Raw genomic sequence first — 55046 nt, 5'->3', positions numbered from 1 at the left:
CGATTTCCCCGATGCTGAACGAAATGGCCTGAGCCTGGGCACAGCAGCCCAATGCGACCGCGGCCGCCAGCGCCTGCGGTTTGAAGATGGCGCGCATTGTTGTTTTTGTCATGCGTCTTCCCCGGTGAGTGACAGAAGGCGTCACCCTACTGCCGGGGCACCGGGATCGATAAGCGCACCAAAGAGGTATTCGTGGTGTACCTCTAAAGGATGACTGGCACAGGGTCATCACCCGGACGTCGAGCAGCCGAATCCTGACTGTTGCCGGGGCTGCAACAGTGCATGTCGGGAATTGGTATTTTTCCTACAGCACCGAGGGCTTATTCTTACCTGACTGTCACGGAGCCTGCGCCGTGACTGAAAGATTTCAGATGCATCGAGGATTCGGTTCATCACCCCGCGTTCACTGACGTTGATTTGTAGCTCCTGATCCAACGTCTTACTTTGGCCGCTGCGTTTGCAGCGGCCTTTTTTATGGGCCTCATTTTCAGCGTGGGCACGGTCCTTTGTAGGAGCTGGCTTGTCGGGTCGCCGCATCGCAGCGATGGCCGTTAACGATAACGCGTGTGAACTGGATAAACGCGGCGCACTGGAGTCCATCGCCAGCAGGCTGGCTCCTACATTTCTTTCAGAAAGCACCTACAAGCATAGGTAAACACCTATCGCACTCGGGCCATTAAGTTGACCAGCAAGTCGGCGAACAACTTTGATCTTCGTCCGGCTTCAAACTTACTTATTGCGAGTGCAACCATGAAGCCCATCAAATACAACCATTATCGCTCAACCCGAAGCGTCAACAGTCGAATACGCTTTCTGGTTCTTCACTACACGGCCGCTGACTTTGCGAGCTCTGTCAGTGCCCTGACCGGCCCGAATGTCAGCGCGCACTATCTGGTTCCAGATATCACCGACCCCAGCTACCTGAAAGCCGGCTATACCGGGCAGGAAGTGTTCAACCTGGTGGATGAAACCCATCGCGCGTGGCACGCGGGTGTCAGTCAGTGGGGCAACCGCAGCAATCTGAATGACACGTCTATCGGCATTGAAGTGGTCAACCTGGCGACTGACAACAACGGCGAATTCACCTTCCCGCCGTATCACCCCGAGCAGATTGCCGCGATTGAACAACTGGCGCTGAACATCCTCGAGCGCTATCCGGATATCACGCCGACGCAGGTGTTGGGCCACTCCGATATTTCAATCGGCCGCAAAAGCGACCCGGGGCCGATGTTTCCCTGGAGGGCGCTGTACCTGAAAGGCGTCGGCGCCTGGTTCGATGAGGCCACTAGGGACCAGTATCTGAGCCAATACACCACATCGGGCGTTCCGGGCCGAAGCGAACTGCTGGGGCTGTTCAAGTCCTATGGATACGATGTTTCGGGCGCCTCGACGGAAGGTGGTTTTCAACAGTTGGTGCGGGCATTCCAGATGCATTTTCGCCCGGAAAAATTCGACGGAAAAATGGACGCACAGACAGCCGCCAATCTGAAGGCACTGGTATTCAAATATTTTTCCCGCTGATCGATGGCAAAGGATTTTCCAACCGACAAATGCAGCAGCCGGCAAGGTCAGTCAATGTGACCTTGCCGACACTTGAGAAGCGAACAGTTCTATCAATTTTACCATTTTAATTGGGCTTCTTACAGAATTCGGCAAATCGCTCGTACGAAACGCCTCCTGTAACCACGTAAGAAATTTCGATTTTTATAGAGAAATAACTCTTACCCTGGGAACTTCCATACATTCCTGACGTAATTACTCACAATCTTCTCAGACCATTCAAGCGCGAGTCTGCCGTAAATTAACACGCATCAAGAATTCGCGGGCGACACGGACATCACTACCAGCCGCTCTCGCGCACTTAATGCTCAGCGATTCATCAAGCACATTCAAAAAGGACATGAATATGCAGAAACCCCCACCATTGGTATTAACTGAAGCCATCCATACCACAGCAATAGCGCCTCCCAACATACCCATAATTCGCGGAACATCCCCAACCCTCCCTCACAGTGGAATGTTTGGCATTCCCCATAACGTAGTAGCTAACTCACTAGAATATAAATCTCACAGCATGAAAACTGATCGTGAGTTCCAAACGCGTACAGAACAAATAGCACAATCCATAGAGCAAGATCTGGCCGCAACGCGGTTAGAAGGCCCCACTCACCCCCTTCCTCCTGCGCAGGCTATAATTCGAGAACTAGGAATACGCAACACACTAATTGCCAGAAAAACCGCTGAAGCTCATCAAAAAACGCTACTTTCCCATCAGTTCTTTGGAGATACCCCACTCAATAAAGACTTTCATGATTACTACCGAAAAGCACAGAGCATCGATAGTAAGGTTAGCCCGAAAGGAATTGCGATGCAGGCTTGGGCCGCGTCGTACCGAGCTGCCCACGAAGCGAATTTGCTAACGCTATCAATCCAGATGCTCAACCAGCAACAAGTTGAAGTATATAAGTGGTTGGCCACCGTACAGGCCAATGATCAGGAGCAAGCCGCCGCAGCGGCAGAAGCCCAACGAATCGCTGCTGAACAGGCACGAATAAGGGCGGAATCTGAAGCACTAGCCCTTGCGCAAGAGCAGGCCCGGTTAGCCGCATTGGCAGAAGCCGAACGAGTAGCCGCCGAACAAGCCCGGATTGCCGCTGAGGCCGCCGCACGGTATATCGCGGCGGAACAGGCTCGTCGGGAAGCAGAGGCCGAAGTACAGCGTCAAGTCGAGGCGCTGCGCCTGGAAAATCAACGGCTAGCCGAGGAAGAAGCACGCCGCAATGCAATGGAGTCGCTGAACACCGCACAAACCCTTCGCCCATTTCCCGTATCGGGCGCGGCGGCGGCAAGCGATCCGGTGTTCACTGTTGCAGCGGGAACATTAGCGGTCGATGCGGCAACCACCCTCGCGATCAGGGCTGCTGTGCGCTCGGCCGCCGCCGCTGCAATCACGGCTTTGGCAGCGGTCGTCGGAACAGCTTCAGGCGTTGTGATCGTTGCTGGCGTTGCAGCACTGGGTTACTACGCGCTACGGGATAACAAAGAACCATACGCCTTGAGCGTGCCGCTCTCGGATCTCACGACCTATGATGTCGACGAGTTGTATGCCATCGCCCACACCAATGGTGAGGTCGAACTGTCGGTCGCCATGGGCTCCAAAACCATGGAAAACACCACGGAGTTCGTTGTTGCCACTGCAAATGGCACAACGGTGCCTAGCAAAGTGCCGGTGCGGCTCGCCACCTATGATCCAGGTCTGAACGTTTACAGCGTCCATCATCCCGACGCGCCTGGCGCAAGCATGACCTGGACGCCGATTGTTCGGCCGGGCGATGCATCAACGGAACTTCCGGTGAAAGAACCGAACGTTGTCGCTTACAATGGCACAACCCTCAAATCTCTCGAAGGAAGAGTCGATACATCACCTGCGCTGGATCTTTACCGCTTTGGTGGTTTCATCTGCGTGTTTCCAACTGAGTCAGGTATTGCGCCTCAGTACGTGATGTTCAGCAGTCCCTATGCAGGTGCTTCTGTCAACGGAAAATACAGCGGACGTGCTTTCAATCCAGAAGAGGCTGGTGGGCCAATACTTGATTTGGATTGGCGTACGGCCGTAATCACACAAGCAGGGATTGATACTGTAAAGTTACATATCGCGAGGCTAAATCAATCGGACGCCAACGACATCATGATTCAACGCTTGGAAAAGATCCTGAGTGGGCACCGGGAACTCACTGATATCGACTTGCGTTACTACACTCATGAAATAAGGGAGCTAGAGCGTTACAGAGCTTTCGGCTACGGCGACGACATCTCTCCCTCCGAATACTCCCCCATATGGAACAATGCACATACTGCGACCCTTGAGGACTATAAGCTTGGAAGCGAATTGACACTCCTCTACACAAAGGAAGCAATTAACGCCATGAATGCGCAAGACCAAAGAGAATACGAGAAGAACATGAGGAGCTTCGGCCAATGAACATAGTCGAGCAAATTATCAAGAATGAGCCGGTAGCAGATGTGGTTTCGCATTTCGCGCTATTTTGGCCTGCTATGCGAATTGACAGTATGTATGGAAGATACCGTCGAGATGCAATTTTAAAAGGTGAACTAGTTGACGCCTACAACTCGCTTTTCAGAGATGGGGTGCTGGCAAGCGATGAGAATGGAAAAACCATAAAAGGCCCCAACTGGAAGCCTCCGGTATTCGTAACAGAAAAACGCTACGAGTAATAATTAAAAAAGGGCCACCCAACTATCGTCAATAGGTGGGTGGCCCAATTTCTCAGAGCGAATACTTCTGCAAATTCCCCATCATTTCCTTCAGCGCCTCTATGTTGTCCTTCGGATGCGCCGCACCTTCGAAGTCGCAAATCTGCTGCCAGTGTGCCGCCACATCTTCCGGTGAGAAGCCGGCCCGTGGATCGAACCCGACACCGAGGCTGCGCTCCCAGCGGACCTTGCCCATCCAGCCGCCGCCGACCTCGAACAGACCGGAAGTTTCCTGGCAGTTCTCGCTGGCCAGGTACACCACCAGCGGGCTGACCAGCTCCGGCTTGAGCTGTTCGAAGACTTGCGGCGGGATCAGGCCTTCGGTCATGCGTGTGCCGCCGGTAGGGGCGATGGCGTTGACCAGGATGTTGTTCTTGCGGCCTTCGATGGCCAGAGTGCGGGTCAGGCCATAGAGACCGAGCTTGGCCATGCCGTAGTTGGACTGGCCGAAATTGCCATAGATACCCGAAGTCGACGCGGTGAAAATCACCCGGCCGTAGTTCTGTTCACGCATGTGCGGCCAGGCGGCACGGGTGACTTTGTAGGCACCTTCGACGTGGACGCGGTAAACCAGGTCCCAGTCGGCGTCTTCCATTTTGTGGAAGGTCTTGTCACGCAGGATCCCGGCGTTGTTGACCACCACGTCGACGCGACCGAAGACGTCCAGGGCGTGCTGGACCAGTTTGTCACCATCCGTGACCGAGTCGTGGTTGGCCTCGGCGATGCCGCCGGCCTCGCGAATGTCCGCTACCACGCGGGCGGCGGCCGAGGCACTGGCGCCTTCGCCCTGGGTCGAGCCGCCCAGGTCGTTGACCAGAACCCTGGCGCCCTGTTTGGCGAACAGCAGCGCATGCGCCCGTCCCAGGCCGCCACCGGCACCGGTAATGATCACGACTTTATCTTCGAAGCGCACAGGCTCATTCATGGGGGGACTCCAGCAGGCCAAGGGACGATGAGTCCGAGTGTCCGGCACGGCGCAGCGGGTCACAATCAATACGGGGGAGGCTGAATGGTGCGCGATAAGGCTGGGGGATGATGATCGCGTCAACAGGTTGCGCTGCCCTTGTGGCGAGGGAGCTTGCTCCCGTCGGGTCGCGAAGCGGCCCTGAGGCATTCAACCCGGGACACAGGTTTTACGACTGCTTCGCAGCCGAACGGGACGGTGCGGCGATCCGACAAGCTCCCTCGCCACAGAAGCAGAGCGGGTTCAACGCTGCGAATCAGGAGCAGGCGACTTTGCGCGGTGGGGAAAGCAATTGATCGCGAAACGCCAGGTAGTGCCTGAGGACCTCGCAGGGTGCCTCGATCTGCGGGTAATGACCGATGTCGGGCAATACCACGGTGTCCGCATCCGGGATCAGTTCCCGGTAACGCTCGACCATATGCACACCGGAGATCGGATCGACCCCGCCATCGATCACTCGCAGCGGCACTTCACCGCGTTGCATCGCGCTCACCCAGCGGTTGCGCCAGACCCGTCGCTCCGGGATGTAGGCGATCAACTTGTGCATGATCCGTGGCCCACGCTGGCATTCGACCAGGCTCCAGAAGTCATCCATCTGGCTTTCACTGGGACGGGTTTGCGGGCCGAAAATCTGCCGAAAGCTTCTCACCAGGCCATCACGGCTGAAGGCACGGCCAATCATCCAGCCCAAAGGGCTGAGCAAGAGCTTCTGCATCAATACCGGGCGGTGGGTTTCCGGAAACAACCCGCCGTTGAGAAACACACAACTGGCCAGCTCCACCCGCGATTCGTAATGTCGGGCCAGCAGTTCCTGGGCCACGCTGTCGCCATAGTCGTGGGCGAACAGGTGCACCGGCTGCTCGACATTCAGGTGCTCAAGCAGTGCCTGTTGCAGATCCGCTTGCTCCAGCAGGCTGTATTCGTGGTTCGCCGGTTTGGCCGAATCGCCGAAGCCCAGCATGTCGCAAGCGATCACGCGAAAGCGCTGGGTCAATGGCTGCCACAGGTAATGCCAGTCCCAGCTGGCGGACGGGAAACCGTGAATCAGCAACAGCGGCTCGCCCTGACCCGCCGTCCAGTAACGGATGCTGTGGCCACGGAACAAGAACGTCTGGCTGCGTTTGCGCCAGACACACAGAGGAATCTCGGCGAGTGCCATCAGAGTTTATAACCCGGGTCCAGTTTATCGAGCTTGCGCAGCAGCGCCGGCCACGCCAGCGCTCCGCCCATTCCTTGAGCACTTCGGGTGACACCCGCGATCATGGCTTTGGCGCCGGCCAGGATCTGCGGTTCGATGGCAATCAGCTCAGCCGCACCGTTTTGTGCCATGACCTGAATGTCGCAGGCACGTTGAAAGGTAAACATCATCAGGAACGTATCGGCGATGGTGCTGCCGCAGGTCAGCAGACCGTGGTTATGCAGCATCAGGAAATTGTTTTCACCGAGGTCGGCCTGCAGCCGCACCTTCTCTTCATGGTTGAGCGCCACACCTTCGTAGGCGTGGTAGGCCAGGCTGGAAAGCACGAACAACGATTGTTGGCTGATCGGCAGAACGCCCTGCTTCTGGGCCGAGACCGCCACCCCTGAAGCCGTGTGGGTGTGCAGCACACAAACCACATCGTGACGCACTTCATGCACGGCGCTGTGGATGGTGTAACCCGCCGGATTGATCTCGTAAGGACTGTCCATCAACTTGTTGCCAGCCTGATCCACCTTGACCAGGCTCGACGCGGTCATTTCGTGAAACATCAACCCGAACGGGTTGATCAGGAAATCTTCGGTGCCGGGCACCTTGGCGGAGATGTGGGTAAAGATCAGGTCATCCCAACCGTGTTGAGCGACCAGGCGATAACAGGCCGCAAGGTCAACGCGAGTCTGCCACTCGGCAGCACTGACCTGGTCTTTGACACTGTGTGGCGATTGGACAGGAGCGACAGTCACGGCAAGGAGCCTCGGTTTTTTATTATGGAGTGTTTCCTATGTTCATCGAGTCTAGTCAGCCCTTGAGGTTCGTGTAGTTGCATTGGCAGCCAGCTTGGTGGCCTTACGAGTCAGTCGCCCTGCCACCCATGGATCCCTGTCAAACGACCGGCGCCAGCGATGGTCTGACAGGCCGTTTTTTACCGTACTGTCAGAACCCTGACTGGCATGGATGTCGGAGTAACGTCAGGTGCGCAGTGCGCTGATCAAGTCCGCCAGCCAAGGCTCGGCGTCCGTCTCTGGGGTCACGCTCTCGCTGGCATCCAGGCGTAGCATCGGTAGTACTTCGCGAATGCCCAGTTCACCGAACAATTCGCGCATTTGCTCGCCGCCGCCACAAAAAGTATCGCCATAGCTCGCATCGCCCAGCCCGATCACCGCCCCCGGCAAACCGCGCCAGGCTGCTGGCAATTGGTCACGAATGGTCGAATACAGTGGTTGCAGATTGTCCGGCAGCTCACCCATGCCGGTGGTCGAGGTCACCGCCAGAAAGGCTTCGGGGCCAAACGCCTGGACGTCGGCGAGGGTCGCACGCGGGTTGTGCCAGGTTTCGAAACCGGCGGCTTTCAACAGGCTGGCGGCGTGGCGGGCAACTTCTTCGGCCGTGCCGTACACCGAGCCGGAAATGATGGCGACTTTCATCAATCTGATCCTGAATCCGAGTAAAAGACCCGGATATTAACACCACAGTCGTGATTATTCTTTTAGAATGCAATTGACAATCAATCAGGAAAGGATGCTCCGATGATTAATGCTCAACTGCTGCAAATGGTGATCAACGCCTCCAACGACGGCATCGTGATTGCCGAAAAGGAAGGCGATCAGGACAAAATCCTCATTTACGTCAACCCCGCGTTCGAACGCCTGACGGGGTACTCCAGCGAAGAGATCCTCTATCAGGATTGTCGTTTCCTGCAGTCAGGGGACCGCGACCAGGAAGCCCTGCCGTTGATTCGCAACGCCTTGAACAGTGAAGGTTCCTGCCGGGAAATACTGCGCAACTACCGCAAGGACGGCACACCGTTCTGGAATGAGCTGTCCCTTTCAACAGTGAAAAATCCAGCGGACGGGCAAACCTATTTTGTCGGTGTGCAAAAAGACGTCACGGTGCAAGTCAAGGCACAACAGCGCGTGGCACAGTTGGAGCGGCAGGTCACTGAACTCCAGGCGGAGCTTGCTGCGCTCAAGGCGACGAACGGCGCAAACGAAACTCAGAATTAATGGTCAGTAACTACAATCACCAATAACTTTGTAACTATACCTTTCGAGCTGGCCATGCAACGCGACGCGCTCCTGACCCAGGATGAGCTGGATTTCATCCAGACCATGCAACACAACCCGCAACTCAATGTGCGGGATGCGACGTCGAGCCTGCTCGTCAACGGTGGATCGCAAATCCGTGACCTGCTTACCCGCCTGGCGGCCCATGAGCAGGTCACCATTCAAGCCAGCTTCGAAAACCAGCAAATAACCTTCCCCCTGCACCTGGTGGAAGACGAATTCCATGCGCTGCATTTGCGTCTCGGCGTGCCGAGCATCTATGAAGACGGGCCGATGGTCCGGCCTTGGCGTCTGGTACTGGACGAGCCGGTAGCGTTGGAAAACGCCCAGGGTCAACCCGGCACCCTGTGGGTACACGAAGTGTCGTGCAAAGGGGTTTTGCTGGAGGTTCGCAACAAGACCAAGCCACCGAAGCATTTCGCCTTGTGGTTCAGCCCCTCAGGCTATGAGCGGATTGCCTTGCGCGGCACCTTCGAGAAAGAAAACGAACAGGGCTTCTACGCCTATCAACTGAACCAGAGCGATACGGACGAAACCGAGCGTCTGCGCCAGTTCATCCTGCAACAGCATCGTCTGACTCATCCAACGCTGCATCTCTGAACTTCAAGTATCCAGAGTTCCCGCCAGGAACTGCTTCAGACGCTGGCCCATGACCTTCCCTTCATTGCCCAGGCAACCAATCGATGACCCGGCCAGGCTTTCCTGCGCCAGGTCAGAAGCATCACCGGCCAACAACAGTCGACACTCCAGGCCCATGGCCAGGCGATTCAGGCGCCGCGGCAACTCGGCGTTCGGCACCTGATTGGAAAACAGCACCAGTGCCATGGGCTTGATCCTTTCACACATCAGCGCCAGTTCCTCGAATGGCTGGCCTATGTTCAATACGCGAATGGCCGATGGCCCGGAACTCAGGAACAGGGCGGCAACCAACAGCTCCAGCTCCCGGCAGTGACCATCCAGGGCACAGATGACCACGCGACGCGGCTGTTTCTCGCGCGTCAACAGCAAGCGCTGCACTACCCGGGAACGCAGAAAACCATCCAGGAGCAGCCACTCGCTGGTTACGCCGAATTGGTCCTGGCGTTGCATCAACTGCTTCCAGACGGGGATCAGAATGTCCTGAAACACCACCGACAGGGCGTAACTGGAAAAGATTTGCCCGTAGAGCTGCTCCAGCCGAAGGTCGTCAAACCCGTTGACCGCCGCAAGAACCTGTTGCTGCCACTGCGCGTAATCGGCTTCCACGAGGCTGTTGGGGATGATGTGCGACAACGCCTGGAGCGGCTCGGTCCTGGCCAGGATCTTGCCGATCCTGCTGACCGCAACACCGCGTTCGATCCAGCCGAGAATGCTGCGAACGCGCTCAATATCGGTCAGCGAGTACAGGCGATGCCCGCTTTCGGTGCGTGTGGGAACAATCAGGCCATAACGTCGCTCCCAAGCGCGAAGCGTGACCGGGTTGACACCTGTCAGGCGCGCCACCTCGCGAATGGGGAAGAGCTCTTCCTGTTCGAGAGCGACGGCCTGAGTGGATCCTGATGCGACGTCTGTCTGTATCGGCATTCTGTTGAAACATCCCTGTATCGTCCGCGCGTTATTCTAACGCCCCCACCCCGTAAAGTTTCCGTAAAAAATCGATACTGCGGATGAGCGGATAAACGTCACAGACGCCACGGGCAGAATCAGGAATAATCCTTGCTTGTTTCAAGTCGCAGCCCACCACCCCGGCGCTGCGCCTGGCGAAGCGCCTATCCGGAGCGACGCAAATGCCTCATGGAGATACACAATGTCTACCCCACCCGTCACGCTGATGGTTGCGCGCCGCGTTGCCAATGGACGTTATCAGGACCTGATCGCCTGGCTGCGCGAAGGCGAACAACTGGCCACCGATTTTCCCGGCTACCTCGGCTCCGGCGTACTCGCACCACCGCCCGACGATGACGAATTCCAGATTATCTTCCGCTTCGCCGACGAGCAGACCCTGCACGCCTGGGAACATTCCGTCTCTCGCAGCGCCTGGCTCGGACGCGGCAGCGACCTGTTCGCCCACCCGACAGAACACCGGGTCAGCGGCATCGAAGGCTGGTTTGGCGTCGCCGGCCAACGCCCGCCACGCTGGAAACAGGCCGTGGCGATCTGGCTGGCGTTCTTTCCGGTCTCGCTGCTGTTCAACTTTGTGCTGGGGCCGCTGCTGGGCGAGATGGCGCTATTGCCCCGCGTGCTCGTCAGCACCCTGTGCCTGACGCCGCTGATGGTTTACTTGTTCATTCCGTTGTCGACCCGTTTGCTGGCCAATTGGCTGAACAGTGCGCCAGCTCGACCGCTGCCCGCAGAACCCACCGTCCAAAATCGCTGATCCCCCTGTGGGAGCGAGCTTGCTCGCGATGAGGGCGTGTCAGTCAACATATGTGTCGTCTGACAGTCCGCAATCGCGAGCAAGCTCGCTCCCACAGTTGTTTCCCCCCGCAATAGGTAGAGCGCTCCCGTCGCTGGTATAGTTTTGCTCTCACCGCGATGCGAGCCGTTCATGACTTCTTCCGCAGCCCCCATCCTGATTACCGGCGCCGGCCAGCGTGTCGGTTTGCACTGCGCCCGGCGACTGCTGGAAGACGGCCATCGCGTGATTTTCAGCTACCGCAGCGAGCGGCCCGGCGTACAAGCCCTGCGCGACCTGGGGGCCACCGCCGTGTTCGCGGACTTCGCCAGCGAAACCGGAATCCTCGCCTTCATCAGTGAACTGAAAACCCACACCGACTGTTTGCGGGCGATTGTCCACAACGCCTCCGAATGGCTGGCCGAAACACCGGACACCGACGCCGCCGCATTCACCCGCATGTTCAGCGTGCACATGCTGGCGCCCTACCTGATCAACCTGCATTGCGCCGATCTGCTGCAACGCTCAAGCCCCGCAGACATCGTGCACATCAGCGATGACGTGACCCGCAAGGGCAGCAGCAAGCACATCGGTTATTGCGCCAGCAAAGCCGGACTCGACAGCCTGACCCTGTCCTTCGCCGCCAGGTACGCGCCGGACATCAAGGTCAACGGGATTGCGCCGGCCCTGCTACTGTTCAACCCTGAAGACGACGCGGCCTACCGCGCCAAGGCACTGGCCAAGTCCGCGCTGGGCATCGAGCCTGGCTGCGAAGTGATCTACCAGAGCCTGCGCTATCTGCTCGACAACCCTTATGTCACCGGCACCACCCTGACCGTCAACGGCGGAAGGCACATCAAATAAGTGTCCCGCGAGGATTCTCCATGACGTTATCCCTGCCCCAGAATTATCGAGAGATCCTCATCGGCCTCGGTGAAAATCCAGACCGCGAAGGCCTGCTCGACACCCCGGTGCGCGCAGCCAAAGCCATGCAGTACCTTTGCCATGGTTACGAACAAAGTGTCGAAGAGATCGTCAATGGCGCGCTGTTCGCCTCGGACAACGATGAAATGGTGATCGTCGACAACATCGAGCTGTACTCGCTTTGCGAACACCATATGCTGCCCTTCATCGGCAAGGCGCATGTGGCTTATATTCCAACCGGCAAGGTGCTGGGGCTGTCGAAGATTGCGCGGCTGGTGGACATGTTCGCCCGGCGCCTGCAAATCCAGGAAAACCTCACCCGGCAAATCGCCGACGCCGTGCAACAGGTGACCGGTGCGGCAGGCGTCGCAGTGGTCATCGAAGCGCAGCACATGTGCATGATGATGCGCGGCGTCGAGAAACAGAATTCGACCATGAACACCTCAGTGATGCTCGGCGCCTTCCGCGAGTCGAGCAACACCCGCCAGGAGTTCCTGCAATTGATTGGACGGAGCAAGTAGCAATGCCACAACTTCAGCCAGGCATGGCACGCATCCGGGTCAAAGACCTGTGCCTGCGTACCTTCATCGGCATCAATGAGGATGAAATCCTCAACAAGCAGGATGTGCTGATCAACCTCACCATTCTGTACGCGGCCCAGGAAGCGGTACGTGACAACGACATCGATCACGCACTGAACTACCGCACGATCACCAAGGCGATCATCGCCCACGTGGAAGGCAACCGCTTTGCGCTGCTCGAACGCCTGACCCAGGAAATTCTCGACCTGGTGATGGCCAACGCATCGGTGCTCTACGCCGAAGTCGAGGTCGACAAGCCCCACGCGCTGCGATTCGCCGAGTCGGTGTCGATAACACTCGCGGCAAGCCGCTAAGCTTCAAGCTTCAAGCTTCAAGCTTCAAGCGGTAAGCTAGAAGCCACCGCAATCCATCTTGCAGCTTGAAGCTTGTCGCTCAAAGCTGTCTCGCAGAGACCCCCATGACCGATCAACAACGCCTGGAACTCGAAGCCGCCGCCTTTCGTCGGCTGGTGGCCCACCTGGACAGCCGCAAGGATGTGCAGAACATCGACCTGATGAACCTCTCGGGCTTCTGCCGCAACTGCCTGTCCAAGTGGTACAAGGCGGCGGCCGACGAGCGCCAGATCGACGTCAGCCTCGACGAAGCCCGCGAAGTGGTTTACGGCATGCCGTACGCCGAATGGAAAGCCCAATATCAGCAGGAAGCCAGCGCCGAACAACAGGCGGCGTTCGCCAAAGGAAAACCCAATGAGTAATTTGAACACCTTGCGCGCCAGCCTCAACAGCGGCGAACACGCCTTCGCCGATACCCTGGCGTTCATTGCAGGCGGCTACGACTACCAGCCTCAGGCCTTCAACAACGGTGGTGTGGAAAACACGGCCGGGCAGAACGAAGGCTCGTGCAAGACCCTGGGTCTGGCACTGCTCGAAGGCTTGAGCGATGAAGAAGCCCTGTTGGCGTTCGGCGAGCATTACCGTTCGGTGCTGGCAACGCCGGAAGGCAGCGACCACGGCAACATCCGCGCGTTGATGGCCCATGGTCTGGCGGGAGTAAAGTTCACCCAACAGCCACTGACTCGCCGCTGATTTGATTTGTAGGAGCGAGCCCGCTCGCGATGGACTGAAGAACGCCACGGGGGGTCAGGCTCCCAGCGTCATCGTTCACCACCATCGCGAGCAAGCTCGCTCCTACAGGTTTTGCGTTCATGGCGCGGAATTGATCACAAGCACAACCCGACTTTTAAGATTGACCCGGCAACTTTATTTCGTTTGCCCCGTAGCACCGCTCACGGCTTAGATAAAAAGAAGTCCTCCTTCTTCCGAGCCGGTCATTCATGCGCAGCGAAACCATCAGCCAGTCGATCAACATCGTTCACCCTGTCACGCTCAGCCACGGTAAAAACGCCGAGGTCTGGGACACCGATGGCAAACGCTACATCGACTTTGTCGGTGGCATTGGCGTACTGAACCTCGGCCATTGCCATCCGCGCATCGTCGAGGCCATTCGCGAACAAGCCACGCGGCTGACCCACTATGCGTTCAACGCGGCTCCCCATGTGCCATACCTCGAACTGATGGATCGCCTCAGTGCGTTCATGCCAGTGGGTTACCCGGTCAGCGGCATGCTCACCAACAGCGGCGCGGAAGCGGCGGAAAACGCCTTGAAGATCGTCCGTGGCGCCACCGGTCGCAGCGCGGTCATCGCCTTCGACGGCGCATTCCACGGCCGCACGCTGGCCACGCTCAACCTCAATGGCAAAGTGGCGCCCTACAAACAGAAAATCGGCGTGCTGCCAGGGCCGGTGTATCACCTTCCCTTCCCCAGCCAGGACAACGGCGTCAGCTGCGCCGAGGCCTTCAAAGCCATGGAGCGTCTGTTCAGCGTCGAGATCGATGTCGAAGACGTCGCCTGCTTTATCGTTGAACCGGTGCAGGGCGAAGCGGGCTTCCTGGCGATGGACGTCGAGTTCGCCCAGGCGCTGCGCAAGTTCTGCGACGACAAGGGTATTGTGCTGATCGCCGATGAAATCCAGTCTGGTTTCGGTCGCACCGGCCAGCGCTTCGCATTCTCACGGCTGGGCATCGAGCCGGATCTGGTCCTGCTCGGCAAAAGCATCGCCGGCGGCGTGCCACTGGGGGCGGTGGTCGGGCGCAAATCGCTTTTGGATAACCTGCCCAAGGGTGGACTCGGTGGCACTTACTCCGGCAATCCCATCGCCTGCGCCGCCGCGCTGGCGACGCTGGATGAAATGAGCGATACCAACCTGCACGCCTGGGGCACACAACAGGAAGAAGCAATTGTCGGCCGCTATGAAACCTGGCGCGCGAACGGCCTGACGCCGTATCTGGGCCGCCTGACCGGGATCGGTGCGATGCGCGGCATCGAGCTGATCAACGCCGATGGCTCACCCGCCCCGGCACAATTGACCCAACTGCTGGCTTTGGCGCGGAATGCGGGCCTGCTGCTGATGCCCAGTGGCAAATCGCGGCACATCATTCGCTTGCTGGCGCCTTTGACCATCGAGGCTGCGGTGCTGGAAGAAGGGCTGGATATTCTTGAAGCCTGCCTTGCAAAACTGACTCAAGCATAAAGCCCCCTGCAGGAGCTGCCGAAGGCTGCGATCTTTTGATCTTGTTTGTAAAAATCAAAAGATCGCAGCCTTCGGCAGCTCCTACAGGGTTGGGTGCCTTTGTCTTCACCATGAAAAAACCGGCCGAAGCCGGTTTTTTCATTTCGACGAAAGCAGAATCAAGCGTTCTGCAGATTGTCGAGGTAACGCTCGGCATCCAGTGCCGCCATGCAACCGGCGCCAGCCGAGGTGATGGCCTGACGGTACACGTGGTCGGCCACGTCACCGGCGGCGAAGATGCCTTCGAGGCTGGTGGCGGTGGCGTTGCCGTCACGGCCGCCCTGCACAACCAGGTAACCGTCTTTCAACGTCAGTTGGCCTTCGAACAGCGAAGTGTTCGGGGTGTGGCCGATGGCGATGAACACGCCGTCGACTTTCACTTCGTCGAAGCTGCCGTCGTTGTTCTTCAGGCGGGCACCGGTCACGCCCATGTTGTCGCCCAGTACTTCGTCCAGGGTCGCATTCAGCTTCAGCTCGATCTTGCCTTCGGCAACACGGGCGTTCAGCTTGTCGATCAGGATCTTCTCGGCGCGGAAGGTTTCGCGACGGTGGATCAGGGTGACTTTGCTGGCGATGTTGGCCAGGTACAGGGCTTCTTCGACAGCAGTGTTGCCACCGCCGACCACAGCTACCGGCTTGTTGCGATAGAAGAAACCGTCGCAGGTTGCGCAGGCGGAGACGCCTTTGCCCATGAACGCTTCTTCGGACGGCAGGCCCAGGTAACGAGCACTGGCGCCGGTGGCGATGATCAGGGCGTCGCAGGTGTAGGTCGCGCTGTCGCCAGTCAGGGTGTATGGCTTGGCAGCGAAGTCCACGGCATTGATGTGATCGAAAACGATCTCGGTTTCAAAGCGTTCGGCGTGCTCGCGCATCCGCTCCATCAGCGCCGGGCCGGTCAGGCCGTGGACGTCGCCCGGCCAGTTGTCGACTTCGGTGGTGGTGGTCAGTTGACCGCCGGCCTGCATGCCGGTGATCAGCAGTGGCTTGAGGTTGGCACGGGCGGCATAGACCGCAGCGCTGTAACCGGCAGGGCCGGAACCGAGAATAATCACTCGCGAATGACGGACTTCAGACATGACCTGCTCCTGTTGACCGGCCCGGAACACCTGGCGCGGAACGCCGGATTGCCGGCTGGAATAAAAAAGAACGGTTGAAAGCACTTGGGGAAGGCTTGAACCCGACCGTCCTGTAAAAAGATTGGGTGCAGCGTATCGAGGGGGCGAAGATTAAGGAAATACGGATTAACAATCCAGCTCATAGGTGGTCTCTATGCAATCTGCCCGACGATATCGACGTCTTTGTTACAGTGGATGTCGATACCGCCACCGCGCTTTCGCCTGTGAAGCAAAGCCGGTAAGGTCGGCGCGTTTTCCCTCTGCCCGGAGCACCTTATGCCCGCCCCTGTTCTGTCCGGCCCGCAATACCTGCGCGAAGGCCTCAAGCTGGTGCTGAGCCCCAGCCTGCGTTTGTTTGTGTTGTTGCCGCTGGCGATCAACCTGGTGCTGTTCGTCGGATTGATCTACCTGGCCGGCCATCAATTCAGCCTGTGGGTCGATACGCTGATGCCGTCCCTGCCCGACTGGCTGAGTTTTCTCAGCTACATCCTCTGGCCGCTGTTCGTGGTGCTCGTCGTGCTGATGGTGTTCTTCACTTTCACCATGCTCGCCAACGTCATTGCCGCGCCATTCAACGGCTTCCTCGCGGAGAAAGTCGAAGTGGTGGTGCGCGGCACCGATGATTTTCCGGCCTTCAGCTGGGGCGAACTGATTGCGATGATCCCGCGCACCCTGGCCCGGGAAATGCGCAAACTGGGCTACTTCCTGCCGCGGGCGATCGGGCTGTTCATCCTCTCGTTCATCCCGGTGGTGAACATCATCGCCGCGCCACTATGGCTATTGTTCGGGGTGTGGATGATGGCGATCCAGTACATCGACTACCCGGCGGACAACCACAAGCTGGGCTGGAACGAGATGCTCGGCTGGCTGCGCGAGAAGCGCTGGCAGAGCATGAGTTTTGGCGGGATTGTTTATCTGGTGTTGCTGATTCCGGTGGTCAACATCCTGATGATGCCGGCGGCAGTGGCCGGTGCAACGCTGTTCTGGGTACGCGAGCGTGGCGTCCAGACGCTGACAACATCCGCAAAGTAAAAAACACCCGATAAAAAACTGCGGCAAGAGTATTTCTCTTGCCGCAGGCCTTACAACTGACTCACAGCCGTTAGTCGAATCAGTTACTGGTGAGGTATTTACCGTACGATGAACTCAATTTGACCGCTTGGATCAGAAGGCTTGCCATCCAGGATTTGTCTTGCCTTGACATGTTTTACGCCTGGAGTCCAAACGCGACCGTACCTCCAAGTCGTCCTATTAGGCTCTATTGTGGCTTTACCTAAAACACTAAAGTCATGATTCAGCAGTTCAACCGCTTCTGCTCCGGCAGTACAGGTGCCTTCGATAAATATCATCGGCTCGGACGCGTCTTTGGGGTGAGTAATACTTGGAGCGTTCGAGTATTGAGCAACAAAGAAGAGACGTTGCTCAGTTGAGACGGAAGGTATACCAGCAACGCTCTGGCGTGCCCTCACAACCTTGACACCTTCGTCCCAGTTGCGACTGAAATACCAGTTTTTTCCGTTCACTACAGCAGAACCCAGCATACTGTCGTCATAGTTTAGCACGTCAACTTTTGCCCCCTCTAAACAACTCCCCTCAATAAAAACCCGCCCCAAAGCGTGATGAGTTCCGTTTAAAGGATATACGATCGTCGGCACGGGAGTGCTGATCTCTGCAGCCTCATTTGAACCCAGTTTAACTTTCGATTGCTCTGCCATCATTAATACTCCTTTTATTCGGCAAAATTGCCTGTAATGCAGAACCACTTTCACGTTAATTGAAAATAAAAACACCTGTAATAACTGATAGTTTCGAGAAGCGATCGCCAACCTCAACAATACGCAAGCGAAGCTGATATTTCTCCAGCACATCACCAAAACACTTGGTCTCTTCAACGAAACAAAATGGATGAACGGCATAACTTTCTGAGTTTTTACTAAAACCTGTTACTTCTTACAGTAGCCGTTGCTACGCATAAGGTATTCAATCCGCTCAGGGACTCCCCCCCAACTTGAGATCCTTCAGCTATCAGGGATGAGTCACGACTTAAACTTATGGAGTTCCACTTCAATGGCAACACCAATCCACGACCCCGCCTCGACTTGCATGATGCCTGGCGAAAATCTCAGTACCGAGAATCAGAATGTATCCTTTCCCTGGACCCGCATGAGTCCGGCAGTGCTCTATGCGAAACCAGAAGCGGGAGATGATTTTGTCATCAGTGAAAGCTCGCGCATTCTCATCGACAGCGAGAGCCTGCGCCCCCTGGCTACACGACTGGCAGCCGGGTTCGCCGGTGCCGCCGGGCTTGGCAAGCCAACGACCATTGCGCTGCTGCCAGGCGTTCCCCCACTACCGGGTGACGTATTGTTGAAACTGTCCGCACCGAATACGGCGGACGTCCCGATTCCAGTCAATGGGAAAAGCGAAAGTTACCGGATTGATATCTCAAGCAATGTCCTGGTCACCGCACAAACCCTGGAGGCCATGGCCCGGGCCCTGACCACCTTGCATAAAGCCGCACGAGTTTCCACCACACTTGATCCAGGGGTTGTAATTGATGCACCCCTGTATGCCGAGCGCTCGGTAATGATCGATATGGGCCGCTGGTATTTCAGCCCCGATTGGGTAATCAACCTGATTCAGGAAATGGCCTGGAATCAACTCAATACACTGCATTTGCACCTGACCGATAACGAAGGGGTCAGGGTTATCTTTCCTTCTTGTGTGGACATCTCCAGTTCCGATGCCTGGAGCGCAGAAGAACTCAAGCGCGTCCTCGACACCGCCGCCTCCTACCATATCGAGGTGATTCCCGAACTCGACATGCCTGGACATATGGACCGGATACTACGCGACCGACCTCAATTCCACCTTCGCCTCAGTAATGGCACCGTTGTATCTAAAGCGCTCGATTTCAGCATTCCTGCGGCGCGTTCCTTTATCAAAACGCTTGTCTCTGACCTTCTCACAATGTTTCCACAGAGCCGGCGTATCCATCTGGGAGCCGATGAGTACTTTCTCCGCCCGATCACCCACGACAACACTCCACAACTAGCCAAATATGCACGTGATATGTCCGGTAATCCAAATGCCACTTCCGAGGACGCTGTCAGGTACTTCATCAATTACGTGGCAAGTCTGATACTAAACAGAGGTAAAATCGCGCGAGTCTGGAACGACGGGGCTGTTCGACCCAACCCGGTCATTGCGGTGAATAAAAAGGTAGAAATCGAGTGCTGGAGTCTATGGGGCAGCCTGCGCGGAGAAATGACTGCACAAGACCTGGTCAATGCCGGATACAACGTGATCAACGCCCATGGCGACTTTTATTTCATCGTTAACAAGACCTGGGACAATATCCTCCACGCCAAGCACTCGCCTCGCGGTATTTATGATACGTGGCGAGCCAACCATTTCATGGACAAAGCAGGAGGCGCGATAACGGAGATTCCCGCGGACAGTCCATTTTTAGGGGGGGCCGGAATCCAGTTCTGGATCGAAGTGCCGTCCTTCAGTTCCCCGGAAGAAGCCTGGAATCAGCTGATACCTTGGTTGTTGCCACTGGGGCAACGCACTTGGGACTCTCCGAACGGCGCTGCCGACTACAAATCACTGTCACTGATCGCACGCGCCGTAGCCCATCCACCGCCAGAACCGTGGTAACTGAATAGGATTCGTGAGTATCTGACTCAGCACCAGTCAGTGCGCACCGGTTCACCGGCCAGGCCCACAACGTCACAAATCCATCATCCCGACGTCACACTGACGACATGGCCCCAGCCGACACTGGGGTCATGACGACAGCTCTGCATATCACCCTGATCACAGAAACCTTCCCTCCGGAAATCAACGGCGTGGCCAATACCCTGGGTCGCTTGTGCGACGGTCTGCGCGCACGCGGGCACCAGGTGGAACTGGTGCGACCACGCCAGGGCTGCGACCAGCAGTTGGGCAGCGACGATGAGTTGCTGCTGTGCCGCGGCTGGCCGCTACCGGGCTATCCCGGTCTGCAATGGGGTCAGTCGTCGATGCACAAGCTGCTGCGGCGCTGGACGCGTCACCGCCCGGACGTGCTCTACATCGCCACCGAGGGCCCGCTGGGCCTGTCGGCCTTGCGTGCGGCACGGCGTCTGGGGATTTCCGTGGTCAGCGGTTTCCACACCAATTTCCAGCAGTACTCCAACCAGTACGGCCTTGGCTTGCTCACGCGCCTGCTGACTCACTACCTGCGTTGGTTCCACAACCGCTCGACCATGACCCTGGTGCCCAGCGTCAGTCAGCGCATGGAGTTGGAACGACGGCATTTCGAACGACTGGCGTTGCTCTCCCGAGGGGTCGACAGTGAGTTGTTTCACCCGGCCAAACGATTAAGTGCCCTGCGTGAGCAATGGGGACTGACCGAGGAAGACATCGCCGTCATTCACGTCGGACGCCTGGCCCCGGAAAAGAATCTTGGCTTGCTCAAACGCACCCTCAATACCCTCAAGGCGAGTTATCCCCGGCGCACCCTGAAACTGATCGTGGTCGGCGAAGGTCCGCAGCGCCAGGAACTGCAAAACGAAATGCCCGAGGCGATTTTCTGCGGCACCCAGCGGGGTGAAGCCCTGGCCTGTCACTACGCATCAGGCGACGTGTTTCTGTTTCCGAGCCTGACCGAAACCTTCGGCAATGTGGTGCTTGAAGCACTGGCCTCGGGGCTCGGCGTGGTGGCCTACGATCAGGCGGCGGCGGCCCAGCATATTCGTCATGGCTACAACGGTGTGTTGGCGATGCCGGGGGATGAAGAAGCGTTCTGCGATGCAGCGGCATGGCTGCTGGAGGACAGGGAGGCCTTGCGCAATGTGCGACTCAATGCGCGCCAGCATGCCAGTCGCCAGGGTTGGGCGACGATCATCGAACAGTTCGAGGGACAGTTGCGCGGGGCTTGTGCCGGGGAGATGGTGGTGCCGAATGCGCCGATTGCTCCCTGATTTTGTAGTGCTCTTGAGTCAGTCTTCGCGAGCAAGCCCGCTCCCACATTGGTTCTGTGTCGTACACAAATCCCTTGTGGGAGCGGGCTTGCTCGCGAAAGCGTAAGGCCAGACGCCGCTTAAACCAGCGTCATCAACGCCTCGCGGCTGAACGGCAGGATGTCGTCCTCACGACCATCGCGCACTTTCTGTGCCCAGTCCGGGTCCACCAGCAACGCACGACCGACCGCTACCAGGTCGAACTCGTCGTTGTTCAGGCGCTCCAGCAGTTTTTCCAGGCTGGCCGGTTGTGCCACCTTGTCGGTGTTGACCATGAACTGCAGGAACTCGCCATCCAGGCCGACGCTGCCCACGGTGATGGTCGGCTTGCCGGTGAGTTGGCGGGTCCAGCCAGCCAGGTTCAGCTCGGAACCGTCGAACTCCGGCTCCCAGAAGCGGCGGGTCGAGCAGTGGAAAATATCCACGCCGGCATCGGCCAACGGCTTGAGGAACTCGCCCAGCGCCTCCGGGGTTTGCACCAGACGTGCGGTGTAGTCCTGCTGCTTCCACTGGGAGAAGCGGAAGATGATCGGGAAACCTTCACCGACCGCGGCACGCACGGCCTGAATCAATTCAATGGCGAAGCGCGAACGATTGGCCAGGCTGCCGCCGTATTCGTCGGTACGCTGGTTGCTGCCTTCCCAGAAGAACTGGTCGACCAGGTAACCGTGGGCGCCGTGGATTTCCACGCCGTCCATGCCGATGCTCTGGGCATCCTTGGCAGCCTGGGCGAATGCGGCGATCACGTCCTGGATATCCTGTTGGGTCATGCCGTGCACAACGACCTGGCCGTCCTTGATTTTTTCCGACGGGCCATAGCCCGGTACGCTGGCGTCCGGTTCAGTGCCGATACGGCGTACGCTGCCCACATGCCACAACTGCGGAACGATCTTGCCTCCTTCGGCGTGAACGGCGTCGACGACTTTCTTCCAGCCGGCCAGAGCCGCTTCACCATAGAAGTGCGGAACGTTCGGGTAGCCGTTGGACGCCTTGTGACCGACGGTGGTGCCTTCGGTGATGATGAGGCCAACGCCCGCAGCGGCGCGGCGACGGTAGTACTCGATCACTTTGGAATTCGGCACGCCGCCCGGAGAAAAGGAGCGGGTCATCGGCGCCATGACGACGCGGGTCGGCAATTCGAGGGTGCCGAGGTGGAACGGTTTGAACAGGGCTTTTACGGGCATGGGACGCTCCACGGAAGAATGACTTTATGACGGTGATAATATGGAGGGATCCGCTGCTTGAACAGCATTATTGATTTTGGTGATTAACGGTCAAAAGACAGAAAGCAAAAGATCGCAGCCTTCGGCAGCTCCTACGATCCTGTGTAGGAGCTGCCGAAGGCTGCGATCTTTTGATCTTGATCTATGGCTTAACTCAGCGCTTTTTCAATCGCATGAACAATGGTCGGATCATCCGGCGCCGTGCGTGGCGAGAACCGCGCCAGTACGCGGCCATCCTTGCCCAGCAGGAACTTCTCGAAGTTCCAGGTGATATCGCCGGGGAATTCCGCGCCCTCGCCCGCCAGCAAGCGGTACAACTGATGACGGTCATGCCCGTTGACTTCCAGCTTGCTGGACAACGGGAAGGTCACACCATAGTTGAGGCTGCAGAAATCCTTGATCTCCTGCTCGGTCCCCGGTTCCTGCCCGGCAAACTGGTTGCACGGCAGGCCCAACACGCTGAAGCCTTTGCCCTTGTATTGTTGGTAGAGGTTTTCCAGCGCCGCGTACTGCGGGGTCAGGCCGCATTTGGAGGCGACGTTGACCACCAATACGACTTGGCCTTTGAAAGGCGCCAGAGGTAGCTCCTGTCCATCCAGGGCTGTCAATTTAAGGTCGTGAAAAGCACTCATGGCGTACTCCAGATTCCCGTGTTCTTCTCGAAACAGCCACTTGGCGGTGTCGTCAGGGACAGCCGCAGACTAAAAAGGCGCCCTCGGGGCGCCTCTCCAGTTATCTGAGCTTAGCGCAGAAATCAGTGGTGATGGCCACCTTCGCCATGGACGTGGCCATGAGCGATTTCTTCCTGGCTGGCGTCACGGATGGCAACGATCTTGACCTGGAAATTCAGGCGCTGACCGGCCAACGGGTGGTTGCCGTCAACGGTGACATCGTCGCCGTCCAGATCACGGATGGTCACGATCTGCATCTGGCCGTCCGGAGCGGAAGCGTGGAACTGCATGCCCACTTCCAGCTCGTCGACGCCTTCGAACATGCTGCGGCTCAGGGTGCTGACCAGTTCGGCAGCGTATTCGCCGTAAGCGTCTTCCGGTTCAACGGCTACGGTCAGCTCGTCGCCGACAGCCTTGCCTTCCAGAGCCTTTTCCAGGCCCGGGATGATGTTGCCTGCGCCTTGCAGGTAGACCAGCGGCGCGCCGCCGGCGGAGCTGTCGATGACCTCACCAGCGTCGTTGGTCAGGGTATAGTCGATGGAGACAGCCTTATTGGCGGCGATCAGCATGGGGCGAGACCTTTTGCATAAGAAGATTGAAAGGCCAAGTTTAGCGAAGCAATCGACTGAAAGCGAACACAACCCGGACAAACGGGATTCGACGGTCACAGGCTTCCATCAGGACGAGGACGGCCACTGGGTGGCCGAGCTTTCCTGCGGCCACACCCAACACCTGCGGCACCAGCCGCCATGGCAATCCCGGGCCTGGGTCATGGACCCTGTGCTGCGCCAGGAAAAAATAGGCCAGCCCTTTGATTGCGGTTGGTGCGCACAAGGTACGGTTAGCGATAACCTTGGTGACTGAATTTCGGTAATCGACCAGCCATAGGTCGTGACCATTGCCATGCACCTTCCAGAGAATCCGCATGCAAACTTTTTTTATCGCGCCCACCGATTTTGGTGTGGGTCTGACCTCCATCAGCCTCGGGCTGGTGCGTACCCTTGAGCGCGCCGGGCTCAAGGTCGGCTTTTTCAAACCGATTGCCCAGCCGCATCCGGGCGACACGGGCCCGGAACGTTCCACTGAACTGGTGGCGCGTACCCACGGCTTGAAACCGCCTCAGCCACTGGGCCTGGCGCATGTCGAGCGCATGCTCGGCGACGGCCAGCTCGATGAGCTGCTCGAGGAAATCATCACCCTGTATCAGCAGGCTGCCATCGGCAAGGACGTGCTGATCGTCGAGGGCATGGTGCCGACCCGCAGCGCCAGTTACGCCGCGCGGGTCAACCTGCACCTGGCCAAGAGCCTCGACGCCGAGGTGATCCTGGTCTCGGCACCGGAAAACGAAGTGCTGACCGAACTCTCCGGTCGCGTCGAGTTGCAGGCGCAATTGTTCGGCGGCCCGAAAGATCCGAAAGTCCTCGGCGTGATCCTCAACAAGGTCAAGACCGAGGAAAGCATGGAGGCCTTCGCCACGCGCCTGAAGGAGCATTCGCCGTTGCTGCGCAGCGGGGATTTCCGTTTGCTCGGCTGCATTCCGTTCCAGCCGGAACTGAACGCCCCGCGCACCCGCGACGTCGCCGACCTGATGGGCGCGCAAGTGCTCAACGCCGGTGATTATGAAACCCGGCGCATGACCAAAATCATCATTTGCGCCCGCACCATGCGCAACACCGTGGAGCTGCTCAAGCCCGGCGTGCTGGTGGTGACCCCCGGCGACCGCGACGACATCATCCTCGCCGTCAGCCTCGCGGCCTTGAACGGTGTGCCGCTGGCCGGCCTGCTGCTGACCAGCGACACCCTGCCCGACCCACGCATCATGGACCTGTGCCGCGGCGCCCTGCAGGCCGGGCTGCCGGTACTGTCGGTGAGTACCGGCTCCTATGACACCGCCAACCTGCTCAATGGCCTGAACAAGGAAATCCCCATCGACGACCGCGAGCGCGCCGAAATCATCACCGATTTCATCGCTGGCCATCTCGATGCCAACTGGTTGCACCAGCGCTGCGGTACACCGCGCGAGATGCGCCTGTCGCCAGCGGTGTTCCGCTATCAATTGATCCAGCGCGCCCAGGCGGCCAACAAGCGCATCGTGCTGCCCGAAGGCAGCGAGCCGCTGACCGTGCAGGCCGCGGCAATCTGCCAGGCCCGCGGCATCGCTCGCTGCGTGTTGCTGGCCAAGCCCGAGGACGTGCAGGCCGTCGCCCGCGCCCAGGGCATCGAGCTGCCGCCAGGCCTGGAAATCATCGATCCGGACTTGATCCGCGAACGCTACGTCGAGCCAATGGTCGCGCTGCGCAAAAGCAAAAGCCTCAACGCGCCGATGGCCGAACAACAACTGGAAGACACCGTGGTGATCGGCACCATGATGCTGGCCCTCGATGAAGTCGACGGCCTCGTATCGGGCGTGATCAACACCACCGCCAACACCATCCGCCCGGCCCTGCAGCTGATTAAAACAGCACCGGGCTGCACCCTGGTGTCTTCGGTGTTCTTCATGCTGTTCCCGGAAGAGGTGCTGGTCTACGGCGACTGCGTGATGAACCCGCACCCGAGCGCCAGCGAACTGGCCGAGATCGCCCTGCAAAGCGCCGACTCGGCCGCCGCATTCGGCATCACGCCACGGGTGGCGATGATCAGCTACTCCAGCGGCGAGTCGGACAGCGGCGAGGAAGTCGCAAAGGTCCGCGAGGCCACCCTGCTCGCCCACGAACAACAGCACTCGCTGCTGATCGATGGCCCCTTACAGTACGACGCCGCCGCCAACGAAAGCGTGGCCCGGCAGCTGGCGCCGAACAGCCAGGTGGCCGGTCGTGCCACGGTGTACGTGTTCCCCGACCTCAACACCGGCAACACCACCCACAAAGCCGTGCAGCGCAGCGCCGACTGCGTCAGCCTCGGGCCGATGCTGCAAGGCCTGCGCAAACCGGTGAACGATTTGCCGCGCGGCGCGCAGGTCGACGACATCGTCTACACCATCGCCCTGACCGCGATTCAAGCCGCCAACCGACCTATGGATGTGTAAATGCTGGACTTCCTACCCGCCCCATTGCGCGGCGTGATCGCCTCGCTGCTGCTGGCATTGAACACGATTTTGCTCTGCTCGTTCCTGTTCTGCGTGGCGCTCGTCAAGGCACTGCCGTTCGCCCTCACCCAACGCATCGCGGGCTGGCTGATGAGCCATACCCATGAAGCCTGGATCAGCCTCAACAAAGGCTGGATGAACCTGGTGCGCCGCACGCGCTGGCACATCAGCGGCCTGCAAGGCCTCGACTACCGGCACTCGTACCTGATCACCAGCAACCACCAGAGCTGGGTCGACATCCTGGTGCTGCAATACGTGCTCAACCGACGCATTCAACCGTTGAAGTTCTTTCTCAAACAAGAGCTGATCTGGGTCCCGGTGATTGGTCTGGCCTGGTGGGCGCTGGGCTTTCCGTTCATGAAGCGCTACTCCAAGGCCTATCTGGAGAAGCACCCGGAGAAGAAAGGCAAGGACCTGGAAACCACCCGCAAGACCTGCGCGAAATTCCGCGACAACCCGGTGGGCATTTTCAACTTCGTCGAAGGCACGCGCTTCACCGAGGGCAAGCACAAGCAACAACAGTCCCCCTTCAAGTACCTGCTCAAGCCCAAGGCCGGCGGCATTGCCTTTGTGCTGGATGCGATGGGTGAGCAACTGGAGTCCATCGTCAACGTGACCATCCACTATCCCGCCGGGCGTCCTGGTTTCTGGGACTTGTTGTGCGGGAACATTGCGGATGTGGTGGTGCATTTTGAAGAGCTGAAGATTCCGCCGCAGTTCATCGGCAAGAACTACGACCAGGACGGCGAATACCGCCTTCAGTTCCAGGGCTGGATCAATCAGATGTGGCAGGACAAGGATGCTCTGCTTGCGCAGATGCATCGGGAATTCCCGGGAGCTTAAGATCAAAAGATCGCAGCCTTCGGCAGCTCCTACACAAAGGTGCGCGTTTACCCTGTAGGAGCTGCCGAAGGCTGCGATCTTTTGACAATCTACAGAGCACAAAAAACCCGCCGAGGATCACTCATCGGCGGGTTTTTCATTTCTGGCTAACGCTTAGATCGCCCCACGCTCGCGCAGCAGACCCAGCACTTGCTTGACGCCTTCTTCCAGCGACACGGACTGGGTGTCGATCACCAGATCGGCATCCAGCGGCACGTCGTACGGGAAGGACTCGCCCGGGATGTTATCCCCGGCCGCCGCGTACAGGCCTTGCGGGTCACGCTCGGCGCAGACGGTTGGCGAAGCCTGGACGTAGACCGTCAGCAGACGATCCTTGCCAATCAGTTCCCGGGCCTGTTCACGACCTTCGGCGCTCGGCGCAACGAACGCCGCCAGGGTCAGCAGACCGGCTTCGTTGAACTGACGCGCAACGTGCGCGGCACGACGCCAGTTCTCGGTACGCCCGGCGCGATCCTGTGGCAGACCTTTGTTCAGGTCGTGACGCAGGTTCTGACCATCGAGTACGAACACTGCACGGCCAAGGTCGAACAGCTTGCGTTCAACGGCATACGCCAGAGTGCTCTTGCCCGCGCCCGACAAGCCGCTGAACAACACGGTGGCCGGTTGCTGGCCGAAGCGCTGTGCGCGCTCTTCGGTGGCGACGTGGGCCAGCTTGCCGTGGTGCGTGCTGGTGCCATGGGCCAAAGGCTGGGCGACGATCATGCCGGCGCCGACGGTGCCGTTGGTCAAGCGGTCGATGATGATGAAGGCGCCGGTGGTGCGGTTGCTGTCGTAACCGTCGAGGGCAATCGGCGCGTCGAGCGCGATCTTGACCTTGCCGATTTCGTTCAACTGCAACGCGCTGGCCGGACCTTCTTCCAGGGTGTTCACGTCGACCTTGTTGACGATGCTGGCGATGGAGCCCGGCACGTAACTGGTGGCGCGCTTGATGTCGTATTTCTTGCCCGGCAGCATCGGCTCTTCAGCCATCCACACCAGCATGGCTTCGAAGCTGTCGGTCACCGGCGGCACGTTGTCGGCGTGAACCAACAGATCACCACGGGAGATGTCGATTTCGTCTTCCATGGTCAGCGTGACTGCCTGACCTGGACCTGCGTGCTCCAGCTCTCCTTCGAAGGTGACGATGGACTTCACGCGGCTGCTCTTGCCCGACGGCAGCACCACGACTTCGTCGCCTTTCTTGACGATGCCGCTGGCCAGCGTACCGGCGAAGCCACGGAAGTTCAGGTTCGGACGGTTGACGTACTGCACCGGGAAACGCAGATCGGTGAAGTTGCGGTCGCCCGCCACTTCCACGGTCTCGAGGATTTCCATCAGCGACTGGCCGGTGTACCACGGCGAGCGCTCGGACTTGTTCACCACGTTGTCGCCCTTCAGTGCCGACATCGGCACGAAGTGCATGCTGGTGGGCTTCATCTTCAGGCCTTCGGCGAACTGCAGGTAGTCGGCCTTGATCGACTCGAACACGCCTTGGTCGAAGTCCTTGAGGTCCATCTTGTTGATGGCCACGACTATGTGCTTGATGCCCAGCAACGAGGCGATGAAGCTGTGGCGACGGGTCTGGGTCTGCACGCCGTAGCGGGCGTCGACCAGGATGATCGCCAGGTCACAGGTGGACGCACCGGTGGCCATGTTGCGGGTGTACTGCTCATGGCCGGGGGTGTCGGCGATGATGAACTTGCGCTTGGCGGTGGAGAAATAGCGGTACGCGACATCGATGGTGATGCCTTGTTCACGCTCGGCCTGCAGACCGTCGACCAGCAACGCCAGGTCGATGTCTTCGCCGGTGGTGCCGACTTTTTTCGAGTCGCGGGTGATCGCTTCCAGGTGATCTTCGTAGATCATCTTGGAGTCGTGCAGCAGGCGCCCGATCAGGGTGCTCTTGCCGTCGTCAACGTTACCGCAGGTCAAAAAGCGCAGCAGCTCTTTACGTTCGTGCTGGCCCAGGTAGGCGAGGATGTCCTCGCTGATCAAATCAGATTGATGCGACATGACAGCCCCTTAGAAATAACCTTGACGTTTTTTGTCTTCCATCGAGCCGGCGCCATCGTGGTCGATGACACGGCCCTGGCGCTCGGAAGTTCGCGTCAGGAGCATTTCCTGAATGATGTCCGTGAGGCTTTCGGCCTCGGACTCCACCGCGCCCGTCAACGGGTAGCAACCAAGGGTACGGAAACGCACTTTCTTTTTGACGATGCGCGCTTTGTCTTCATCGCTCAGGTGCTCGAGGATGCGCTCGTCGTCGATCATGATCAGCGTGCCGTTCTTCTCGATGACTTCGCGTTCAGCGGCGAAGTACAGCGGGACGATCGGGATGCCTTCAAGGTAGATGTACTGCCAGATGTCCAGTTCGGTCCAGTTCGACAGCGGGAAGACGCGGATCGACTCACCCTTGTTGACCTTGCCGTTGTAGACGTTCCACAGCTCGGGACGCTGGTTCTTCGGGTCCCAGCGGTGCTTGCTGTCGCGGAACGAGTACACGCGCTCTTTGGCGCGGGACTTCTCTTCATCGCGACGGGCGCCGCCGAACGCTGCGTCGAAACCATGCTTGTCGAGTGCCTGCTTCAGGCCCTCGGTCTTCATGATGTCGGTGTGCTTGGCGCTGCCGTGGGTGAACGGATTGATGTTCTGCGCCACGCCGTCCGGGTTGACGTGGGTGATCAGGTCGAGGCCCAGTTCGGCGACCATCTTGTCACGGAAGGCGTACATCTCCTGGAATTTCCAGCGAGTGTCGACGTGCATCACCGGAAACGGCAGCTTGCCCGGGAAGAACGCCTTGCGTGCCAGATGCAGCATCACGGCGGAGTCTTTACCGATGGAGTACAGCATCACCGGGTTGTCGAACTCGGCGGCCACCTCGCGGATGATGTGGATGCTTTCCGCCTCCAGCTGTTTCAGATGCGTCAGTTTGTCGACCATGGCTACTCACGAAAGCTTTCTTATGAACGGCCAGCGGGCCGTGTTCGAGCGGGGATCCTAGCACAGCGACCTCTTCTAATCAGGACGCCAACTAGATCGAAAGAGCATATGAATATGCCTGCCCGTTTGGGCTATTGAACCGCGAACACATCTCTGTAGGAGCTGCCGAAGGCTGCGATCTTTTGATTTTGATTTTAAAGATCAAAAGATCGCAGCCTTCGGCAGCTCCTACACAGGGTGACCAGGTCAAATCGGGTTAGGGCAATCGATGAAGATATGCTCCAGCGCAAAGCGCCGCGCCAGATAATCGCCCAGCGCCTGAACGCCGTAGCGCTCGGTCGCGTGGTGACCGGCGGCGATGAAGCTGATGCCGTTTTCCTGGGCGCTGTGGAAGGTCTGCTCGGAGGCCTCGCCGCTGAGGTACAGATCACACCCCGCCAGCACGGCTTGATCGATGTACCCTTGACCGCCACCGGTGCACCAGCCGACCCGGCGGATCATCGCATTGCCTTCAATCAACAAGGGCTCGCGCCCCATGACTTCCTGTACGCGGCGGGCGAAATCCCGTGCGGTCATCGGCTCGTTCAGTGATCCGACCAGCCCGACAATCTTCAGATTGTCCGGATCAAGCGGGCCCTCGACAGTGATCTCCAGTTGCCGAGCCAACTGCACGTTATTGCCAACGTCCGGGTGCAGGTCCAGCGGCAGGTGATAGGCCAGGAGGCTGATATCGTGCTTGAGCAGGGTCTTCAAGCGGCGCTGCTTCATACCGGTGATGCACGGGTTTTCGCCCTTCCAGAAATAGCCGTGGTGCACCAGTACCAGGTCGGCATTGGCCTCTACCGCGGCATCCAGCAACGCCTGGCTGGCAGTGACGCCACTGACAATGCGCATCACTTGCGGACGGCCTTCGACCTGCAAGCCATTGGGGCAGTAATCGGCGATTTTGGCGCTGTTGAGATAACGGTCGGCTTCTTCGACCAGGGTGCTCAGGGAGACAGCCATAAAAGACTCCTAAATATCCCGTTCAGAGGCGCGTGCGGCCTCGTATAATGCGCGTCATTATGAGCGGTCTCATACCGCCTGCAACTCTCTCAGGAACTGCTTAATGCTCAAGGCGCTGCGTTTTTCCGGCTGGCCGCTGTTGGCCGGCGTGCTTGTCGCTCTTTTGATAATCCAGCGTTACCCGCAGTGGGTCGGGCTCCCGAGCCTCGACGTCAATCTGCAGCAAGCGCCGCAAACCACCAGCATGCAACAGGGCCCGGTGTCTTATGCCGATGCGGTCACCACCGCAGCGCCGTCGGTGGTGAACCTGTACACCACCAAGGTCATCAACAAACCCAACCATCCGCTGTTCGAAGATCCGCAATTCCGCCGCTTCTTCGGCGATAACTCACCCAAGCAGAAACGCATGGAATCGAGCCTCGGTTCCGGCGTGATCATGAGCCCGGAAGGCTACATCCTGACCAACAACCACGTGACCAGCGGCGCCGACCAGATCGTCGTGGCGCTCAAGGACGGCCGCGAAACCCTGGCCCGGGTGATCGGCAGCGACCCGGAGACTGACCTCGCGGTGCTGAAGATCGACCTGAAAAACCTGCCGTCGATCACCGTGGGGCGCTCCGACAACATCCGCATCGGCGATGTCGCGCTGGCCATCGGCAACCCGTTCGGCGTCGGCCAGACCGTGACCATGGGCATCATCAGTGCCACCGGGCGCAATCAACTGGGCCTGAACAACTACGAAGACTTCATCCAGACCGATGCCGCGATCAACCCCGGCAACTCGGGCGGTGCACTGGTGGACGCCATTGGCAACCTGACCGGCATCAACACGGCGATCTTCTCCAAGTCGGGCGGCTCCCAGGGCATCGGTTTCGCGATCCCGGTAAAGCTGGCGATGGAAGTGATGAAGTCGATCATCGAGCACGGCCAGGTGATTCGTGGCTGGCTGGGTATCGAAGTGCAGCCGTTGACCCAGGAACTGGCCGAATCCTTCGGTTTGTCCGGGCGTCCGGGCATTGTCGTGGCGGGGATTTTCCGCGATGGTCCGGCACAGAAGGCCGGCCTGCAACTGGGTGACGTGATTCTTGCCATCGATGGCGAGCCGGCCGGTGATGGCCGTCGCTCGATGAATCAGGTAGCGCGGATCAAGCCGACCGACAAGGTCACGATCCAGGTGATGCGCAACGGCAAGGAACTCAAGCTGACCGCGGAAATCGGTTTGCGTCCGCCGCCGGCACCGGTCAAAGAGAAAGAAGAAGAGTAACTGGCCAACACGAAAACCCATGTGGGAGCGGGCTTGAACTGGTCAACTAATTTTGGACACCAGTTACGGTTTCATGCCGCCAGTTTCTCCATAGCTACCGGCGACCGGTAGTCGTTGTAGCTATGGAGCCTGACGTTGTTGTAACGCATCACATAACGCTGCACATCCACCCGCGCCTCATGTTCCGAGCGGTAGCCATCTTCTGGCACCCACTCGGATTTCAGGCTGCCAAAGAAACGCTCCATCGGAGCGTTGTCCCAGCACTCACCTTTGCGACTCATGCTTTGCAGGAGGCCATGTTTGCGCATTTCTTTCCTGAATTTATGACTGGTGTATTGGCAGCCCTGGTCAGAGTGAAACAGCACCTCTTTTGGCCGACCTCGCAGGTCGACCGCCATCCGCAACGCTTCGCAGGTCAGCGTGGCATCGGAAATCATCGAAAACGACCAGCCCACGATCCTGCGGGCAAACAGATCCAGAACCGCCGCGAAATACATCCAGCGCGTGCCGACTTTGATGTAGGTCACATCGCCGCACCACACTTGGTTAACCGCCGTGACATCAAACTTGCGCTTGAGCACATGCGGCGCCACCAGCGCCTCAACGCCGGAAGACTTGTACTTGTGCCGCCGCCGTTGATGACTGGCAACACCGGCTTCGCGCATCAAGCTGCGAGCCATATGTCGCCCGACACGATGCCCTTTGGCTTGCAGTTCCTTGGACAGGGTGCGAGACCCTGCGGACGCTCTGGATTCCTTATGATGCTTGACCAGCACGGCCTTAAGTTTCTCCCGCTCAGGATTCACCTTGCCCTGACGCTGACGCCAGGCGTAAAAGCTGCTGCGGGCGACTCCAAACGCCCGACAGCAATTGTTAACGCCGTACTGCTCGTCCAGCTCATTGATCAGCGAGAATGATCTTTGGAGTCCAAAAGCAGGAGAGCACTGGCCTTTTTTAGGATTTCAATGTCCAGGTCTTTTTGCCTGAGCAACGCTTTGAGCTGCTGAATCTCCCGTTGATCGGCGGTGATTGCCTTGGCCCCCACCGGGGTCGAACCCAAGCGTTCTTTGCGAACCTGGTCGACCCAACGGCGCAAGGCGGTAGGGCCAATATCCAAACTGGCACAAACATCGGGAACGGACTGGCCCTCGTCCAGCACCATGCTGGCGGCCTTGAGTTTGAACTCACTGGAATAAGATTTACGCATAGCCAAACACCTCAGATTTGGGCGCCATCATAGCGCCCGATTGAAGTGTCCAAAATCATTAGGCCAGTTCAGCTTGCTCGCGAAAGCGGTGTGTCAGTTAACTTCTACGTCGACTGACACACCGCTTTCGCGAGCAAGCCCGCACAGGGATGGCGGTGGTTTAGAGGTCGCCCAGACCGTCGATCAGCGCCTGGTTCTGCTCTGGCGTGCCGATGGAGATCCGCAGGAACTGGGCAATCCGCTCCTGCTTGAAGTGCCGGACGATCACGCCCTGCTCACGCAACTTCGCCGCCAGCCCCGCCGCATCGTGTTGGGGGTGACGGGCGAAAATGAAGTTCGCCGCAGACGGCAGCACTTCAAATCCCTTGGCCTGCAATTGCCCGACGACCTTCTCGCGATTCTCGATCACCAACCGGCAGGTCTTGTCGAAATACTCGCGATCCTCGAACGCGGCAGCGGCGCCGACATTCGCCATGCGGTCCAGCGGATAGGAGTTGAAGCTGTTCTTGATCCGCTCCAGCGCCTCGATCAGGTCCGGATGCCCCACCGCCAGGCCAACCCGCAGACCGGCCAGGGAGCGGGACTTGGACAGGGTCTGGGTCACCAGCAGGTTGGGATAACGATCGACCAGAGCGATTGCCGTCTCGCCGCCGAAATCGATGTAAGCCTCGTCCACCACGACCACCGAATCCGGGCTGGCCTTGAGAATCTGCTCCACCGCTTCCAGCGCCAGCAGGCAGCCGGTCGGTGCGTTCGGGTTGGGGAAGATGATCCCGCCGTTCGGCCTGGCGTAGTCCGCCGGGTTGATCCGGAATTGCTCGTCCAGCGGCACCGCGTCGAACTGGATGCCGTACAACCCGCAGTAAACCGGATAGAAGCTGTAGCTGATGTCCGGGAACAGCAGCGGCTGATCGTGCTGCAGCAAACCGTGGAAGATGTGCGCCAGGACTTCGTCGGAACCGTTACCGAGGAACACCTGATTGCCTTGCACGCCGTAGTACCTGGCGACCGCGTTCTTCAGCAGGTCGCTGTTCGGGTCCGGGTACAGGCGCAGGTTATCGTTCAGTTCGGTCTGCATCGCGGCCAAGGCCTTGGGCGATGGACCGTACGGGTTTTCGTTGGTGTTGAGCTTCACCAGCTTCGCCAGTTTCGGCTGCTCACCCGGCACGTAAGGCACCAGATTCTTGACGAACGGGCTCCAGAATTTACTCATGTTCAGTTCCCCTGCTTGTCGTCAACGATGCGGTATTCGGCGCTACGCGCGTGCGCGGTCAGCGACTCGCCACGGGCCAGCACGGATGCGGTCTTGCCCAGTTCCGATGCGCCCTGCTCGGAGCAGAAGATGATCGACGAGCGTTTCTGGAAGTCATACACACCCAGCGGCGAAGAGAATCGCGCGGTGCCGGAGGTCGGCAACACGTGGTTCGGGCCTGCGCAGTAGTCGCCCAGGGCTTCAGAGGTGTGACGGCCCATGAAGATCGCGCCGGCGTGGCGGATCTGCGGCAGCCAGGCTTGCGGATCGGCAACGGACAACTCGAGGTGCTCCGGCGCGATGCGGTTGGCCACTTCGATGGCCTGTTCCATGTCGCGAACCTTGATCAGTGCACCACGGCCATTGATCGAGGTTTCGATGATTGCGGCACGCTCCATGGTCGGCATCAATTTGGCGATGCTGGCGGCGACCTTGTCGAGGAACCCGGCGTCGGGGCTGACCAGAATGGCCTGGGCGTCTTCGTCGTGCTCGGCCTGGGAGAACAGGTCCATGGCGATCCAGTCCGGATCGGTCTGGCCGTCGCACACCACGAGGATTTCCGAAGGGCCGGCGATCATGTCGATGCCGACCTGGCCAAACACGTGGCGCTTGGCGGTAGCCACATAGATGTTGCCCGGGCCGACGACCTTGTCGACCTTCGGCACGCTTTCGGTGCCGTAAGCCAGCGCCGCAACGGCCTGGGCACCGCCGATGGTAAACACGCGGTCGACACCGGCGATGCAGGCCGCAGCCAGCACCAACTCGTTGATTTCACCGCGCGGGGTCGGCACGACCATGACCACTTCGGTGACGCCGGCAACCTTGGCCGGAATCGCGTTCATCAACACCGACGACGGGTACGACGCCTTGCCGCCCGGCACGTACAGACCGGCACGATCCAGCGGCGTGACTTTCTGGCCCAGTACGGTGCCGTCCGCCTCGGTGTAACTCCAGGAGTCCTGCTTCTGCTTCTCGTGGTAGCTGCGCACGCGGGCTGCGGCGACTTCCAGTGCTTCGCGCTGGGCCACGGAGATGCGGGTCAGCGCCAACTCCAGACGCTCGCGCGGCAGGATCAGGTCGGCCATGGACTTCACGTCCAGGCCGTCGAACTGACGGGTGAAGTCCACCAGCGCCGCGTCACCGCGCTCGCGCACGGCCTTGATGATGTCCAGCACTCGCTGATTGACCGAGTCGTCAGACACACTTTCCCAGCTCAGCAGATGATCCAGATGATGCGCGAAATCCGGGTCAGCAGCGTTGAGTCGGCGAATTGCAGTCAGTGCGGTCATAGCGAGAGCCTCATAGGAATGGCAAAAAACTCAGGCGCCCGAAGCTAACATTCGATCCGCTTGGGCACCTGAGAATTCTGGCTATGAGGCGGATAGACGGCGCAACTCAAGGTTGCGCAGGTGAATCAGCCGCGGTGTCGAGACTCCACTGCCTTGCGCAGGGTGTCGATCAACGCCTGGATACGGGCGTGCTGCATTTTCATCGAAGCCTTGTTGACGATCAGGCGGGAGCTGATGGCAGCGATGAAATCCTGTGGCTCCAGGCCGTTGGCCCGCAGCGTGTTGCCGGTGTCGACCACGTCGATGATCTTGTCCGCCAGACCGATCAGCGGCGCCAGTTCCATCGAACCGTAAAGCTTGATGATATCGACCTGACGACCCTGTTCGGCGTAGTAGCGCTTGGCAACATTGACGAACTTGGTGGCGATGCGCAGGCGGCCCTTGGGCTCGACGGCACCGACTTTACCGGCGGTCATCAGCTTGCACTGGGCAATTTGCAGGTCCAGCGGCTCGTACAGGCCCTGGCCGCCGTATTCCATCAGCACATCTTTACCGGCGACGCCGAGGTCGGCAGCACCATGTTCGACATAGGTCGGCACATCGGTGGCACGCACGATCAGCAGACGGACATCGTCCTGGGTCGTGGGGATGATCAGCTTGCGGCTCTTGTCCGGATTCTCGGTCGGCACGATGCCCGCTTCAGCCAGAAGCGGCAAGGTATCGTCAAGGATGCGGCCCTTGGACAGTGCGATGGTCAACATGGGAAACGTCAGTCCTTATCAAGGTACTCATGCCCGGTCGCAAATGGCGCCGGACACACATCGAGCCGAAAACGGCTCGACTTCAACAAATCAACGGGCATGTCCTTATGCCCATGCAGCAGTACTAGCCCGGAACGCGACGGATCTTGGCGCCCAGCATCTGCAGTTTTTCCTCGATGCACTCGTAGCCACGATCTATGTGGTAGATGCGGTCGATCAGGGTGTCGCCCTCGGCGATCAGGGCCGAGATGACCAGGCTGGCCGAAGCACGCAGGTCGGTCGCCATCACTGGCGCGCCCTTGAGCTTCTCGGTGCCGGTGACGATCGCGGTGTTGCCCTCGACCTGGATCTTGGCGCCCATGCGGTGCAGTTCGTAGACGTGCATGAAGCGGTTTTCGAAGATCGTCTCGATCACAGCACCCGTGCCTTCGGCAATGGCGTTGAGGGAGATGAACTGTGCCTGCATGTCGGTCGGGAACGCCGGGTACGGAGCGGTCCGCACGTTGACGGCTTTCGGCCGCTTGCCGTGCATGTTCAGCTCGATCCAGTCTTCGCCGCAGGTGATTTCGGCACCGGATTCACGGAGCTTCTCCAGTACGGCTTCGAGAATGGTCGGATCCGTGTCCTTGACCTTCACGCGGCCGCCGGTCACGGCAGCGGCAACCAGGTAGGTGCCGGTTTCGATACGGTCCGGCATCACCTTGTAAGTGGTGGTGTGCAGACGCTCGACGCCATCGATGGTGATGGTGTCGGTGCCGGCGCCGGAAACCTTGGCGCCCATGGCGTTCAGGAAGTTCGCCAGGTCGACCACTTCAGGTTCGCGCGCGGCGTTGGCCAGGACGCTACGGCCCTTGGCCAGTGCGGCGGCCATCATGATGTTTTCGGTACCGGTCACGCTGACGGTATCGAAGAAGAAGTGCGCACCGCGCAAGCCGCCCTCAGGCGCCTTGGCCTTGATGTAGCCGCCTTCGACGTCGATGACCGCGCCCATGGCTTCCAGGCCACGGATGTGCAGGTCAACCGGACGCGAACCGATGGCGCAACCGCCAGGCAGCGCGACTTCGGCTTCGCCGAAACGGGCAACCATCGGGCCCAGCACCAGGATCGACGCACGCATGGTTTTAACCAGTTCGTACGGTGCGACCAGGGTCTTGATGGTGCGCGGGTCGATTTCGACGGCGAGTTTTTCGTCGATCACCGGCTCGATCCCCATGCGACCGAACAGTTCGATCATGGTGGTGATGTCGTGCAGGTGCGGCAGGTTGGCAACGGTCACCGGACCATCGCACAGCAGCGTGGCAGCCAGGATCGGCAGGGCAGAGTTCTTTGCCCCGGAGATACGGATTTCGCCGTCAAGACGAGCACCGCCAGTAATAATCAATTTATCCATAAGAATCTCGACGCCCTTGGGCTCAGGTGCGCTCGGCCCAGGCCGCGCTGCTGAAAAATTTCATTGTGACCGCATGGATGCTGCCATCGGTGATCCATGGGTTCAAATGGGCATAGATCTGCTGCTGACGCTTCACCGGGCTCAACGCCGCCAGTTCATCGCTAATCACATTCAGCTGGAAATTGCAGCCTTCGCCCTCGACTTCTACCAACGTTCCGGGCAGCTTTCCTTCAAGGAAGCTCTTCACTTCTACGGCCTGCATGCTCAACCTCAATCGGCGCCCTGTGCGCGCGGGTCGGACATCATACAAAAAAGCCCCGCGCCTGCGAACCCCGCGAAGCAGGACTCTGACGGGGGGCTTCTTTATAGATGTGGTTAGGGATGCGCCAACAGCTCGGTCAGCTCGCTGACCTGAGCGATTTCACGCATGTCTTCCGGCATTCCACGGATGCTCAACGCCTTGCCGGCCGCTTGAGCATCGCGGATGAAGCACAGCAGCAATGACAAACCGACACTGCTGGACTTGGTCACCGCCGAACAATCGACCACCAGCGCCGCAGCCTTGCTGGCCTTGATCAGCGCCTTGCCCTGCTCACGCAGGCCAGGGCCGGTGCGGTAATCCAGCACGCCACTGAGTCGCAGCTCACCCGCTTCGTCCATCTGGACTGCCGACTCACTCATTGGGGCGACTGCTCTGGATTCTTGTCGGTGGCTTCCTTGGCCTTGGCGACTTCCCCGGCCCAACCATTGATGGTCTTGTCCAGGTCGTTGCCATTGCGCTGCATCGCATCGGCGAACTGATCGCGGAACAGCTTGCCGATATTGATGCCGTTGATGATGACGTTACGCAGCTTCCACTCGCCATTGATCTTTTCCAGCGTGTAGGACACTGGATAGATCGCGCCGCTGCTGCCTTTGACCGTCATGCCAACGCTGGTACGGTCGCCCGACTCGTCCTTGGCCGGTTCAACGGTGATGCCCTGGTTGTTGTACTCCAGCAAGGCATTGCCATAGAACTGGAACAGGCCCCTCTTGAAGTTTTCTTCGAAGGTCTTCATCTGCGCAGGCGTAGCTTTGCGCGAGTACTTGACCGTCATGATGCTCTTGGAAATACCCTCAGCATCCACGACCGGCCCGACGATGGAGTTCAGCGCCGCATAAAAGTCTTGCGGATCCTGCTTGTACTTCTCTTTGTTTGCCGCCAGGTCCGCGAGCATACGGTTGGTTGTGTCCTGCACCAGATCGTGCGCCGAAGGCGCCGCTACGGCGTGGGACACCAACGGAAACACCGCGAGCATTACCAACAGGCCACGTCGCAAGGTAGAGATCATTTAACAGTTCCTCATTTAGCTTCTTTGCTAACGGTATTGAGCAGGAATTTACCGATCAGGTCCTCGAGCACCAGCGATGACTGCGTGTCATGGATGGTTCCACCATCCTTGAGCAGGGTGTCTTCCCCGCCCACGCTGATACCGATGTACTTCTCGCCCAACAGTCCTGCGGTCAGGATAGATGCAGTGGAGTCCGCCGGCAGATTATCGATGCGTTTTTCCAGCTGCATGGTCACCCGACCGGTAAAGCTGTCGCGATCCAGATCGATGGCCGTGACCTTGCCGATGGTCACACCGGCCATGGTCACCTTTGCTCTGACAGTCAAACCGGCGATATTGTCGAAGTAGGCGTAAAGTTTATACGTATCGGTGCTCGGAGTCGGGGACAGGCCACTGACCCGCAACGCCAACAAGAGCAAAGCCAGGATGCCAGCCAGCAAGAAAAGGCCGACACCGATTTCCAGGGTGCGGTTTTGCATCAGAAATCTCCAAACATCAAGGCGGTCAGAATAAAGTCCAGGCCGAGCACTGCCAACGAGGCATAGACAACGGTCTTGGTAGTGGCACGACTGATCCCCTCGGAAGTGGGTTCGCAGTCATAGCCTTGGAATACGGCGATCCAGGTCACGACAAAGGCAAAGACGATACTTTTGATGATCCCGTTGAGCACATCCTCAGTGAACGTCACGCTGTTCTGCATGTTCGACCAGTAGGAACCTTCATAGACCCCCAGCCAGTCGACAGCGACCCACGAGCCGCCCCAGATGCCCACCACGCTGAAAATCATCGCCAGCACCGGCAGGGAAATGAAGCCGGCCCACAAGCGTGGTGCGATGATGTACTTGAGCGGGTCAACCCCGATCATTTCCAGGCTGGACAACTGCTCGGTGGACTTCATGTTGCCGATTTCCGCGGTCAACGCGGAACCTGCGCGCCCGGCGAACAGCAAGGCGGTCACCACCGGCCCCAGTTCCCGCAGCAGCGTCAGCGCAACCATCTGCCCGACAGCCTGCTCCGAACCGTAGCTGGAAAGGATGTTGAAGCCCTGCAGCGCCAGCACCATGCCGATGAACACCCCGGAGACCACGATGATCACCAGGGACATCACACCCACCGAATGCAGCTGCTTGACCAGCAGCCCGAAGCCGCCACCGATACCACCGCGGCCAAGCAAGGCATGAAACAGGAACAAGGCCGAACGCCCGAACACCGCCAGCACATCGATGCCGGCCTGGCCGAAGCGGCGAACGCGTTCCATCAATGAAATTCTGCGCATCAGCGCTTCCCCAGAATATCTGCGCGGTAATCCGTCGCTGGAAAGTGGTACGGAACCGGGCCATCGGGTTCGCCGGTCATGAACTGACGAATGCGCGGCTCATCCGAGTTCATCAACTCGTCCGGGGTCCCCTGCCCCAACACCTGGCCATCGCCCACCACATAAATGTAATCGGCAATGCTCGCGGTCTCGGCCAGGTCGTGGGAAACCACGATGCTGGTGATGCCCAGCGCATCGTTGAGCAAGCGAATCAGACGCACCAGAACGCCCATGGCGATAGGGTCCTGGCCGACAAAAGGCTCGTCGTACATGAGGATCTGTGGATCGAGCGCTATCGCCCGGGCCAGCGCAACCCGGCGCTTCATGCCGCCGGAAAGCTCGTCAGGCATCAATTCGATGGCACCGCGCAGACCCACGGCCTGCAATTTGAGCAGGACGATGTCGCGGATCATTTCTTCCGGTAGTTGCGTGTGAACCCGCAGCGGAAACGCGACATTCTCGAAGACATCGAGGTCGGTAAACAGCGCGCCGCTCTGAAACAGCACGCCCATATGCTTGCGCGCATCGAACAGGTCGCTGCGCGACAGTTTTGGCAGGTTCTGACCGTTGACCCAGACTTCGCCCTTGGTGGGGCGCAACTGGGCCCCCATCAGACGCAGAAGCGTGGTCTTGCCGCACCCGGAAGGCCCCATGATGCCGGTGACCTTGCCACGCGGGATACGGATATCGACATTATTGAAAATGCTGCGCGCACCGCGCTTGAAGGACAGTCCCTTCAGCTCGACCGCGTAGGCGTTATCGGCACTCATCTAAACTCCTTGCGATGCAGCCTCTCACTCGGACGCTTGGCTTTCTGACGAAAGCACATACCTCCCGGGCAGGCCGAACTGGCGGCGAACTATATCACTGCAAAGGCTGCACGCCCAAGGCCAAAGCCGAGCCATGTGCAACTGCATGAGCGGTTCAAAGCCCCATCTAGAGGGTTTCAGGTAACAAGGAATGACAATGCGCGACGAACTTGCGTGAGGGATTCGATCATAACCGCTATAATCGCCGCCTTTTCATCAGGCTATACGATTTCTGACATGAGCCAATCCAGCGACCTGATTCAATCAGCACAACGCACCATCCGCCTCGAAGTAGAAGCCGTGCAAGGCCTGCTACCCCATATCGACGCAGATTTCGTACGCGCTTGCGAGATGATTCTGGCCAGCAAAGGCCGCGTGGTCGTGGTCGGCATGGGCAAGTCGGGGCACGTCGGCAACAAGATCGCCGCGACCCTGGCCAGCACCGGCACCACGGCGTTTTTTGTGCACCCGGCGGAGGCCAGCCATGGTGACATGGGCATGATTACCCGCGACGACATCATTCTGGCGCTCTCGAATTCCGGCTCCACCAATGAAATCGTCACCCTGCTGCCACTGATCAAGCGCCTGGGCATTCAGTTGATCAGCGTGACCGGCAACCCTGATTCGCCGCTGGCCAAGGCCGCCGAGGTGAACTTGAATGTTCATGTCGAACACGAAGCCTGCCCGTTGAACCTGGCACCCACCTCGTCGACCACCGCCGCCCTGGTCATGGGTGACGCCCTGGCGGTCGCGCTGCTGGAAGCCCGTGGTTTCACCGCCGAAGACTTCGCCTTTTCCCATCCCGGCGGCGCCTTGGGCCGACGCCTGCTGCTGAAAGTGGAGAATGTCATGCACGCCGGCCAGGAGTTGCCGCAGGTCCAGCGTGGCACCCTGCTCAAGGACGCCTTGATGGAGATGACCCGCAAGGGCCTGGGCATGACCGTCATCCTCGAGGCCGACGGCAAGCTGGCCGGAATCTTCACCGATGGTGATTTGCGCCGCACACTGGACCGCAGCATCGACATCCACAGCGCTGTCATCGACCAGGTCATGACGGCCCATGGCAAGACCGCCCGCGCCGAAATGCTGGCCGCCGAAGCACTGAAAATCATGGAAGACCATAAAATCAACGCGCTGGTCGTGGTCGACAGCGAAGATCGCCCGGTCGGTGCCTTGAACATGCACGACTTGCTGCGTGCAGGAGTAATGTAATGAGTGCGGACCTGCTGCAACGCGGCAAACAGATCAAACTGGCGGTGTTCGATGTCGACGGCGTGCTGACCGATGGTCGCCTGTACTTCCTCGAAGACGGCAGCGAATTCAAGACGTTCAACACGCTCGACGGCCAGGGCATCAAGATGCTGATGGCCGCTGGCGTGCAGACTGCGATCATCAGTGGCCGCAAGACCCCGGTGGTCGAGCGGCGAGCCAAAAACCTCGGCATCCCGCACCTGTATCAGGGTCGCGAAGACAAACTGGTGGTACTCGACGAACTGCTGGCCCAACTGAATTTGAGCTATGAGCAGGTGGCCTATCTCGGCGACGACCTGCCGGACCTGCCGGTGATTCGCCGCGTAGGCCTGGGCATGGCGGTGGCCAATGCCGCCAGTTTCGTGCGCGAACATGCTCACGGCATCACCCTCGCCCGCGGCGGCGAAGGTGCCGCTCGCGAGTTCTGCGAATTGATCCTGCGCGCCCAGGACCGCCTCGATGCGGCCAACGCGGCGTACCTGTGAGCCCGATATGCTGAGCAAAAAGTTTCGCAACACCTTGCTGTACAGTTGCATCGCGGCGATATTCGCCGCGGTTGGCTACTGGAACATCAGCCCGGAACGCTTCCTCGACAAGCCGGTAACGCCGGTCGATGAAAGCATGATCGACTATTACGCCATCAACGCCCACAGCGTGCAGTACCTGCCGGACGGCAAGCTGCAATATGATCTGGTGTCCGACAAGGTCGAGCACCTGAAGGCGACCGAGGTGACACTGCTGACCAACCCCGACCTGAACGTGTTCCGCGGCACCGAATTCCCGTGGCACGTCCAGAGCCTGCGCGGCGAGGTCAACCCTGACGGCACGCAGGTCGAGCTGATCGATGATGTGCGCATCACGCGCTTCGACGAGAAAAACCGCAAGACCCTGATCACCAGCACCCGCATGACCGTGTTCCCGCAGCAGCAATATGCGCAGACCGAGCAAGACGTTAGAATCGACGGCGCTGGCGGTGTATCGACTGGCAAGGGAATGAAAGCGTATTTGAAAGAAAGCAGGATACACCTGCTATCGAACGTAAGAGGACAGTATGAGGCTCGTTAAAACCCTCCCGATTTTGCTCAGTCTGGGCGCAGCACTGGGAAGCGTGAGCGCCTGGGCTCTGCCGGAAGATCAACAGCAGCCTATCCGCATTCAGGCCGACGATGCCCAACTGGACGACAAGCAAGGTATTGCTACCTATAAGGGTGACGTGATCATCACACAAGGCTCGATGAAGGTGACCGGCAACACCGTTACCATCACCCGCACCCCGACTGGCGACATTGACGTAGTGACCTCGGTGGGCAACCTGGCGTACTTCGAGCAATTGCAGACGGCTGGCGATACCAAGCCTGTTCAGGGTTGGGGCGTGACCATCCAGTATCACGCCACGCAAAATCGCGTCGTGTTGATCGACAAGGCCAAAGTTGTCGACAAGGACAACAACGTCACCCAAGGCGAGAAAATCGTCTACGACACCGAGAAGAAGCTGGCCAGCGCCGGGCGCGCCACCGGCAACAAGGTGACCGAGTCGCGTCCGCGCATCGACATGGTGATCCAGCCGAAGAAGAAAACCGACGAGAAAAAGGCCCAGTAATGGCAACTCTGAAAGCTCAGCATCTGGCCAAGAGCTACAAGAGCCGCCAGGTCGTGCGTGATGTCAGCCTGTCCATCGACAGCGGTCAGATCGTCGGCCTGCTAGGCCCGAACGGCGCCGGCAAGACCACCTGCTTCTACATGATCGTCGGCCTGGTGCAAGCCGACCAGGGCCGCGTCCTGATCGATGACCTGGACGTCAGCCACCAGCCGATGCACGGCCGTGCAAAAGCCGGTATCGGCTATTTGCCGCAAGAAGCATCGATCTTCCGCAAACTGTCGGTGGCCGACAACATCATGGCCATCCTCGAGACCCGCAAGGAGCTCGACAAGGCCGGTCGTCGCAAGGAACTGGAAAGCCTGCTGCAGGAATTCCACATCAGCCACATCCGCGACAACCTCGGCATGAGCCTGTCCGGTGGTGAGCGCCGCCGCGTGGAAATCGCCCGCGCCCTGGCCACCAACCCGAAGTTCATCCTCCTCGACGAACCTTTCGCCGGCGTGGACCCGATTTCGGTCGGCGACATCAAGCAGATCATTTACCACCTCAAGGCCAAAGGCATTGGCGTGCTGATCACGGACCACAACGTTCGTGAAACCCTGGATATCTGTGAAACCGCCTATATCGTCAATGACGGTCAGTTGATCGCCGAAGGTGATGCAGAGACCATCCTGGCCAATGACCTGGTGAAGGAAGTGTACCTGGGCCATGAGTTCCGCCTGTAAACGCTGAGCCGTGCCCAGGCAGCCGCCCGGGCACCCGTCTCGCGATTCATCGGTACCTCATGCAAACAGCGGGTTCATCCCCCAACAAGGGCAGCACCGCAACACAAATTTATAGTTTTTTATTGTTACAGCGCTCTAGGCAAATCCTTCAGTTTCAGGCATATAATTTGCTTATGTTTGGCGCCCCGGCGCCCTGTAGTGGATGGCGCATGTGCGCCGGCGAATAAGGTGTTAAGCCCCTGCCATGAAACCATCGCTAGTCTTGAGAATGGGCCAGCAGCTGACGATGACACCTCAGCTGCAACAGGCCATCCGCCTGCTCCAATTGTCGACCCTGGACCTGCAACAGGAAATCCAGGAGGCCCTGGAGTCCAATCCGATGCTCGAACGCCAGGAAGAAGGCGACGACTTCGACAATTCCGACCCCTTGGCCGACAACGCCGAACAAAAGCCCAACACCGATATCCAGGAACCCTCCTACCAGGAAAGTGCCCCGACGGTTGATAACCTCGATGAGGGTGACTGGAACGAGCGCATCCCCAACGAACTCCCCGTCGACACCGCGTGGGAAGACGTTTACCAGACCAGCGCCAGCAGCCTGCCCAGCAATGACGATGACGAGTGGGACTTCACCACCCGCACCTCGGCCGGTGAAAGCCTGCAAAGCCACTTGCTGTGGCAACTGAACCTGGCCCCGATGTCCGACACCGATCGCCTGATCGCCGTGACCCTGATCGACTGCATCAACAATCAGGGCTATCTGGACGAAACCCTCGAGGAAATCCTCGAAGCCTTCGATCCGGAACTGGACATCGAACTGGACGAAATCGAAGCCGTCCTGCACCGCATCCAGCAATTCGAGCCGGCCGGCATAGGCGCACGCAACCTGGGCGAATGCCTGTTGCTGCAATTGCGTCAGTTGCCCGCCAAGACCCCTTGGCTGGCCGAAGCCAAGCGCCTTGTCACCGATTACATCGACCTGCTGGGCAGCCGCGACTACAGCCAGTTGATGCGCCGCATGAAGCTCAAGGAAGATGAGCTGCGCCAGGTCATAGAGCTGGTCCAGAGCCTCAACCCGCGCCCGGGCTCGCAGATCGAGTCCACCGAAGCCGAGTACGTCGTTCCTGACGTCATCGTACGCAAGGACAACGAGCGCTGGCTGGTGGAGCTGAATCAGGAGTCGGTGCCACGGCTGCGGGTCAACGCCCAGTACGCCGGTTTTGTGCGCCGCGCCGATACCAGCGCCGACAACACGTTCATGCGCAATCAGTTGCAGGAGGCCCGCTGGTTCATCAAGAGCCTGCAGAGCCGCAATGAAACCCTGATGAAGGTTGCCACCCAGATCGTGGAGCATCAGCGCGGGTTCCTCGAATATGGCGACGAAGCCATGAAGCCGCTGGTCCTGCATGACATCGCCGAAGCGGTCGGCATGCATGAGTCGACGATTTCACGGGTGACCACCCAGAAGTTCATGCACACCCCCCGGGGCATCTATGAACTGAAATACTTTTTCTCCAGTCACGTAAGCACCTCCGAAGGCGGCGAATGCTCGTCCACGGCGATCCGGGCGATCATCAAAAAACTGGTTGCCGCGGAAAATCAGAAAAAGCCGTTGAGTGACAGCAAGATCGCTGGTTTACTGGAGGCACAAGGCATTCAGGTGGCTCGCCGCACCGTCGCCAAGTACCGCGAATCCCTCGGGATCGCGCCTTCGAGCGAACGCAAGCGGTTGATGTAGAGCCACGCCACAGCGTTCCAGTGGTAGATCATCTGGTCTACCGCTTTATGCACTGGCAACGAAGGAGAAGCTGTATGCAAGTCAACATCAGTGGACACCAACTGGAAGTGACCGAACCTCTTCGCACCTACATCGGCGAAAAACTCGAACGATTGGAGCGACATTTCGACAAGATCACTAACGTGCAGGTCACGATGACCGTCGAGAAGCTGAAGCAGAAAATCGAAGCCACGCTGCATATTCCCGGGAATGAAGTGGTCGCCAATGCGGAACATACCGATATGTACGCTGCGATCGATGCACTCACCGACAAGCTGGATAAACAACTCAAAAAGCATAAGGAAAAGACCCAGAGCCTCCTTCAGGGCGCAACCGGTCGTTAACACTCCCAACCCATGATCCGACTTGAAAGTATCCTGACCCCCGGCCGTTCCCTCGTGAACGTGCCGGGCGGCAGTAAAAAGAAAGCCCTCGAACAAATTGCCAATCTGATCGCCCGCGAAGTGCCGGCTCTGGAGATGCAAGATGTCTTCGAGGCGCTGATTGCCCGTGAAAAACTCGGCTCCACCGGTTTTGGCAACGGCATCGCTATTCCACACTGCCGTCTCAAGGGTTGTGTATCGCCCATCAGTGCATTGATGCACCTGGACGCCCCTATCGATTTCGACGCCATCGACGGCGCGCCGGTTGACCTGCTGTTCGTTCTGCTGGTCCCGGAAGCCGCTACCGATGCGCACCTTGAGCTGCTGCGACAGATCGCCAGCATGCTCGACCGCAAGGACGTTCGCGAAAAACTGCGTAATGCCGCAAGCAACGAAGCCTTGTATCAGGTTGTCCTGGACGAGCAAAACGGTCAGTAATCATGCGCTTGATCATCGTCAGTGGCCGTTCCGGCTCGGGTAAAAGCACCGCCCTCAATGTTCTTGAGGACAACGGCTACTACTGCATCGACAATCTGCCTGCCGGCCTGCTGCCGGAACTGGCCGAACGAGCGTTGATTCATACCGAGCTGATGCAACCGCTGGTGGCCGTTTCCATTGACGCCCGCAACCTGCCCAGCCACCTGTCACGCTTCCCCGAACTGCTCGAAGAAGTCCGCAGCCGCCACATCCAGTGCGATGTCCTGTACCTGGACGCCGACGAAGAAACCTTGCTCAAGCGCTTCTCGGAAACCCGCCGACGCCACCCCCTGACCAACGCCAACCGCTCGCTGGCCGAAGCCATCAATGTTGAAAGCGTGCTGCTCGGGCCGATTGCCGACCTCGCCGACCTCAAGATCAACACCACCAGCCTGAACCTGTACCAGCTGCGCGACGCCATCAAACTGCGCCTGTTGAATCAGCCTGAGCCGGGGACTGCGTTCCTGGTGGAGTCCTTCGGGTTCAAGCGTGGCATGCCGGTGGACGCCGACCTGGTGTTCGATGTGCGTTGCCTGCCCAACCCTTACTGGAAACCGGAATTACGCGAGCAGTCCGGGCTCGATCAACCGGTTGCCGAATACCTGGCGGCACAGCCGGATGTCGAAGAGATGTTCCAGGACATTTCCACATACCTGTTAAAGTGGCTGCCTCGATTTGCCGCCAGCAACCGCGCCTACGTCACCATTGCCATTGGCTGCACTGGCGGACATCACCGCTCCGTCTACCTGACCGAGCGTCTGGGGCAGGTGCTGCAAAAAACCCTGAAGAACGTCCAGGTTCGCCACCGCGACCTCAGCTAAAGGATTCACATCGCGATGCCTGCTCTGGAAATCGAAATCATCAACAAGCTGGGTCTGCATGCCCGGGCGTCTGCAAAATTCGTTGGGGTCGCGGGTCAGTTCCCGTGCCAGATCCGGGCCGGTCGAACACCAGAGTCCATGGTCGATGGCAAAAGCATCATGGCGATGATGATGCTGGCCGCCGGCAAAGGCACCACGATTCACTTGAGCACAGAAGGCGAGCAGGCACAGGAAGCCCTGGAAGCGCTGGTAGCGTTGATCAACAACTTCTTCGACGAAGGCGAATAAGGACAAGATCAAGATCAAAAGATCGCAGCCTTCGGCAGCTCCTACAGGGCTGCGATCTGTTCAGGCCAGCGCCGTATCCATCACCATCATCAAACAGAACCCCATCAGCAGCCCGAGGCTGGCAAGCTTGTCATGACCATTGCGGCGCGATTCGGGAATGACTTCGTGGGTCACCACCAGCAACATCGCCCCCGCCGCCAGTGCCAACCCCAAAGGCAGCAGCAGCTCGGCCAGGCTCACAAGCCAGGCACACAACAGCGCGAACACCGGCTCGACCAACCCTGATGCGGCACCGATCAGGAACGCCTTGACCCGAGACATCCCTGCCCCGGCCAGTACCAAGGCGATGACCAGCCCTTCCGGCACGTCCTGCAAGGCAATGCCCATGGCCAGGCTGTCGGCTTCAGGCATGCCGCCGCCGGCAGAAACACCAACCGCCATGCCTTCCGGGATGTTGTGGGCGATGATGGCAAACACGAACAACCAGATGCGCGGAGCAATGACCGGGCGCTCCAGGGTACCGACCAGCCTGTCCGGGCTGACGCCGGAGACCTTCCGATCCACCAGGAACAAGCCGAACGCACCGAGCATAATGCCGAAGCTGATCAGCCCACTGGACGCCCAAGGCGACAGTCCAAGCCCTTCGGCGGCAGAGATGCCCGGGACGATCAGCGAAAATGCCGTCGCCGCGAGCATCACGCCAGCGCCAAAGCCAAGCAAAGTATCGCTGAGCACCTGCGGCATGCGCCGAATCACCAACACCGGAACCGCACCCAGCGCGGTACCCAGGGCGCAGATCGCACCGCCCTGCAGTGCGCGCAGCAACCTCGGCTCAAGGTCGAGCCATGCCAATCCATGGGCAACCAATAGACTCATGCCCGCCAGCAGTAACAGCGATCCAAACGCGTAACGAAACATCCGTCCACTTCCGATCGCCAGTGTTTCAGTGCCCATATTCCAGCCCTGGATTGTTTTTACAGAAGACTTAAACCAGTGCGGCCTGATAGCGCGCAGCGACTTGCGGCCAATTGATCACGTTGTAGAACGCGCTGATGTATTCAGGACGGCGGTTCTGATAGCGCAGGTAATAGGCATGCTCCCAGACGTCGAGTCCCAGAATCGGCGTATTGCCGCTCATTAACGGGCTGTCCTGGTTACCGCTGCTTTCCACCACCAGAGTCTTTTGCGCAGTGACGCTGAGCCAGGCCCAGCCACTGCCGAAGCGGGTCAACGCCGCCTTGGTGAAGGCTTCCTTGAAACTGTCGAGTCCGCCCAATTGCTCGTCGATTGCCTTGGCCAGCGCGCCTTCGGGTTTCCCTCCGCCGCCGGGCGTCATGACCTCCCAGAACAACGAATGGTTGGCGTGGCCGCCTCCCTGATTGATCACCGCCGCGCGCAGTTTTTCCGGCAATTGCTGAACGGCAGACACCAGTTTCTCCACGGGCCACTCGGCATACTCGGTGCCCTCGACGGCCGCGTTGAGGTTGTTGATGTAGGTCTGGTGATGTTTGGTGTAGTGGATCTCCATGGTCTGCGCATCGATGTGCGGTTCCAGGGCGTCGTAGGCGTAGGGCAAGGCAGGCAAGCTAAAAGCCATGATCAATGGACTCCATGATGATGAGGCACAGGCGAAGCGGCATCGATGTGCAACAGTCGATGGGTACGCGGATATTCGCCGTGCTCACTGATGAAATTCAGCAGCTCGACGTAGGTCTTGCTGCTCTGGCGCAACGCGGCTTCACGCAATGTTTGTGGTAGTCGCGGGTCCTGCATGGTCTGCAACAGCCGTTGATGGATGGCACACAGGTATTCGGCGCTCTCCTCCGGCTGGTTCAGGCGCAAGTGCAGGTCCGCCAGGTTGTGATGGGAAATCACGCAAGCTGCCACCGCTTCGTCGGCATCCGCCCAGCGCTCGAACAGCACTTGGGCCAGGGCTAATGCCTGCAGACACGCCTCGCGGGCATCGACCAGTTCACCCTGCATGAAAAAGCGATTGGCTCTTTCGATCGTGCGTTTCCAGTGCTCCATGGTGCGCCTCCAAAGCGGCAGCGGGGCTTACACGCCGCCCGCGGTGAGTTTTTCCGGGTTGAGCAATTCTTCCAGCTGGCCGCGCGACAGGTCGGTGTGTTCCAGCGCGACGTCAATCACCGGCCGACCTTGCTGATAGGCCTTCTTGGCAATCTCGGCAGCTTTCTGGTAACCGATGATCGGGTTGAGCGCGGTGACCAGAATCGGGTTGCGCGACAACGCTTCCTTGATCTGGCCCTCATTGACCTTGAAGCTGGCAATCGCCTTGTCCGCCAGCAGGCGGCTGGAGTTGGCCAGCAACTCGATACTGCTCAGCAGGTTCAGCGCGATGATCGGCAGCATCACGTTCAGTTCGAAGTTGCCCGACTGACCGGCGATGGTGATCACGCTGTCGTTGCCGATAACCTGGGCCGCGACCATTGCGGTAGCCTCCGGAATGACCGGGTTGACCTTGCCCGGCATGATCGAAGAGCCCGGTTGCAAGGCTTCCAGTTCGATCTCGCCAAGGCCGGCCAGCGGGCCGGAGTTCATCCAGCGCAGGTCGTTGGCGATTTTCATCAGCGACACGGCAGTCGCCTTCAGTTGCCCGGAGACCGCGACGGCGGTGTCCTGAGAGCCAATGAGCGCGAACAGGTCCTTGCCTGGCTGGAACTGAACCCGGGTCAATGTGCTCAGCTGCTGGCTGAAGCGCGCCGCGAACTCGGGGTGGGCGTTGACGCCCGTACCCACCGCCGTGCCGCCCTGGGCCAGGGATTGCAGGCTTGGCTGCAAACCTTGCAGCAGGCCGATGTTGGCCTTGAGCTGTTGCGCCCAACCGTTGAGCACCTGACTCATGCGCACCGGCATCGCGTCCATCAGGTGCGTACGCCCGGTCTTGACGTGGTGATGAACCTGCCCGGCCTTGCGCTCGATGACCTGCACCAGGTGCGTCAGCGCCGGCAACAATTGCTCATGCAACGCCAGCGCCGCACTGACGTGGATGGTGGTCGGAATAATGTCGTTGCTGCTTTGGCCACAGTTGACGTGATCGTTGGGGTTCACCGCCTCGCCGAGCAAGCGGCTGGCCAGCGTGGCGATCACTTCGTTGGCGTTCATGTTGGAACTGGTGCCCGAACCGGTCTGGAAGACATCCACCGGAAAGTGCTGCATGAAATCGCCTTCGAGCAGGCCTTGGGCCGCATCGACAATGGCCTTGCCCTGGGCTTCGCCGATTTGCTTGAGCTCGATGTTGGCGCGGGCCGCCGCGGCCTTGGCCAGGATCAGCGCGCGAATGAACTGCACGGGCATCGGCTTGCCGCTGATCGGGAAGTTATCCACCGCACGTTGAGTCTGTGCGCCGTAGAGGGCGTCTTCCGGGACCTGAAGCTCGCCCATGCTGTCGCGCTCAATACGTGTCTTGGTCATCTGTAGATCCTTGCACCAGTTCTATGAGAGGAATCGAGGGTTGCAACTCGCTCGTCGCCAGTTGCCAGGTGTAGCTCTGCCAGCGCTTGAGGCGGCATTTGCAAAGAGAAAGGCGCTCCAGTTCGCGCAGCGGGCGCCAGGCCTGGTCGAGACAGTACGTGCGCCAATGCCACGGCAGCGCGACATCAGCGGCGGTGTCGAGTAACAAACGGAAGGAAGTTTCGGCGACGGTCCAGGGTGAGGTTGCCGTGCAGGCCGCCAGATACCGGCCTTCGGCCAGGTAGTGGTCGATCAGGCGAGGCTCGTCGGGATTCATCGCGCAACGGATCTGGCGACTCATCCAGCGCCAGCTTTCGAGGTAAGGCAGCTCGTGCAAGACACTACTCATGATCCGGGCTCATTCGGTAATGAGATTTATTATTATATGATAATGAGAACCAAAACAAGCCATGGAGACAGGTTACCCCCTGTGGGAGCGGGCTTGCTCGCGAAGAGGGAGTGTCAGTCAACATCACTTCAACTGACACACCGCCTTCGCGAGCAAGCCCGCTCCCACAGGGGATCTGTGTTGTAGTCAAAAAAAAGCGCGCCACCCAATGGGTGGCGCGCCTTTTGTGTAACGGGGAGGCTTAACTGCCCGCCACCGTCATCCGCTCGATCAGCACCGAGCCTGTACGAATGTTGCTACGCAACTCAAGATCATTACCCACGGCCACGATCTGCTTGAACATGTCGCGCATGTTGCCCGCAATGGTCACTTCCTGGACCGCGAACTGGATTTCGCCGTTCTCGACCCAGTAACCCGCCGCGCCGCGGGAATAGTCACCGGTCACCATGTTCAGGCCCTGCCCCATCAGCTCGGTCACCAACAGCCCGCGCCCCATGCGCCGCAGCAAGGCCGCCTGGTCTTCTTCGCCATGGGTGACGAACAGGTTGTGCACGCCGCCGGCATTGGCGGTGCTCGGCATACCGAGCTTGCGGCCGGAGTAGGTGCCGAGGATGTACGACACCAACTCGCCTTTTTCGACGAACGGTTTGGCGTAGGTTGCCAGACCATCACCATCGAACGCCGCACTGCTCATGGCACGCATCAAGTGTGGGCGCTCGTCGATGGTCAGCCACTCCGGAAACAGCTTCTGCCCCAGCGTGCCTTCAAGGAACGACGACTTGCGATACAGGCTGCCGCCGGAAATCGCCGACAGGAAACTGCCGAACAGGCCACCCGCCAACTCTGCGGAAAACAGCACCGGCACCTCGCAGGTCGGCACCGGGCGCGCGCCCAGACGGCTTGCCGCCCGTTGCGCGGCACGCTGGCCGATGCTCACCGGATCGGCCAGCAAGTTGCCCTGACGGTTCACGTCGTACCAGTAATCACGCTGCATCTGGCCGTCCGCTTCGGCAATCATCACGCAGCTGAGGCTGTGGCGAGTTGAAGCATAACCACCGATAAACCCGTGACTGTTGCCATAAACGCGGCAACCCTGATGGGTGCTGAGGGTGGTACCGTCGGCGTTCTTGATCCGGCTGTCGGCGGCAAACGCCGCGGCTTCACAGACCAGGGCCTGCTCGATGGCTTGCTCCGGCGTGATGTCCCACTGGTGAAACAGGTCGAAATCCTGAAGATCCCGCGCCATCAACGCGGCATCGGCCAGGCCCGAGGCTTCGTCTTCCGAGGTGTGTTTGGCGATAGCCAGAGCCGCGGCCACCGTTTCGCGAATCGCTTCCGGACCGCTGGCCGAGGTGCTGGCCGAGCCCTTGCGCTGGCCTACGTACAGGGTGATGCCAAAACCCTGATCGCGATTGAACTCGACCGTTTCGACTTCACGCTGGCGCACCGACGTCGAAAGGCCCTGCTCCAGGGAGACGGCCACTTCACAGGCGCTGGCCCCCTGGCGCCTGGCTTCAGCGATGATCTGCTCGACCTGTTCCTGCAGTGCCGGCAATGCTTGTGGGCCGACGCTTTCAACTGCACTCATGCTGTTCTCCACTCAAATTCTGCTTTCGGTAACGGTCATCGAGCGACCGGGCCGGACAAGCGGCCCCCGACTGGTTATCATGGCGGCGTTTCTTTGCGGACTGCCACCATGGTTGATTCTTACGACGACTCCCTCGATACGGGAGAAAAAAGCAAATCCCAGGTCAAACGCGAGCTGCATGCTCTGGTTGACCTCGGCGAGCGCCTTACAACGCTCAAGCCTGACTTGCTCAACAAACTGCCATTGACCGACGGATTGCGCCGGGCCCTGGCCGATGCGCCCAAGCACACCGCGAACATCGCGCGTAAACGGCACCTTCAGTTCATCGGCAAACTGATGCGCGATCAGGACACTGACGCGATTCTGGTTCTGCTCGATCAACTCGATGCCTCCACCCGTCAATACAACGAACGCTTCCATAACCTGGAACGCTGGCGCGATCGTCTGATTGCCGGTGACGACGCCGTACTGGAAAAATTCGTCGTCGAATATCCCGACGCGGATCGCCAGCAACTGCGCTCCCTGATCCGTCAGGCCCAGCATGAGGTTGCGCAAAACAAGCCTCCTGCTTCCAGCCGTAAAATCTTCAAGTACATCCGTGAGCTGGACGAGACTCAACGCGGACTGCGTTAAGTCATCGCAGCCCTTGTAGGAGCTGCCGAAGGCTGCGATCTTTGCTTTTTAAAGATCAAAAGATCGCAGCCTTCGGCAGCTCCTACAAAGGCGGTGTATCTCCTTACGACCCCGTGCCACCCACGGTGATCGCATCAATCTTCAGCGTTGGCTGGCCGACACCCAC

General features: G+C 59.1%; 63 protein-coding genes (2 of these 63 running past the window's edge). 30 read left to right on the top strand and 33 right to left on the bottom strand.

All coding sequences use genetic code 11. From position 1 onward, the window contains the following. On the bottom strand, window positions 1-112 hold the beginning of the coding sequence (locus KW838_RS11215; RefSeq protein WP_218501094.1) for a DUF1302 domain-containing protein. 1682 nt of this gene lie to the left of the window's left edge; only the first 112 of its 1794 coding nucleotides appear in the window; the start codon lies at window positions 110-112; the stop codon falls past the left edge of the window. Between the two features lie 638 nt (window positions 113-750). Here KW838_RS11215 and KW838_RS11210 point away from each other — a divergent pair. From KW838_RS11210 to KW838_RS11200, 3 genes are all read left to right on the top strand, one after another. Continuing rightward, complete coding sequence (locus tag KW838_RS11210; protein WP_218501201.1) at window positions 751-1521, top strand: N-acetylmuramoyl-L-alanine amidase; 771 nt, start codon at window positions 751-753, stop codon at window positions 1519-1521. Between the two features lie 553 nt (window positions 1522-2074). Further along, window positions 2075-3982 carry an S-type pyocin domain-containing protein gene (locus KW838_RS11205; protein WP_256358805.1) on the top strand — a complete coding sequence of 636 codons (1908 nt, stop codon included), beginning with the start codon at window positions 2075-2077 and terminating at the stop codon, window positions 3980-3982. Next, the gene (locus KW838_RS11200) at window positions 3979-4236 is read left to right on the top strand and encodes an immunity protein (RefSeq protein ID WP_126049326.1); all 258 of its coding nucleotides are present in this window, start codon (window positions 3979-3981) and stop codon (window positions 4234-4236) included. The genes KW838_RS11205 and KW838_RS11200 overlap by 4 nt, the downstream gene beginning before the upstream one ends. A gap of 52 nt (window positions 4237-4288) precedes the next feature. Here KW838_RS11200 and KW838_RS11195 read toward each other — a convergent pair whose 3' ends face one another. The 4 genes from KW838_RS11195 to KW838_RS11180 all read right to left on the bottom strand — a co-directional run bounded on the left by KW838_RS11195 (window position 4289) and on the right by KW838_RS11180 (window position 7861). Continuing rightward, window positions 4289-5200 (bottom strand): SDR family oxidoreductase, encoded by a 912-nt coding sequence (locus KW838_RS11195; RefSeq protein WP_095965861.1) that lies wholly within the window; start codon window positions 5198-5200, stop codon window positions 4289-4291. Between the two features lie 295 nt (window positions 5201-5495). Then, entirely contained in the window at window positions 5496-6398 is a 903-nt protein-coding gene (locus KW838_RS11190) for an alpha/beta fold hydrolase (RefSeq protein ID WP_102701465.1), read from the bottom strand. Continuing rightward, entirely contained in the window at window positions 6398-7180 is a 783-nt protein-coding gene (locus tag KW838_RS11185) for a class II aldolase/adducin family protein (RefSeq protein WP_102701466.1), read from the bottom strand. Before KW838_RS11185 ends, KW838_RS11190 begins: the two co-directional genes overlap by 1 nt. Window positions 7181-7405: 225 nt before the next feature. Continuing rightward, the gene (locus KW838_RS11180) at window positions 7406-7861 is read right to left on the bottom strand and encodes a flavodoxin (RefSeq protein ID WP_102701467.1); all 456 of its coding nucleotides are present in this window, start codon (window positions 7859-7861) and stop codon (window positions 7406-7408) included. Between the two features lie 102 nt (window positions 7862-7963). Here KW838_RS11180 and KW838_RS11175 point away from each other — a divergent pair, with 102 nt between their 5' ends. Both KW838_RS11175 and KW838_RS11170 read left to right on the top strand, forming a co-directional pair. Then, window positions 7964-8440 (top strand): PAS domain S-box protein, encoded by a 477-nt coding sequence (locus KW838_RS11175; protein ID WP_102701468.1) that lies wholly within the window; start codon window positions 7964-7966, stop codon window positions 8438-8440. A 54-nt stretch (window positions 8441-8494) separates the two neighbouring features. After that, the gene (locus KW838_RS11170) at window positions 8495-9100 is read left to right on the top strand and encodes a hypothetical protein (protein ID WP_102701469.1); all 606 of its coding nucleotides are present in this window, start codon (window positions 8495-8497) and stop codon (window positions 9098-9100) included. A gap of 3 nt (window positions 9101-9103) precedes the next feature. Here KW838_RS11170 and KW838_RS11165 read toward each other — a convergent pair whose 3' ends face one another. Beyond that, the gene (locus tag KW838_RS11165; protein WP_218501092.1) at window positions 9104-10063 is read right to left on the bottom strand and encodes a MerR family transcriptional regulator; all 960 of its coding nucleotides are present in this window, start codon (window positions 10061-10063) and stop codon (window positions 9104-9106) included. A 223-nt stretch (window positions 10064-10286) separates the two neighbouring features. Here KW838_RS11165 and KW838_RS11160 point away from each other — a divergent pair, with 223 nt between their 5' ends. From KW838_RS11160 to KW838_RS11130, 7 genes are all read left to right on the top strand, one after another. Next, on the top strand, window positions 10287-10856 hold the full coding sequence (locus tag KW838_RS11160) for an antibiotic biosynthesis monooxygenase (protein WP_218501091.1): 570 nt from the start codon (window positions 10287-10289) through the stop codon (window positions 10854-10856). Window positions 10857-11027: 171 nt separating this feature from the next. After that, window positions 11028-11738, top strand: a complete 711-nt coding sequence (gene folM / locus KW838_RS11155) for a dihydromonapterin reductase (protein ID WP_218501090.1) — start codon at window positions 11028-11030, stop codon at window positions 11736-11738. 20 nt (window positions 11739-11758) lie between these two features. Further along, window positions 11759-12319, top strand: coding sequence for a GTP cyclohydrolase I FolE (folE, locus tag KW838_RS11150; RefSeq protein ID WP_102701473.1), 561 nt, complete (start codon window positions 11759-11761; stop codon window positions 12317-12319). Window positions 12320-12321: 2 nt separating this feature from the next. Continuing rightward, the gene (folX, locus tag KW838_RS11145; RefSeq protein ID WP_007970304.1) at window positions 12322-12693 is read left to right on the top strand and encodes a dihydroneopterin triphosphate 2'-epimerase; all 372 of its coding nucleotides are present in this window, start codon (window positions 12322-12324) and stop codon (window positions 12691-12693) included. A 104-nt stretch (window positions 12694-12797) separates the two neighbouring features. Next, window positions 12798-13094 carry a DUF1244 domain-containing protein gene (locus KW838_RS11140; RefSeq protein WP_007970303.1) on the top strand — a complete coding sequence of 99 codons (297 nt, stop codon included), beginning with the start codon at window positions 12798-12800 and terminating at the stop codon, window positions 13092-13094. Next, window positions 13087-13425 carry a HopJ type III effector protein gene (locus KW838_RS11135; RefSeq protein WP_218501089.1) on the top strand — a complete coding sequence of 113 codons (339 nt, stop codon included), beginning with the start codon at window positions 13087-13089 and terminating at the stop codon, window positions 13423-13425. The genes KW838_RS11140 and KW838_RS11135 overlap by 8 nt, the downstream gene beginning before the upstream one ends. 248 nt (window positions 13426-13673) lie before the next feature. After that, window positions 13674-14930 (top strand): aspartate aminotransferase family protein, encoded by a 1257-nt coding sequence (locus tag KW838_RS11130; RefSeq protein ID WP_218501088.1) that lies wholly within the window; start codon window positions 13674-13676, stop codon window positions 14928-14930. A 158-nt stretch (window positions 14931-15088) separates the two neighbouring features. Here KW838_RS11130 and trxB read toward each other — a convergent pair whose 3' ends face one another. Then, complete coding sequence (gene trxB, locus KW838_RS11125) at window positions 15089-16045, bottom strand: thioredoxin-disulfide reductase (protein ID WP_095965873.1); 957 nt, start codon at window positions 16043-16045, stop codon at window positions 15089-15091. A 315-nt stretch (window positions 16046-16360) separates the two neighbouring features. Between trxB and cysZ the strand changes: the two genes are divergently transcribed. Then, complete coding sequence (gene cysZ, locus KW838_RS11120; protein ID WP_218501087.1) at window positions 16361-17116, top strand: sulfate transporter CysZ; 756 nt, start codon at window positions 16361-16363, stop codon at window positions 17114-17116. A gap of 98 nt (window positions 17117-17214) precedes the next feature. On the opposite strand, the gene KW838_RS11115 is transcribed toward cysZ, so the two are convergent. Continuing rightward, window positions 17215-18000 (bottom strand): hypothetical protein, encoded by a 786-nt coding sequence (locus KW838_RS11115; RefSeq protein WP_218501086.1) that lies wholly within the window; start codon window positions 17998-18000, stop codon window positions 17215-17217. A 151-nt stretch (window positions 18001-18151) separates the two neighbouring features. Between KW838_RS11115 and KW838_RS11110 the strand changes: the two genes are divergently transcribed. Continuing rightward, entirely contained in the window at window positions 18152-19747 is a 1596-nt protein-coding gene (locus tag KW838_RS11110; protein ID WP_218501085.1) for a family 20 glycosylhydrolase, read from the top strand. 107 nt (window positions 19748-19854) lie between these two features. Next, a complete protein-coding gene (locus KW838_RS11105; protein WP_218501084.1) occupies window positions 19855-21054 on the top strand; it encodes a glycosyltransferase family 1 protein in 1200 nt (399 codons plus the stop codon). Window positions 21055-21173: 119 nt separating this feature from the next. Here the strand turns inward: KW838_RS11105 and KW838_RS11100 are convergent, their stop codons facing one another. From KW838_RS11100 to KW838_RS11090, 3 genes are all read right to left on the bottom strand, one after another. Next, a complete protein-coding gene (locus KW838_RS11100) occupies window positions 21174-22277 on the bottom strand; it encodes an NADH:flavin oxidoreductase (RefSeq protein WP_015093513.1) in 1104 nt (367 codons plus the stop codon). A gap of 188 nt (window positions 22278-22465) precedes the next feature. After that, entirely contained in the window at window positions 22466-22948 is a 483-nt protein-coding gene (locus KW838_RS11095; RefSeq protein ID WP_008046206.1) for a glutathione peroxidase, read from the bottom strand. 122 nt (window positions 22949-23070) lie between these two features. Then, complete coding sequence (locus tag KW838_RS11090) at window positions 23071-23556, bottom strand: peptidylprolyl isomerase (RefSeq protein ID WP_007942189.1); 486 nt, start codon at window positions 23554-23556, stop codon at window positions 23071-23073. On the opposite strand from KW838_RS11090, the gene KW838_RS11085 reads away from it, so the two are divergent. From KW838_RS11085 to KW838_RS11075, 3 genes are all read left to right on the top strand, one after another. Further along, window positions 23525-23851: a DUF3565 domain-containing protein gene (locus KW838_RS11085; RefSeq protein WP_102675406.1), complete on the top strand. Its 327-nt coding sequence runs from the start codon at window positions 23525-23527 to the stop codon at window positions 23849-23851. The two genes, KW838_RS11090 and KW838_RS11085, sit on opposite strands and share 32 nt — an antisense overlap. Before the next feature lie 61 nt (window positions 23852-23912). After that, a complete protein-coding gene (gene pta, locus KW838_RS11080) occupies window positions 23913-26012 on the top strand; it encodes a phosphate acetyltransferase (protein WP_102701494.1) in 2100 nt (699 codons plus the stop codon). Then, on the top strand, window positions 26013-26915 hold the full coding sequence (locus KW838_RS11075) for an acyltransferase (protein ID WP_116580976.1): 903 nt from the start codon (window positions 26013-26015) through the stop codon (window positions 26913-26915). It abuts the gene before it with no gap. A gap of 153 nt (window positions 26916-27068) precedes the next feature. Here the strand turns inward: KW838_RS11075 and cysN are convergent, their stop codons facing one another. The 3 genes from cysN to KW838_RS11060 form a co-directional block, all read right to left on the bottom strand. Continuing rightward, window positions 27069-28967 carry a sulfate adenylyltransferase subunit CysN gene (cysN, locus tag KW838_RS11070; RefSeq protein ID WP_007970287.1) on the bottom strand — a complete coding sequence of 633 codons (1899 nt, stop codon included), beginning with the start codon at window positions 28965-28967 and terminating at the stop codon, window positions 27069-27071. Between the two features lie 9 nt (window positions 28968-28976). Then, complete coding sequence (cysD, locus tag KW838_RS11065) at window positions 28977-29894, bottom strand: sulfate adenylyltransferase subunit CysD (RefSeq protein ID WP_007970286.1); 918 nt, start codon at window positions 29892-29894, stop codon at window positions 28977-28979. 246 nt (window positions 29895-30140) lie between these two features. After that, window positions 30141-30899, bottom strand: coding sequence for a Nif3-like dinuclear metal center hexameric protein (locus KW838_RS11060; protein ID WP_218501083.1), 759 nt, complete (start codon window positions 30897-30899; stop codon window positions 30141-30143). A 103-nt stretch (window positions 30900-31002) separates the two neighbouring features. Between KW838_RS11060 and algW the strand changes: the two genes are divergently transcribed. Next, complete coding sequence (gene algW, locus KW838_RS11055) at window positions 31003-32163, top strand: Do family serine endopeptidase AlgW (protein ID WP_007970284.1); 1161 nt, start codon at window positions 31003-31005, stop codon at window positions 32161-32163. Window positions 32164-32234: 71 nt separating this feature from the next. Here the strand turns inward: algW and KW838_RS11050 are convergent, their stop codons facing one another. From KW838_RS11050 to KW838_RS11000, 12 genes are all read right to left on the bottom strand, one after another. Then, window positions 32235-33059, bottom strand: a complete 825-nt coding sequence (locus tag KW838_RS11050; RefSeq protein ID WP_256358819.1) for an IS3 family transposase — start codon at window positions 33057-33059, stop codon at window positions 32235-32237. Between the two features lie 8 nt (window positions 33060-33067). After that, entirely contained in the window at window positions 33068-33370 is a 303-nt protein-coding gene (locus KW838_RS29495) for a transposase (protein ID WP_256326664.1), read from the bottom strand. A 160-nt stretch (window positions 33371-33530) separates the two neighbouring features. Beyond that, window positions 33531-34583: a histidinol-phosphate transaminase gene (gene hisC / locus KW838_RS11045; protein WP_102702534.1), complete on the bottom strand. Its 1053-nt coding sequence runs from the start codon at window positions 34581-34583 to the stop codon at window positions 33531-33533. A 2-nt stretch (window positions 34584-34585) separates the two neighbouring features. Next, window positions 34586-35911 carry a histidinol dehydrogenase gene (gene hisD, locus KW838_RS11040; protein ID WP_104450951.1) on the bottom strand — a complete coding sequence of 442 codons (1326 nt, stop codon included), beginning with the start codon at window positions 35909-35911 and terminating at the stop codon, window positions 34586-34588. 125 nt (window positions 35912-36036) lie between these two features. Further along, window positions 36037-36672: an ATP phosphoribosyltransferase gene (gene hisG, locus KW838_RS11035; protein ID WP_007970278.1), complete on the bottom strand. Its 636-nt coding sequence runs from the start codon at window positions 36670-36672 to the stop codon at window positions 36037-36039. A 124-nt stretch (window positions 36673-36796) separates the two neighbouring features. Further along, the gene (gene murA, locus KW838_RS11030) at window positions 36797-38062 is read right to left on the bottom strand and encodes a UDP-N-acetylglucosamine 1-carboxyvinyltransferase (RefSeq protein ID WP_102702535.1); all 1266 of its coding nucleotides are present in this window, start codon (window positions 38060-38062) and stop codon (window positions 36797-36799) included. 22 nt (window positions 38063-38084) lie between these two features. Next, window positions 38085-38324, bottom strand: coding sequence for a BolA family protein (locus KW838_RS11025; RefSeq protein ID WP_007912386.1), 240 nt, complete (start codon window positions 38322-38324; stop codon window positions 38085-38087). Window positions 38325-38437: 113 nt separating this feature from the next. Beyond that, window positions 38438-38743, bottom strand: a complete 306-nt coding sequence (locus KW838_RS11020) for a lipid asymmetry maintenance protein MlaB (RefSeq protein WP_007970274.1) — start codon at window positions 38741-38743, stop codon at window positions 38438-38440. Then, window positions 38740-39393 carry a phospholipid-binding protein MlaC gene (locus KW838_RS11015; protein WP_102702536.1) on the bottom strand — a complete coding sequence of 218 codons (654 nt, stop codon included), beginning with the start codon at window positions 39391-39393 and terminating at the stop codon, window positions 38740-38742. The genes KW838_RS11020 and KW838_RS11015 overlap by 4 nt, the downstream gene beginning before the upstream one ends. 11 nt (window positions 39394-39404) lie before the next feature. Next, window positions 39405-39872 (bottom strand): outer membrane lipid asymmetry maintenance protein MlaD, encoded by a 468-nt coding sequence (gene mlaD / locus KW838_RS11010; protein ID WP_007970271.1) that lies wholly within the window; start codon window positions 39870-39872, stop codon window positions 39405-39407. Next, window positions 39872-40669 carry a lipid asymmetry maintenance ABC transporter permease subunit MlaE gene (gene mlaE, locus KW838_RS11005; protein ID WP_007970268.1) on the bottom strand — a complete coding sequence of 266 codons (798 nt, stop codon included), beginning with the start codon at window positions 40667-40669 and terminating at the stop codon, window positions 39872-39874. The genes mlaD and mlaE overlap by 1 nt, the downstream gene beginning before the upstream one ends. Next, on the bottom strand, window positions 40669-41478 hold the full coding sequence (locus KW838_RS11000; protein ID WP_102702537.1) for an ATP-binding cassette domain-containing protein: 810 nt from the start codon (window positions 41476-41478) through the stop codon (window positions 40669-40671). The genes mlaE and KW838_RS11000 overlap by 1 nt, the downstream gene beginning before the upstream one ends. Window positions 41479-41754: 276 nt before the next feature. On the opposite strand from KW838_RS11000, the gene KW838_RS10995 reads away from it, so the two are divergent. The 10 genes from KW838_RS10995 to KW838_RS10950 all read left to right on the top strand — a co-directional run bounded on the left by KW838_RS10995 (window position 41755) and on the right by KW838_RS10950 (window position 48839). After that, the gene (locus KW838_RS10995; protein WP_102702538.1) at window positions 41755-42729 is read left to right on the top strand and encodes a KpsF/GutQ family sugar-phosphate isomerase; all 975 of its coding nucleotides are present in this window, start codon (window positions 41755-41757) and stop codon (window positions 42727-42729) included. Then, a complete protein-coding gene (locus KW838_RS10990) occupies window positions 42729-43253 on the top strand; it encodes an HAD family hydrolase (RefSeq protein ID WP_008018712.1) in 525 nt (174 codons plus the stop codon). Before KW838_RS10995 ends, KW838_RS10990 begins: the two co-directional genes overlap by 1 nt. A 7-nt stretch (window positions 43254-43260) precedes the next feature. Continuing rightward, window positions 43261-43833, top strand: a complete 573-nt coding sequence (lptC, locus tag KW838_RS10985; protein WP_102702539.1) for an LPS export ABC transporter periplasmic protein LptC — start codon at window positions 43261-43263, stop codon at window positions 43831-43833. Further along, complete coding sequence (gene lptA / locus KW838_RS10980; RefSeq protein ID WP_102702540.1) at window positions 43820-44368, top strand: lipopolysaccharide transport periplasmic protein LptA; 549 nt, start codon at window positions 43820-43822, stop codon at window positions 44366-44368. Before lptC ends, lptA begins: the two co-directional genes overlap by 14 nt. Beyond that, a complete protein-coding gene (lptB, locus tag KW838_RS10975; RefSeq protein WP_007970262.1) occupies window positions 44368-45093 on the top strand; it encodes an LPS export ABC transporter ATP-binding protein in 726 nt (241 codons plus the stop codon). Before lptA ends, lptB begins: the two co-directional genes overlap by 1 nt. A gap of 244 nt (window positions 45094-45337) precedes the next feature. Further along, window positions 45338-46831, top strand: a complete 1494-nt coding sequence (locus tag KW838_RS10970) for an RNA polymerase factor sigma-54 (RefSeq protein WP_015093497.1) — start codon at window positions 45338-45340, stop codon at window positions 46829-46831. A 74-nt stretch (window positions 46832-46905) separates the two neighbouring features. Continuing rightward, entirely contained in the window at window positions 46906-47214 is a 309-nt protein-coding gene (hpf, locus tag KW838_RS10965; protein WP_007941242.1) for a ribosome hibernation-promoting factor, HPF/YfiA family, read from the top strand. A 12-nt stretch (window positions 47215-47226) separates the two neighbouring features. Then, entirely contained in the window at window positions 47227-47691 is a 465-nt protein-coding gene (ptsN, locus tag KW838_RS10960) for a PTS IIA-like nitrogen regulatory protein PtsN (protein WP_102702541.1), read from the top strand. 2 nt (window positions 47692-47693) lie between these two features. After that, the gene (rapZ, locus tag KW838_RS10955) at window positions 47694-48551 is read left to right on the top strand and encodes an RNase adapter RapZ (protein WP_102702542.1); all 858 of its coding nucleotides are present in this window, start codon (window positions 47694-47696) and stop codon (window positions 48549-48551) included. A 15-nt stretch (window positions 48552-48566) separates the two neighbouring features. Beyond that, on the top strand, window positions 48567-48839 hold the full coding sequence (locus tag KW838_RS10950) for an HPr family phosphocarrier protein (RefSeq protein WP_218501082.1): 273 nt from the start codon (window positions 48567-48569) through the stop codon (window positions 48837-48839). 60 nt (window positions 48840-48899) lie between these two features. On the opposite strand, the gene KW838_RS10945 is transcribed toward KW838_RS10950, so the two are convergent. The 6 genes from KW838_RS10945 to pmbA all read right to left on the bottom strand — a co-directional run bounded on the left by KW838_RS10945 (window position 48900) and on the right by pmbA (window position 54247). Further along, a complete protein-coding gene (locus KW838_RS10945) occupies window positions 48900-49793 on the bottom strand; it encodes a ZIP family metal transporter (RefSeq protein WP_102702544.1) in 894 nt (297 codons plus the stop codon). Window positions 49794-49824: 31 nt separating this feature from the next. Continuing rightward, window positions 49825-50436 carry a superoxide dismutase gene (locus tag KW838_RS10940; protein WP_102702545.1) on the bottom strand — a complete coding sequence of 204 codons (612 nt, stop codon included), beginning with the start codon at window positions 50434-50436 and terminating at the stop codon, window positions 49825-49827. Between the two features lie 2 nt (window positions 50437-50438). Beyond that, window positions 50439-50867, bottom strand: coding sequence for a hypothetical protein (locus KW838_RS10935; RefSeq protein ID WP_218501081.1), 429 nt, complete (start codon window positions 50865-50867; stop codon window positions 50439-50441). A 27-nt stretch (window positions 50868-50894) separates the two neighbouring features. Continuing rightward, window positions 50895-52271, bottom strand: a complete 1377-nt coding sequence (locus KW838_RS10930; protein ID WP_218501080.1) for an aspartate ammonia-lyase — start codon at window positions 52269-52271, stop codon at window positions 50895-50897. Further along, window positions 52252-52659 (bottom strand): FagA protein, encoded by a 408-nt coding sequence (locus tag KW838_RS10925; RefSeq protein WP_102702548.1) that lies wholly within the window; start codon window positions 52657-52659, stop codon window positions 52252-52254. Before KW838_RS10925 ends, KW838_RS10930 begins: the two co-directional genes overlap by 20 nt. Before the next feature lie 241 nt (window positions 52660-52900). Then, window positions 52901-54247: a metalloprotease PmbA gene (pmbA, locus tag KW838_RS10920; protein ID WP_218501079.1), complete on the bottom strand. Its 1347-nt coding sequence runs from the start codon at window positions 54245-54247 to the stop codon at window positions 52901-52903. Between the two features lie 108 nt (window positions 54248-54355). Between pmbA and yjgA the strand changes: the two genes are divergently transcribed. Continuing rightward, window positions 54356-54880 (top strand): ribosome biogenesis factor YjgA, encoded by a 525-nt coding sequence (gene yjgA, locus KW838_RS10915; RefSeq protein WP_007970253.1) that lies wholly within the window; start codon window positions 54356-54358, stop codon window positions 54878-54880. A 103-nt stretch (window positions 54881-54983) separates the two neighbouring features. Here the strand turns inward: yjgA and tldD are convergent, their stop codons facing one another. After that, on the bottom strand, window positions 54984-55046 hold the 3' portion of the coding sequence (tldD, locus tag KW838_RS10910) for a metalloprotease TldD (RefSeq protein ID WP_007970251.1). It continues 1380 nt past the right edge of the window; only the last 63 of its 1443 coding nucleotides appear in the window; its start codon lies off the right edge, out of view; the stop codon is at window positions 54984-54986.

This window comes from Pseudomonas sp. PDM27 (assembly GCF_019219205.1).
Lineage (GTDB): Bacteria > Pseudomonadota > Gammaproteobacteria > Pseudomonadales > Pseudomonadaceae > Aquipseudomonas > Aquipseudomonas laurylsulfatiphila.
The sequence above is the reverse complement of the archived record's forward strand: the minus strand, read 5'-3'. Positions and strand labels throughout refer to the sequence as shown.

Excerpts from the sequence above, each read along its gene's own strand:
- KW838_RS11210 (WP_218501201.1), top strand. The coding sequence starts at position 751 with ATGAAGCCCATCAAATACAACCATTATCGCTCAACCCGAAGCGTCAAC.
- KW838_RS11205 (WP_256358805.1), top strand. The coding sequence starts at position 2,075 with ATGAAAACTGATCGTGAGTTCCAAACGCGTACAGAACAAATAGCACAA.
- KW838_RS11200 (WP_126049326.1), top strand. The coding sequence starts at position 3,979 with ATGAACATAGTCGAGCAAATTATCAAGAATGAGCCGGTAGCAGATGTG.
- KW838_RS11195 (WP_095965861.1), bottom strand. The coding sequence starts at position 5,200 with ATGAATGAGCCTGTGCGCTTCGAAGATAAAGTCGTGATCATTACCGGT.
- KW838_RS11190 (WP_102701465.1), bottom strand. The coding sequence starts at position 6,398 with ATGGCACTCGCCGAGATTCCTCTGTGTGTCTGGCGCAAACGCAGCCAG.
- KW838_RS11180 (WP_102701467.1), bottom strand. The coding sequence starts at position 7,861 with ATGAAAGTCGCCATCATTTCCGGCTCGGTGTACGGCACGGCCGAAGAA.
- KW838_RS11175 (WP_102701468.1), top strand. The coding sequence starts at position 7,964 with ATGATTAATGCTCAACTGCTGCAAATGGTGATCAACGCCTCCAACGAC.
- KW838_RS11170 (WP_102701469.1), top strand. The coding sequence starts at position 8,495 with ATGCAACGCGACGCGCTCCTGACCCAGGATGAGCTGGATTTCATCCAG.
- KW838_RS11165 (WP_218501092.1), bottom strand. The coding sequence starts at position 10,063 with ATGCCGATACAGACAGACGTCGCATCAGGATCCACTCAGGCCGTCGCT.
- KW838_RS11160 (WP_218501091.1), top strand. The coding sequence starts at position 10,287 with ATGTCTACCCCACCCGTCACGCTGATGGTTGCGCGCCGCGTTGCCAAT.
- folM (WP_218501090.1), top strand. The coding sequence starts at position 11,028 with ATGACTTCTTCCGCAGCCCCCATCCTGATTACCGGCGCCGGCCAGCGT.
- folE (WP_102701473.1), top strand. The coding sequence starts at position 11,759 with ATGACGTTATCCCTGCCCCAGAATTATCGAGAGATCCTCATCGGCCTC.
- folX (WP_007970304.1), top strand. The coding sequence starts at position 12,322 with ATGCCACAACTTCAGCCAGGCATGGCACGCATCCGGGTCAAAGACCTG.
- KW838_RS11140 (WP_007970303.1), top strand. The coding sequence starts at position 12,798 with ATGACCGATCAACAACGCCTGGAACTCGAAGCCGCCGCCTTTCGTCGG.
- KW838_RS11135 (WP_218501089.1), top strand. The coding sequence starts at position 13,087 with ATGAGTAATTTGAACACCTTGCGCGCCAGCCTCAACAGCGGCGAACAC.
- KW838_RS11130 (WP_218501088.1), top strand. The coding sequence starts at position 13,674 with ATGCGCAGCGAAACCATCAGCCAGTCGATCAACATCGTTCACCCTGTC.
- trxB (WP_095965873.1), bottom strand. The coding sequence starts at position 16,045 with ATGTCTGAAGTCCGTCATTCGCGAGTGATTATTCTCGGTTCCGGCCCT.
- cysZ (WP_218501087.1), top strand. The coding sequence starts at position 16,361 with ATGCCCGCCCCTGTTCTGTCCGGCCCGCAATACCTGCGCGAAGGCCTC.
- KW838_RS11115 (WP_218501086.1), bottom strand. The coding sequence starts at position 18,000 with ATGCCGTTCATCCATTTTGTTTCGTTGAAGAGACCAAGTGTTTTGGTG.
- KW838_RS11110 (WP_218501085.1), top strand. The coding sequence starts at position 18,152 with ATGGCAACACCAATCCACGACCCCGCCTCGACTTGCATGATGCCTGGC.
- KW838_RS11105 (WP_218501084.1), top strand. The coding sequence starts at position 19,855 with ATGGCCCCAGCCGACACTGGGGTCATGACGACAGCTCTGCATATCACC.
- KW838_RS11100 (WP_015093513.1), bottom strand. The coding sequence starts at position 22,277 with ATGCCCGTAAAAGCCCTGTTCAAACCGTTCCACCTCGGCACCCTCGAA.
- KW838_RS11095 (WP_008046206.1), bottom strand. The coding sequence starts at position 22,948 with ATGAGTGCTTTTCACGACCTTAAATTGACAGCCCTGGATGGACAGGAG.
- KW838_RS11085 (WP_102675406.1), top strand. The coding sequence starts at position 23,525 with ATGGAGACAGCCTTATTGGCGGCGATCAGCATGGGGCGAGACCTTTTG.
- KW838_RS11090 (WP_007942189.1), bottom strand. The coding sequence starts at position 23,556 with ATGCTGATCGCCGCCAATAAGGCTGTCTCCATCGACTATACCCTGACC.
- pta (WP_102701494.1), top strand. The coding sequence starts at position 23,913 with ATGCAAACTTTTTTTATCGCGCCCACCGATTTTGGTGTGGGTCTGACC.
- KW838_RS11075 (WP_116580976.1), top strand. The coding sequence starts at position 26,013 with ATGCTGGACTTCCTACCCGCCCCATTGCGCGGCGTGATCGCCTCGCTG.
- cysN (WP_007970287.1), bottom strand. The coding sequence starts at position 28,967 with ATGTCGCATCAATCTGATTTGATCAGCGAGGACATCCTCGCCTACCTG.
- cysD (WP_007970286.1), bottom strand. The coding sequence starts at position 29,894 with ATGGTCGACAAACTGACGCATCTGAAACAGCTGGAGGCGGAAAGCATC.
- KW838_RS11060 (WP_218501083.1), bottom strand. The coding sequence starts at position 30,899 with ATGGCTGTCTCCCTGAGCACCCTGGTCGAAGAAGCCGACCGTTATCTC.
- algW (WP_007970284.1), top strand. The coding sequence starts at position 31,003 with ATGCTCAAGGCGCTGCGTTTTTCCGGCTGGCCGCTGTTGGCCGGCGTG.
- KW838_RS29495 (WP_256326664.1), bottom strand. The coding sequence starts at position 33,370 with ATGCGTAAATCTTATTCCAGTGAGTTCAAACTCAAGGCCGCCAGCATG.
- hisC (WP_102702534.1), bottom strand. The coding sequence starts at position 34,583 with ATGAGTAAATTCTGGAGCCCGTTCGTCAAGAATCTGGTGCCTTACGTG.
- hisD (WP_104450951.1), bottom strand. The coding sequence starts at position 35,911 with ATGACCGCACTGACTGCAATTCGCCGACTCAACGCTGCTGACCCGGAT.
- hisG (WP_007970278.1), bottom strand. The coding sequence starts at position 36,672 with ATGTTGACCATCGCACTGTCCAAGGGCCGCATCCTTGACGATACCTTG.
- murA (WP_102702535.1), bottom strand. The coding sequence starts at position 38,062 with ATGGATAAATTGATTATTACTGGCGGTGCTCGTCTTGACGGCGAAATC.
- KW838_RS11025 (WP_007912386.1), bottom strand. The coding sequence starts at position 38,324 with ATGCAGGCCGTAGAAGTGAAGAGCTTCCTTGAAGGAAAGCTGCCCGGA.
- KW838_RS11020 (WP_007970274.1), bottom strand. The coding sequence starts at position 38,743 with ATGAGTGAGTCGGCAGTCCAGATGGACGAAGCGGGTGAGCTGCGACTC.
- KW838_RS11015 (WP_102702536.1), bottom strand. The coding sequence starts at position 39,393 with ATGATCTCTACCTTGCGACGTGGCCTGTTGGTAATGCTCGCGGTGTTT.
- mlaD (WP_007970271.1), bottom strand. The coding sequence starts at position 39,872 with ATGCAAAACCGCACCCTGGAAATCGGTGTCGGCCTTTTCTTGCTGGCT.
- mlaE (WP_007970268.1), bottom strand. The coding sequence starts at position 40,669 with ATGCGCAGAATTTCATTGATGGAACGCGTTCGCCGCTTCGGCCAGGCC.
- KW838_RS11000 (WP_102702537.1), bottom strand. The coding sequence starts at position 41,478 with ATGAGTGCCGATAACGCCTACGCGGTCGAGCTGAAGGGACTGTCCTTC.
- KW838_RS10995 (WP_102702538.1), top strand. The coding sequence starts at position 41,755 with ATGAGCCAATCCAGCGACCTGATTCAATCAGCACAACGCACCATCCGC.
- KW838_RS10990 (WP_008018712.1), top strand. The coding sequence starts at position 42,729 with ATGAGTGCGGACCTGCTGCAACGCGGCAAACAGATCAAACTGGCGGTG.
- lptC (WP_102702539.1), top strand. The coding sequence starts at position 43,261 with ATGCTGAGCAAAAAGTTTCGCAACACCTTGCTGTACAGTTGCATCGCG.
- lptA (WP_102702540.1), top strand. The coding sequence starts at position 43,820 with ATGAGGCTCGTTAAAACCCTCCCGATTTTGCTCAGTCTGGGCGCAGCA.
- lptB (WP_007970262.1), top strand. The coding sequence starts at position 44,368 with ATGGCAACTCTGAAAGCTCAGCATCTGGCCAAGAGCTACAAGAGCCGC.
- KW838_RS10970 (WP_015093497.1), top strand. The coding sequence starts at position 45,338 with ATGAAACCATCGCTAGTCTTGAGAATGGGCCAGCAGCTGACGATGACA.
- hpf (WP_007941242.1), top strand. The coding sequence starts at position 46,906 with ATGCAAGTCAACATCAGTGGACACCAACTGGAAGTGACCGAACCTCTT.
- ptsN (WP_102702541.1), top strand. The coding sequence starts at position 47,227 with ATGATCCGACTTGAAAGTATCCTGACCCCCGGCCGTTCCCTCGTGAAC.
- rapZ (WP_102702542.1), top strand. The coding sequence starts at position 47,694 with ATGCGCTTGATCATCGTCAGTGGCCGTTCCGGCTCGGGTAAAAGCACC.
- KW838_RS10950 (WP_218501082.1), top strand. The coding sequence starts at position 48,567 with ATGCCTGCTCTGGAAATCGAAATCATCAACAAGCTGGGTCTGCATGCC.
- KW838_RS10945 (WP_102702544.1), bottom strand. The coding sequence starts at position 49,793 with ATGGGCACTGAAACACTGGCGATCGGAAGTGGACGGATGTTTCGTTAC.
- KW838_RS10940 (WP_102702545.1), bottom strand. The coding sequence starts at position 50,436 with ATGGCTTTTAGCTTGCCTGCCTTGCCCTACGCCTACGACGCCCTGGAA.
- KW838_RS10935 (WP_218501081.1), bottom strand. The coding sequence starts at position 50,867 with ATGGAGCACTGGAAACGCACGATCGAAAGAGCCAATCGCTTTTTCATG.
- KW838_RS10930 (WP_218501080.1), bottom strand. The coding sequence starts at position 52,271 with ATGACCAAGACACGTATTGAGCGCGACAGCATGGGCGAGCTTCAGGTC.
- KW838_RS10925 (WP_102702548.1), bottom strand. The coding sequence starts at position 52,659 with ATGAGTAGTGTCTTGCACGAGCTGCCTTACCTCGAAAGCTGGCGCTGG.
- pmbA (WP_218501079.1), bottom strand. The coding sequence starts at position 54,247 with ATGAGTGCAGTTGAAAGCGTCGGCCCACAAGCATTGCCGGCACTGCAG.
- yjgA (WP_007970253.1), top strand. The coding sequence starts at position 54,356 with ATGGTTGATTCTTACGACGACTCCCTCGATACGGGAGAAAAAAGCAAA.